General features: G+C 73.3%; 55 protein-coding genes (1 of these 55 running past the window's edge). 28 read left to right on the top strand and 27 right to left on the bottom strand.

The window, feature by feature from the left end; all coding sequences use genetic code 11:
- The 3 genes from AC1RSJ_RS14315 to AC1RSJ_RS14325 all read right to left on the bottom strand — a co-directional run.
- A partial coding sequence (locus AC1RSJ_RS14315) for an ATP-binding cassette domain-containing protein (RefSeq protein ID WP_493119105.1) occupies positions 1–2,319 on the bottom strand: 2,319 nt, incomplete at its 3' end.
- Positions 2,319–3,461 (bottom strand): cytochrome d ubiquinol oxidase subunit II, encoded by a 1,143-nt coding sequence (gene cydB / locus AC1RSJ_RS14320; RefSeq protein WP_493119106.1) that lies wholly within the window; start codon positions 3,459–3,461, stop codon positions 2,319–2,321. The genes cydB and AC1RSJ_RS14315, both read right to left, overlap by 1 nt.
- Positions 3,462–3,488: 27 nt before the next feature.
- Positions 3,489–5,075, bottom strand: coding sequence for a cytochrome ubiquinol oxidase subunit I (locus AC1RSJ_RS14325; protein WP_493119107.1), 1,587 nt, complete (start codon positions 5,073–5,075; stop codon positions 3,489–3,491).
- A gap of 123 nt (positions 5,076–5,198) precedes the next feature.
- Here AC1RSJ_RS14325 and AC1RSJ_RS14330 point away from each other — a divergent pair, with 123 nt between their 5' ends.
- A complete protein-coding gene (locus tag AC1RSJ_RS14330) occupies positions 5,199–5,546 on the top strand; it encodes a BlaI/MecI/CopY family transcriptional regulator (protein WP_493119108.1) in 348 nt (115 codons plus the stop codon).
- Between the two features lie 11 nt (positions 5,547–5,557).
- A complete protein-coding gene (locus AC1RSJ_RS14335; RefSeq protein ID WP_493119109.1) occupies positions 5,558–6,523 on the top strand; it encodes a M56 family metallopeptidase in 966 nt (321 codons plus the stop codon).
- Positions 6,524–6,558: 35 nt separating this feature from the next.
- On the opposite strand, the gene AC1RSJ_RS14340 is transcribed toward AC1RSJ_RS14335, so the two are convergent.
- On the bottom strand, positions 6,559–7,410 hold the full coding sequence (locus tag AC1RSJ_RS14340; RefSeq protein WP_493119110.1) for a CE1 family esterase: 852 nt from the start codon (positions 7,408–7,410) through the stop codon (positions 6,559–6,561).
- A gap of 30 nt (positions 7,411–7,440) precedes the next feature.
- Here AC1RSJ_RS14340 and AC1RSJ_RS14345 point away from each other — a divergent pair, with 30 nt between their 5' ends.
- From AC1RSJ_RS14345 to AC1RSJ_RS14370, 6 genes are all read left to right on the top strand, one after another.
- A complete protein-coding gene (locus AC1RSJ_RS14345; RefSeq protein ID WP_493119111.1) occupies positions 7,441–8,046 on the top strand; it encodes a MarR family winged helix-turn-helix transcriptional regulator in 606 nt (201 codons plus the stop codon).
- A 126-nt stretch (positions 8,047–8,172) separates the two neighbouring features.
- Positions 8,173–8,622: a DUF6069 family protein gene (locus AC1RSJ_RS14350; protein WP_493119112.1), complete on the top strand. Its 450-nt coding sequence runs from the start codon at positions 8,173–8,175 to the stop codon at positions 8,620–8,622.
- A gap of 140 nt (positions 8,623–8,762) precedes the next feature.
- The gene (locus tag AC1RSJ_RS14355) at positions 8,763–9,041 is read left to right on the top strand and encodes a hypothetical protein (RefSeq protein ID WP_493119113.1); all 279 of its coding nucleotides are present in this window, start codon (positions 8,763–8,765) and stop codon (positions 9,039–9,041) included.
- Positions 9,042–9,202: 161 nt separating this feature from the next.
- Positions 9,203–10,234: a permease gene (locus AC1RSJ_RS14360; protein WP_493119114.1), complete on the top strand. Its 1,032-nt coding sequence runs from the start codon at positions 9,203–9,205 to the stop codon at positions 10,232–10,234.
- A 7-nt stretch (positions 10,235–10,241) separates the two neighbouring features.
- A complete protein-coding gene (locus tag AC1RSJ_RS14365) occupies positions 10,242–11,123 on the top strand; it encodes a TIGR03943 family putative permease subunit (protein ID WP_493119115.1) in 882 nt (293 codons plus the stop codon).
- A 118-nt stretch (positions 11,124–11,241) separates the two neighbouring features.
- Positions 11,242–12,576, top strand: a complete 1,335-nt coding sequence (locus tag AC1RSJ_RS14370; RefSeq protein ID WP_493119116.1) for a hypothetical protein — start codon at positions 11,242–11,244, stop codon at positions 12,574–12,576.
- Positions 12,577–12,610: 34 nt separating this feature from the next.
- Here AC1RSJ_RS14370 and AC1RSJ_RS14375 read toward each other — a convergent pair whose 3' ends face one another.
- Positions 12,611–13,474, bottom strand: coding sequence for an alanyl-tRNA editing protein (locus tag AC1RSJ_RS14375; protein WP_493119117.1), 864 nt, complete (start codon positions 13,472–13,474; stop codon positions 12,611–12,613).
- Between the two features lie 91 nt (positions 13,475–13,565).
- On the opposite strand from AC1RSJ_RS14375, the gene AC1RSJ_RS14380 reads away from it, so the two are divergent.
- Positions 13,566–13,982, top strand: coding sequence for a hypothetical protein (locus AC1RSJ_RS14380; RefSeq protein ID WP_493119118.1), 417 nt, complete (start codon positions 13,566–13,568; stop codon positions 13,980–13,982).
- Here the strand turns inward: AC1RSJ_RS14380 and AC1RSJ_RS14385 are convergent.
- The 3 genes from AC1RSJ_RS14385 to AC1RSJ_RS14395 all read right to left on the bottom strand — a co-directional run bounded on the left by AC1RSJ_RS14385 (position 13,940) and on the right by AC1RSJ_RS14395 (position 16,517).
- The gene (locus AC1RSJ_RS14385; protein WP_493119119.1) at positions 13,940–14,857 is read right to left on the bottom strand and encodes a DUF4349 domain-containing protein; all 918 of its coding nucleotides are present in this window, start codon (positions 14,855–14,857) and stop codon (positions 13,940–13,942) included. The genes AC1RSJ_RS14380 and AC1RSJ_RS14385 overlap by 43 nt on opposite strands.
- A gap of 149 nt (positions 14,858–15,006) precedes the next feature.
- Positions 15,007–15,696 (bottom strand): alpha/beta fold hydrolase, encoded by a 690-nt coding sequence (locus tag AC1RSJ_RS14390; RefSeq protein ID WP_493119120.1) that lies wholly within the window; start codon positions 15,694–15,696, stop codon positions 15,007–15,009.
- Positions 15,693–16,517, bottom strand: a complete 825-nt coding sequence (locus tag AC1RSJ_RS14395; protein WP_493119121.1) for an aldo/keto reductase — start codon at positions 16,515–16,517, stop codon at positions 15,693–15,695. The genes AC1RSJ_RS14390 and AC1RSJ_RS14395 overlap by 4 nt, the downstream gene beginning before the upstream one ends.
- 67 nt (positions 16,518–16,584) lie before the next feature.
- On the opposite strand from AC1RSJ_RS14395, the gene AC1RSJ_RS14400 reads away from it, so the two are divergent.
- Positions 16,585–17,163, top strand: a complete 579-nt coding sequence (locus tag AC1RSJ_RS14400; protein ID WP_493119122.1) for an NADPH-dependent FMN reductase — start codon at positions 16,585–16,587, stop codon at positions 17,161–17,163.
- 59 nt (positions 17,164–17,222) lie between these two features.
- On the top strand, positions 17,223–17,567 hold the full coding sequence (locus AC1RSJ_RS14405; protein ID WP_493119123.1) for a group I truncated hemoglobin: 345 nt from the start codon (positions 17,223–17,225) through the stop codon (positions 17,565–17,567).
- Positions 17,568–17,570: 3 nt separating this feature from the next.
- Here the strand turns inward: AC1RSJ_RS14405 and AC1RSJ_RS14410 are convergent, their stop codons facing one another.
- The 5 genes from AC1RSJ_RS14410 to AC1RSJ_RS14430 are packed head-to-tail and all read right to left on the bottom strand — an operon-like array spanning position 17,571 to position 20,988.
- A complete protein-coding gene (locus AC1RSJ_RS14410) occupies positions 17,571–18,092 on the bottom strand; it encodes an HIT family protein (protein ID WP_493119124.1) in 522 nt (173 codons plus the stop codon).
- 25 nt (positions 18,093–18,117) lie between these two features.
- The gene (locus tag AC1RSJ_RS14415; RefSeq protein WP_493119125.1) at positions 18,118–19,326 is read right to left on the bottom strand and encodes an MFS transporter; all 1,209 of its coding nucleotides are present in this window, start codon (positions 19,324–19,326) and stop codon (positions 18,118–18,120) included.
- Between the two features lie 29 nt (positions 19,327–19,355).
- Positions 19,356–20,342 carry an NAD(P)-dependent alcohol dehydrogenase gene (locus AC1RSJ_RS14420; protein ID WP_493119126.1) on the bottom strand — a complete coding sequence of 329 codons (987 nt, stop codon included), beginning with the start codon at positions 20,340–20,342 and terminating at the stop codon, positions 19,356–19,358.
- Positions 20,339–20,566 carry a helix-turn-helix transcriptional regulator gene (locus tag AC1RSJ_RS14425; RefSeq protein ID WP_493119127.1) on the bottom strand — a complete coding sequence of 76 codons (228 nt, stop codon included), beginning with the start codon at positions 20,564–20,566 and terminating at the stop codon, positions 20,339–20,341. Before AC1RSJ_RS14425 ends, AC1RSJ_RS14420 begins: the two co-directional genes overlap by 4 nt.
- Entirely contained in the window at positions 20,560–20,988 is a 429-nt protein-coding gene (locus tag AC1RSJ_RS14430) for a hypothetical protein (RefSeq protein WP_493119128.1), read from the bottom strand. The genes AC1RSJ_RS14425 and AC1RSJ_RS14430 overlap by 7 nt, the downstream gene beginning before the upstream one ends.
- 421 nt (positions 20,989–21,409) lie before the next feature.
- Between AC1RSJ_RS14430 and AC1RSJ_RS14435 the strand changes: the two genes are divergently transcribed.
- Both AC1RSJ_RS14435 and AC1RSJ_RS14440 read left to right on the top strand, forming a co-directional pair.
- Positions 21,410–23,908 (top strand): ribonucleoside-diphosphate reductase subunit alpha, encoded by a 2,499-nt coding sequence (locus tag AC1RSJ_RS14435; RefSeq protein ID WP_493119129.1) that lies wholly within the window; start codon positions 21,410–21,412, stop codon positions 23,906–23,908.
- 133 nt (positions 23,909–24,041) lie between these two features.
- Entirely contained in the window at positions 24,042–25,037 is a 996-nt protein-coding gene (locus AC1RSJ_RS14440; protein ID WP_493119130.1) for a ribonucleotide-diphosphate reductase subunit beta, read from the top strand.
- 6 nt (positions 25,038–25,043) lie between these two features.
- Here AC1RSJ_RS14440 and AC1RSJ_RS14445 read toward each other — a convergent pair whose 3' ends face one another.
- Both AC1RSJ_RS14445 and AC1RSJ_RS14450 read right to left on the bottom strand, forming a co-directional pair.
- The gene (locus tag AC1RSJ_RS14445; RefSeq protein ID WP_493119131.1) at positions 25,044–25,658 is read right to left on the bottom strand and encodes a phosphotransferase; all 615 of its coding nucleotides are present in this window, start codon (positions 25,656–25,658) and stop codon (positions 25,044–25,046) included.
- A gap of 49 nt (positions 25,659–25,707) precedes the next feature.
- On the bottom strand, positions 25,708–26,046 hold the full coding sequence (locus tag AC1RSJ_RS14450; RefSeq protein ID WP_493119132.1) for a nuclear transport factor 2 family protein: 339 nt from the start codon (positions 26,044–26,046) through the stop codon (positions 25,708–25,710).
- Positions 26,047–26,150: 104 nt separating this feature from the next.
- On the opposite strand from AC1RSJ_RS14450, the gene AC1RSJ_RS14455 reads away from it, so the two are divergent.
- Genes AC1RSJ_RS14455 through AC1RSJ_RS14470 form a run of 4 tightly spaced genes read left to right on the top strand, consistent with a single transcriptional unit; the run spans position 26,151 to position 28,095 of the window.
- Complete coding sequence (locus AC1RSJ_RS14455; protein ID WP_493119133.1) at positions 26,151–26,441, top strand: WXG100 family type VII secretion target; 291 nt, start codon at positions 26,151–26,153, stop codon at positions 26,439–26,441.
- Between the two features lie 7 nt (positions 26,442–26,448).
- Complete coding sequence (locus tag AC1RSJ_RS14460) at positions 26,449–27,012, top strand: hypothetical protein (protein ID WP_493119134.1); 564 nt, start codon at positions 26,449–26,451, stop codon at positions 27,010–27,012.
- A 1-nt stretch (position 27,013) separates the two neighbouring features.
- Positions 27,014–27,337, top strand: coding sequence for a hypothetical protein (locus AC1RSJ_RS14465; RefSeq protein WP_493119135.1), 324 nt, complete (start codon positions 27,014–27,016; stop codon positions 27,335–27,337).
- The gene (locus tag AC1RSJ_RS14470) at positions 27,334–28,095 is read left to right on the top strand and encodes a hypothetical protein (protein ID WP_493119136.1); all 762 of its coding nucleotides are present in this window, start codon (positions 27,334–27,336) and stop codon (positions 28,093–28,095) included. The genes AC1RSJ_RS14465 and AC1RSJ_RS14470 overlap by 4 nt, the downstream gene beginning before the upstream one ends.
- 22 nt (positions 28,096–28,117) lie before the next feature.
- Here AC1RSJ_RS14470 and AC1RSJ_RS14475 read toward each other — a convergent pair whose 3' ends face one another.
- The 4 genes from AC1RSJ_RS14475 to hrpA are packed head-to-tail and all read right to left on the bottom strand — an operon-like array spanning position 28,118 to position 35,799.
- Positions 28,118–29,095 carry an aldo/keto reductase gene (locus AC1RSJ_RS14475; protein ID WP_493119137.1) on the bottom strand — a complete coding sequence of 326 codons (978 nt, stop codon included), beginning with the start codon at positions 29,093–29,095 and terminating at the stop codon, positions 28,118–28,120.
- 42 nt (positions 29,096–29,137) lie between these two features.
- Positions 29,138–30,667: an arabinosylfuranosidase ArfA gene (arfA, locus tag AC1RSJ_RS14480; protein WP_493119138.1), complete on the bottom strand. Its 1,530-nt coding sequence runs from the start codon at positions 30,665–30,667 to the stop codon at positions 29,138–29,140.
- 45 nt (positions 30,668–30,712) lie between these two features.
- Positions 30,713–31,741, bottom strand: a complete 1,029-nt coding sequence (locus AC1RSJ_RS14485) for a LacI family DNA-binding transcriptional regulator (protein WP_493119139.1) — start codon at positions 31,739–31,741, stop codon at positions 30,713–30,715.
- Between the two features lie 11 nt (positions 31,742–31,752).
- Positions 31,753–35,799 (bottom strand): ATP-dependent RNA helicase HrpA, encoded by a 4,047-nt coding sequence (gene hrpA / locus AC1RSJ_RS14490; RefSeq protein ID WP_493119140.1) that lies wholly within the window; start codon positions 35,797–35,799, stop codon positions 31,753–31,755.
- 45 nt (positions 35,800–35,844) lie between these two features.
- Between hrpA and AC1RSJ_RS14495 the strand changes: the two genes are divergently transcribed.
- From AC1RSJ_RS14495 to AC1RSJ_RS14505, 3 genes are all read left to right on the top strand, one after another.
- A complete protein-coding gene (locus tag AC1RSJ_RS14495) occupies positions 35,845–36,879 on the top strand; it encodes a LacI family DNA-binding transcriptional regulator (protein WP_493119141.1) in 1,035 nt (344 codons plus the stop codon).
- 162 nt (positions 36,880–37,041) lie between these two features.
- Positions 37,042–37,995 (top strand): LamG domain-containing protein, encoded by a 954-nt coding sequence (locus AC1RSJ_RS14500; RefSeq protein WP_493119142.1) that lies wholly within the window; start codon positions 37,042–37,044, stop codon positions 37,993–37,995.
- A gap of 47 nt (positions 37,996–38,042) precedes the next feature.
- Positions 38,043–38,873, top strand: coding sequence for an aldo/keto reductase (locus AC1RSJ_RS14505; protein ID WP_493119143.1), 831 nt, complete (start codon positions 38,043–38,045; stop codon positions 38,871–38,873).
- 68 nt (positions 38,874–38,941) lie between these two features.
- On the opposite strand, the gene AC1RSJ_RS14510 is transcribed toward AC1RSJ_RS14505, so the two are convergent.
- The 5 genes from AC1RSJ_RS14510 to AC1RSJ_RS14530 form a co-directional block, all read right to left on the bottom strand.
- Positions 38,942–39,688, bottom strand: coding sequence for an MBL fold metallo-hydrolase (locus AC1RSJ_RS14510; protein ID WP_493119144.1), 747 nt, complete (start codon positions 39,686–39,688; stop codon positions 38,942–38,944).
- A gap of 146 nt (positions 39,689–39,834) precedes the next feature.
- Positions 39,835–40,128, bottom strand: coding sequence for a response regulator transcription factor (locus AC1RSJ_RS14515; protein ID WP_493119145.1), 294 nt, complete (start codon positions 40,126–40,128; stop codon positions 39,835–39,837).
- Positions 40,129–40,158: 30 nt separating this feature from the next.
- On the bottom strand, positions 40,159–40,731 hold the full coding sequence (locus tag AC1RSJ_RS14520) for a CoA-binding protein (protein WP_493119146.1): 573 nt from the start codon (positions 40,729–40,731) through the stop codon (positions 40,159–40,161).
- Between the two features lie 59 nt (positions 40,732–40,790).
- Positions 40,791–42,092, bottom strand: coding sequence for an O-acetylhomoserine aminocarboxypropyltransferase/cysteine synthase family protein (locus AC1RSJ_RS14525; RefSeq protein ID WP_493119147.1), 1,302 nt, complete (start codon positions 42,090–42,092; stop codon positions 40,791–40,793).
- A gap of 85 nt (positions 42,093–42,177) precedes the next feature.
- On the bottom strand, positions 42,178–43,935 hold the full coding sequence (locus AC1RSJ_RS14530) for a dolichyl-phosphate-mannose--protein mannosyltransferase (RefSeq protein WP_493119148.1): 1,758 nt from the start codon (positions 43,933–43,935) through the stop codon (positions 42,178–42,180).
- Positions 43,936–43,985: 50 nt separating this feature from the next.
- Here AC1RSJ_RS14530 and rsmI point away from each other — a divergent pair, with 50 nt between their 5' ends.
- Positions 43,986–44,795 (top strand): 16S rRNA (cytidine(1402)-2'-O)-methyltransferase, encoded by an 810-nt coding sequence (gene rsmI, locus AC1RSJ_RS14535; RefSeq protein WP_493119149.1) that lies wholly within the window; start codon positions 43,986–43,988, stop codon positions 44,793–44,795.
- A 13-nt stretch (positions 44,796–44,808) separates the two neighbouring features.
- On the opposite strand, the gene AC1RSJ_RS14540 is transcribed toward rsmI, so the two are convergent.
- Positions 44,809–46,023: an acyltransferase family protein gene (locus AC1RSJ_RS14540; protein ID WP_493119150.1), complete on the bottom strand. Its 1,215-nt coding sequence runs from the start codon at positions 46,021–46,023 to the stop codon at positions 44,809–44,811.
- A gap of 113 nt (positions 46,024–46,136) precedes the next feature.
- Here AC1RSJ_RS14540 and AC1RSJ_RS14545 point away from each other — a divergent pair, with 113 nt between their 5' ends.
- From AC1RSJ_RS14545 to AC1RSJ_RS14575, 7 genes are all read left to right on the top strand, one after another.
- Entirely contained in the window at positions 46,137–46,511 is a 375-nt protein-coding gene (locus AC1RSJ_RS14545) for a hypothetical protein (RefSeq protein ID WP_493119151.1), read from the top strand.
- A 65-nt stretch (positions 46,512–46,576) separates the two neighbouring features.
- The gene (metG, locus tag AC1RSJ_RS14550) at positions 46,577–48,184 is read left to right on the top strand and encodes a methionine--tRNA ligase (RefSeq protein ID WP_493119152.1); all 1,608 of its coding nucleotides are present in this window, start codon (positions 46,577–46,579) and stop codon (positions 48,182–48,184) included.
- Positions 48,181–49,086, top strand: a complete 906-nt coding sequence (locus tag AC1RSJ_RS14555; protein WP_493119153.1) for a TatD family hydrolase — start codon at positions 48,181–48,183, stop codon at positions 49,084–49,086. Before metG ends, AC1RSJ_RS14555 begins: the two co-directional genes overlap by 4 nt.
- A 7-nt stretch (positions 49,087–49,093) precedes the next feature.
- Positions 49,094–49,963 (top strand): 16S rRNA (adenine(1518)-N(6)/adenine(1519)-N(6))-dimethyltransferase RsmA, encoded by an 870-nt coding sequence (rsmA, locus tag AC1RSJ_RS14560; protein WP_493119154.1) that lies wholly within the window; start codon positions 49,094–49,096, stop codon positions 49,961–49,963.
- Between the two features lie 45 nt (positions 49,964–50,008).
- A complete protein-coding gene (locus AC1RSJ_RS14565) occupies positions 50,009–50,941 on the top strand; it encodes a 4-(cytidine 5'-diphospho)-2-C-methyl-D-erythritol kinase (protein WP_493119155.1) in 933 nt (310 codons plus the stop codon).
- Positions 50,942–51,006: 65 nt separating this feature from the next.
- Positions 51,007–52,860, top strand: coding sequence for an ABC-F family ATP-binding cassette domain-containing protein (locus AC1RSJ_RS14570; protein ID WP_493119156.1), 1,854 nt, complete (start codon positions 51,007–51,009; stop codon positions 52,858–52,860).
- 116 nt (positions 52,861–52,976) lie between these two features.
- Positions 52,977–53,696: a TMEM175 family protein gene (locus tag AC1RSJ_RS14575; RefSeq protein WP_493119157.1), complete on the top strand. Its 720-nt coding sequence runs from the start codon at positions 52,977–52,979 to the stop codon at positions 53,694–53,696.
- 9 nt (positions 53,697–53,705) lie between these two features.
- Here the strand turns inward: AC1RSJ_RS14575 and AC1RSJ_RS14580 are convergent, their stop codons facing one another.
- Both AC1RSJ_RS14580 and AC1RSJ_RS14585 read right to left on the bottom strand, forming a co-directional pair.
- Positions 53,706–54,197 carry a MarR family winged helix-turn-helix transcriptional regulator gene (locus AC1RSJ_RS14580; RefSeq protein ID WP_493119158.1) on the bottom strand — a complete coding sequence of 164 codons (492 nt, stop codon included), beginning with the start codon at positions 54,195–54,197 and terminating at the stop codon, positions 53,706–53,708.
- A gap of 89 nt (positions 54,198–54,286) precedes the next feature.
- Positions 54,287–55,367 carry the 3' portion of an MFS transporter gene (locus AC1RSJ_RS14585; protein WP_493119159.1) on the bottom strand. 422 nt of this gene lie beyond the right edge of the window, so 1,081 of the gene's 1,503 nt are visible here — the last part of the coding sequence; its start codon lies beyond the right edge, outside the window; the stop codon is at positions 54,287–54,289.

Raw genomic sequence — 55,367 nt, forward strand, 5'->3', positions numbered from 1 at the left:
GGCGAGCGCCGCGCGCACGGCGACGCCGCGCCGCTCGGCCGAGCGGTCGGCGGCGAGGCCGAGCGCGCATCCGGCGATCGCGCCGCCGCCGAGCAGCGCGATCGCGCCGGGCAGCACGGCCGGGAGGACGAGACCGGTCGTGATGAGGGCGCCGGCGAGGGCGGCGAGCCCGGCCGCGAAGGGCACGACGACCCGGGGGAGCCGATCGCGCAGCGCCTCGAGGCCGACGACGAGGTGATCGGCGGCGACCCCGCCCTCGAGCAGGCGGCGGGACGCGGCCCCGCGCCGGGCGATCGACGCCCAGACCCGGAGGCGGAGGGCGTCCGTGCCGCGGAGCACCGCGTCGTGGGTGAGCAGTCGCTCGGCGTAGCGGGCGGCCGCGCGGGCGACGCCGAAGAACCGAACCCCGACGATCGCGACCGTGAGGTACATGATCGCGGGCTCCTGCGCGGCCCGGACGATCAGCCAGCCGCTCACGGCGCTGAGCGCGACGGCCGCGCCGGTGGCGACGATGCCGAGGAGGAGGGCCAGCGCCCAGCGTCCCGGGGCCGCGGCGAGCACGAGGGCGAGGGCGGTGCGGGGTGTGGTCCTGGCGTGATTGCCGCGCCGTCTCTCAACTCGTGCCGGAGCTGACGCGGCACTGGCGAGATGACCCGGCGGACGCGCGGCGATCGTCCCTCCCGCCTCGGCACTCAGCGGCGTCGCGGGCGGCGTCGAGGAGGCGGAGATCGCGACCACGGCATCCGCCCACCCCCGCAAGCCGGAGTCGTGAGTCGCGATGACGATCGCGGCGCGCGCGCGACGTCGGGTCAGCGCCGCGCGGACGAGGGCGGCCGCCTCCGGATCCAGGTGCGCCGTCGGTTCGTCGAGCAGCAGCGCGGTGGCGCCGTCGTCGACCCGCAGCAGCGCGCGGGCCACCGCGAGCCGACGCTGCTCGCCCGGGCTCAGTTCACTCGGGCGACGTGAGAGCAGCGGCTCGAGCCCGAGCTCCCGGGCGACGCCGGCGGCGGCAGCTCCGGCACGGATGCCGACCGCACCGGACGCCGCCCGCAGCTCCTCGTCGACCGTCGCGGCCGCGAACGACGGCGACTGCGGCGCCCAGCCGAGGCGCGAGGACGCCTCGGCCCTGCCGTCGACGAGCGCATCCGCGGGCAGGACGCCCGCGAGGGCCGCGAGCAGGCTCGACTTGCCGGAGCCGCTGGGGCCGACGAGCGACACGGACGTCCCGACGGCCGCATGCAGGTGCAGCGGCCCGGCCGTCGCGCCGGTCGGGTGGCGGACCGTGAGGCCGTCGACGTGCACGCCGGCGCGGACCGCGTGACTGCCGCGTCGACTCCCCAGTGCCGCGTCATATACGGCACGAGTTGAGAGACGGCGCGGCAATCCGCCAGAAGGGCCACCACGCACCACATCCACCCCACCCCATCCGCGCACTCGCTCGAGCACCCCGAGCCCGGCCTGCGACGCGTGGTAGGCCGAGCCCGCGGCGCGCAGCGCGCCGAACAGCTCGGGCGCCAGGATCAGCACGGCGATCGCGGTCGAGAGCGGCACGCCGCCGACGAGCAGCCGGAGCCCGAGCACCACCGCGACGAGCGCGACCGAGATCGTCGCCAGCAGCTCCAGGGCGAGCGCCGACAGCAGCGCGGTGCGCAGAGCGGTCATGGTCGTCTCGCGGAACCGCCGCGAGATCCGGGCCAGGGCTCGCGTCTGCTCGGCGACGCGGCCGAGCCCGACGAGCACGGGCAGCCCGCCGGCGAGGTCGATCACGTGGTCCGCGAGCCGGGCGAGGGCGCCGTCCGCCTCCGCCGTCCGCTCGCGGCTGTGCAGCCCGATCAGCACCATGAACACCGGCACGAGCGGCACGCAGACGGCCACGATCGCGGCGCTCGGCCAGTCCAGCCCGAGCAGCCGGAGCCCGAGCACCGCCGGGACGACGACGGCGCCCACGGAGGCCGGCACCGCCTGCAGGAAGAACTCGTCGAGCGCCTCCACCCCGGACGACGCGAACGCGGGCAGGTCGCCGTCGCGCGCGCGGCCGTCGAGCACGGCGTCGACGACGACGCGGCGCTGCCGGGCCTTCTCCTCGGCGGCGGCCCGCCCGGCCACCATCGACGACAGCCAGCCGGACAGGGCGGCGGCGAGCCCGCCGGCGGCGCCGATCGCGGCGGCACCGGCATCCGGTCCGCCGTCCGCGACCGCGGCGATGCCGCGGGCGACGCCGTCCGCCAGCGCGACGAGCGCGAGCGCGCGGGCCGTGGCGAGCACGACGAGCAGAAGGAGCGTCCGTCTCGGGACGACCCGGAGCGCGGCGCGGTCCATCAGCGTCCGCCGTCTGTCGTCGCCTCCGCCGCGCCGGCCGGGCCAGCCGCGCCGGCCGACCCAGCCGCGCCGGCCGACCCCGCCGTGCCGGCCGACCCCGCCGCGCCGGCGGTGTCCGTCCCGGCCAGGCCCGTCCCCGGCGCATCCGCAGGGATGTGCTCGGGCGCCACGCGCTTGCGGAACACCCAGTAGCTCCACGCCTGGTAGCCGATCACCAGCGGCAGCCCGAACGCCGCGACGATCGTCATGACCCCGAGCGTGTACGGGCTCGACGAGGCGTTCGCGACCGTGAGATCGAAGGCCGGATCGATCGTCGAGGGGAGCACCACCGGGAACGCGGCGGCGAAGATCGACGCCGCCCCGAGCACGAGGAATCCGGCGAAGCCGAGGAACGCGAGTCCCTCTCGGCGCCCGCGCGCCGCGACCCAGCCGAGCACCGCCGCGACGACGGCGAGCACCACGAGCGTCCAGGTGATCGCGTCGCCGGTGCGCAGCTGCACGAGGACGGCCCACAGCGCCATCGGGACGAGCGCGATCGGCGCGAGCACCGGCACCATCCCGATCGAGCGGACGCGCACCGGCCCGTCGGACTTCAGGGCGAGGAACGTCGCACCGTGCACGAGGCAGAAGCCGACGACGCCGAGCCCGCCGACCAGCACGGCGGGGCTGAGGATGGCGGCCGGCCCGCCGACCCGGTCGCCGTTCGAGTCGATCGGGAGGCCGAGCGTCGTGAGCGCGAGGGCCGCGCCGAGCCCGAACGCGACGACGAACGAGCCGAGCCCGAGCGCCCACGTCCAGAACGCGCGCCAGCGCGGCGACGGATGCTTGCCGCGGTACTCGATCGCGATCGCCCGGAAGATGAGGCCGAGCAGCACGAGCACGAGGGGCACGTACAGCGTCGAGAACAGCGACGCGTACCAGAGCGGGAATGCGGCGAAGGTCGCGGCGCCGGCCGTGATGAGCCACACCTCGTTGCCATCCCACACCGGCCCGATCGTGTTGAGCATCACCCGGCGGTCGCGCTCGGTGCGTGCCGACACGAGCAGGTGCATGCCGACGCCGAGGTCGAAGCCCTCGAGCAGCAGCCATCCGCCCCAGAGCAGGGCGATCGCGGCGAACCAGACGATCTGCAGCGGTTCCATGTCCATCCCTCCGTGTGCGTTCGGCGGTCAGTAGGCGAACGCGAGCACGTCGCGGTCCGCGTCGTCGTCCCCGGAGCCGTCCCCGCCGCCCGACCTCGGTGGGGCGGCGAGGTCGGGCATGGCGGCGGCGACGCCGCCCTTCACGTACCGCACGAGCAGACCCACCTCGACGACGAGCAGCGCGCCGTAGACGACCGCGAACGTGATGAGCGAGAACAGCAGCTCGCCGGCGGTGACCCCGGGCGACACCGCGGCGGCCGTGAACATGTACACGCCGTCGACGCCGCCGGGCGTCGGGTTCGGCGCGACGACGAACGGCTGCCGCCCCATCTCCGTGAAGATCCAGCCGGCCGCGTTGGCGCCGAACGGGGCGAGGATGCCGAACACGGCCAGCCGCGACAGCCACTTCGAGTGCGGCACGGTGCCGCGGCGGGTGAGCCAGAGCGCGACGGCGGCGGCGAAGGCGGCGAGTGCGCCGAAGCCGATCATGATCCGGAAGCCCCAGTACGTCACGGCCATGAGCGGCACGTACGAGATCTGCTGGCCGGCGCGGTCGCCGTAGATCTTCTCGTCGGGCAGGGTGGTGCCGTACCGCTGCTCGTACTCCGGCAGCAGATCGTCGACGCCCTTGACCGTCGTGTCGAAGTCGCCGTTCGCGAGGAAGGCGAGCACGCCCGGCACCTCGATGATCGTGGTGACCTCGTCGCAGCTCTTGGCGCCGAGGTCGCCGATCGAGAGCACCGAGAAGCTCGAGCCGGTCTTGCACGCCGCCTCCGCCGCGGCCATCTTCATGGGCTGCTGCTCGAACATGAGCTTGCCCTGCACGTCGCCCGTGATCGCGACGCCCCCGAACCCGATGATCGCGACCACCGCGCCGAGCCGGAGGGAGCGCAGCCACACGCCGTGGTCCTTCCGGTCGCGTCCGGGCCGGTCCGGGTCCGAGCCGACCACGACGCGGCCGCGGCGGGGGAGCGTGTCGACGCCGTCGCGGCGTCGCGCCCAGAGCTGGTACCAGGAGATGCCGAGCAGGAACCCGCCGGCGACGGCGATGGCGCCGAAGGCGGTGTGCGTCCACGCCGCGACGGCGGTGTTGTTCGACAGCACGGCCCAGATGTCGGTCATCCGCGGTCGGCCGTCGACGAGCTCGATGCCCACCGGATGCTGCATCCACGAGTTCGCGACCAGGATGAAGTAGGCCGAGATCCAGCTGCCGATCACCGCGATCCAGAGCGTCGCGAGGTGCACGCGCTGCGGGAGCCGCTTCCAGCCGAAGATCCACAGGCCGAGGAACGTCGACTCGACGAAGAACGCGAGCAGGCCCTCGAGCGCGAGCGGGGCGCCGAACACGTCGCCGACGAACCGCGAGTACTCGCTCCAGGCCATGCCGAACTGGAACTCCTGGACGAGGCCCGTGGCCACGCCGAGGATGAAGTTGACGAGGTAGAGCTTGCCCCAGAACCGCGTCATCCGGAGCCAGCGCTCATCGCCGGTCCGCACCCACCAGGCCTGCATCACGGCCACGAGCAGTCCGAGGCCCAGCGTCAGCGGCACCATGAGGAAGTGGTAGACGGTCACGATGCCGAACTGCCAGCGGGCGATGTCGAGAGGGTCCATGCGGCGCTCCTTGCGCTCTCGCAGTCTCCGATCGGCTGCTTCTTCTACGAATCATAGAACTACTTCTACGTGACGTAGAACTAATTCCACGTGACGTAGAATCGGATTCCGGAGGAGGTGGGGATGGCCACGCTGGGATCCCTGGAGCGCGCCGTGATGGACGAGCTCTGGACGCACGACGCGCCGCTGACCGCGTACGACCTGCGCGATGCGCTGTCGACCGGCGACGACGCCCCCGCCGCCACGACGGTGCTCACCGTGCTCTCGCGCCTCGAGCGCAAGGGCTTCGTCGTCACCGAGCGCTCCTCCCGCCCGCACCGCTACCGCGCCGCCGCGAGCCGAGCCGAGCACATGGCCGAGCTCATGCGCGAGGTGCTCGACGATGCGGGCGACCGCCGCGCCGTGTTGGAGCGCTTCGTCGGCGGCGTCGACCCGGCCGACGCCGAGCTGCTGCGCCAGCTGCTCGCCTGACCCGCACGGCGATGCTCGCCCCCGCGGTCGCGCTCGCCGTCCTCGCGATCCTGCTCGCCTGGCCGGTGCCGATCGCGCTCGCCCGCGCCGCCTGGCCGGCCCGGGCTCCCGGCACCGCGCTGGTGCTCTGGCAGGCCATCGCCGTCGCGGGCGGGCTGTCGATGATCGGCGCGCCGCTGGTCGCCGGCCTCAGCCCGTTCGGCGACGACCTGGTGCTCGCGGTGGAGGAGCTCGCGCGCCGGCTCGTCGACGGCGAGGGCGCGACCGTGCCCTGGTGGTCGTGGCTCTGCCTCGGCCTGGCGGTCGCGCTCGGCTGCTACCTCGTCGCCCATCTCATCGTCACCGCGACCCGGGTGGAGCGGCAGCGCCGCCGGCACCTGCACCTCGTCGACCTCCTCACGCGTCAGGGCGAGGCGGGCGAGCGGATCCTCGACGAGTCCGCCCCGGTCGCCTACTGCCTGCCGCGCGGGCTCGGCTCGGCGACCGTGCTGTCCCGCGGACTCGTCGAGCTGCTCGAGCCGCCGGAGCTCGACGCGGTGATCGCCCACGAGCGCGCGCACGTCGAGCAGCGCCACGACGTCGTGCTCGTCGCCTTCCGCGCCTGGCATCGCGCCCTCCCGGGCTTCCCCGTCGCGGCCCTCGCCGAGCAGCGGGTCGGCGCCGCGATCGAGATGCTCGCGGACGACCGAGCCCGCGGCGCCGCCGGCGACCGGGTGCTCGCGACCGCGATCGCCCGGGTCGCCACGGCGCCCCGGCAGGCGGAGGGCGACGGGCTCCACGTCGCCGTGCTCGCGGGCGCCGCCGCCCTCGCGGGTCCGCCGGCGGGTTCGATCCCGGGGGAGCGGGTCCGGCGCCTGACCGGCACGGCCTCCGGACTCGGGCTCGGTGCCCGCTCGGGCATCGTCGTCGCGGCGCTCGCGCTCGTCGCCATCCCGACCGCCTGGCTGCTCGTGCCGGTGCTGGCCGCCCTGCTCTGAGCCGGGACGGGTCCGTCTGCTCCCGCAGAATCCCTTCAGAGCCCGAAGCGCTCCGCCAGCACCCGCACGGCGTCGAGGTTCGGCGCCGCGGGGCCGGTGAAGAACGTCGCGCCGGACTGGCCCGGCACCGTGTGCCCGCCGCCCTGGATCGCGTAGAGCGCGACCTCCGGATGCCCGGGCTCGCGGTACTCGGTCAGGTCGACCGCCAGCCGGCCGCCGTCGCCGCCCTCGTCGATCCGGGTCGTCGTCGGCGGCGTCGTGATGCCGTTCCGGGCGGCGTAGTACGCGGCCGTCTCGGCGGCCGACCGGCCCATCCCGCGCGGGCGCAGGCCGCGCAGGCTCGCCATCCCGCCCTCGAACGGCACGATCGGGTCCGCGGTGCCGTGGAACAGCACGAGCGGCCGCGGCACCGGCGGCGCCGTGTAGTGGCGGAAGTTGTCGGGCACCGGCTGCGTCGCGCCCGCGACCGCGGCGCCGGCGTAGCGCTCCGGGTCCTCGTGGAGCAGGCGGAAGGCGAGCTGCCCGCCGTTCGAGAAGCCGAGCAGCGCGACCCGCTCCGAGTCGACGGCGTGCCGCGCCCGCAGGTAGTCGACGACGGCAGCGGCGAACGCGACGTCGTCGATGCCCTCCCGGGTCGCGGCGAAGTCCGTCGAGAGCCGCGCGTCGTTCCAGGCGCGGCGGTACCCGTCCAGCCACGCGACCACGACGCCGCGCTCCGCCAGCGCATCCACGGCGCCGCCGATCGACTTCCGCAGCATGCGCGCCGACTGGTTCGAGCCGTGCAGCACCAGCAGTGCCGGCGCTCCGGGCTCGCTCCGGTCGCGGGCGACGACGAGCCCGGTGCGGTCGCGGCCGTCGATGCTCAGGCGGAGGGGCTCCTCGATCACGGTCCCATCCTGCCGGTCTAGCCTGACGGCATGGCCGACACGTCCGCGAGCGCCGACAGATTCGGAAGCGCCGACACCGTCGCAAGCGCCGATCCGTCCGGCCGCGCGGCGGCCGTCATCCCGCCGCTGGCCGGCGAGCCCGAGTTCCCGGGACCGGGACACGTGCACGCCGGCGACGTGCTGCCGCCCGGCCCGGCCCTGCTCCGCGTCTCGTTCGGCGTGATGGAGCGCTACGACGCGGTCGCGGCGGAGCACGGCCTCACGTCGCAGCAGGCGCGGCTGCTCTACGTGCTGCTGCGGCGGCCGCGGAACATGATCGGGCTCGGGGCCGCCCTGCGGCTGCCGAAGTCGACGACGACCGGCGTGATCGCGCGGATGGAGGCCGCCGGCCTCGTCGAGCGCGCGCCCGATCCGGCCGACCGCCGCAACCTCGTCACCCGGCTCACGCCGGCGGGGGCGACGACCGCGATCGCCGTGGTCGAGTCGATCCGTGCGGTGGTCGCCGAGCTGCTCGCCGACGTGCCCGCCGCCGACCGCGACGAGCTGGCCCGGCTGCTGACCGGGGTGGGCGAGCGGGTGGACGCGCTCGCGGCGGAGGCCGCGCTCGCCGCGGAGACCGCGCTCCGCCGGGAGTAGGGCGGCATCCGCCACGCAGCCGGCGCTACTCCGCTCGGAGTAATCCCGCCCCGCGGTGTTCCATCGGTACGGAAGTCGTACTAACGTCCCGATCAGTTCGGATCTCGTACTGATCAGGAGGACACCATGACCACCACCGCCGCTTCCGCCGCACCTGTCGCCACGGCTCCGCGCGTCCGCGCCGGCCGGGTGGCGCTGCTCCTGCTCGCCGCGGCCGTCGTCGCCATCGGAGCGGACGCCCTCATCGGCGCCGCGGCCGTGGCGGCCGGCGCCGACCCGGCGTTCACCCCGCTGTCCATCGTCGCGATCGCGCCGTCGGCCGTCGTGGGACTGGCGCTCGCGACGGCGGGCTGGGCGCTCGTCGTCCGCCTCGCTCGCGACAGCGTCGCCGTGCTCCGCGTGCTCGTACCGGTGCTGACGGTGCTCTCGTTCGCGCCCGACATCGTGCTGGCGGTGACCGGCTTCATCCCCGGCGCCTCGATCACCGGCGTCGTCGGCCTCATGCTCATGCACCTCGTGACGGTCGCCGTCGCCGTGCCGGTGCTGCAGCGGGCGATCCCCGCGCACCGCGGCTGAGCCCGCGTCCGCGACCCGCTCCGACCCGACTCCCGCCCGGACGCGCCCTGTGCGCCGGGTGGGAGTCGTCCGCGTCGGGTCGCGTGCATGGCGCGAGGGGCGGAGGCTCGAAGCCGGACCCCGAACGGAAGGACGCCGACATGAGCTCGGTCAGCAAGCAGGCCAGGAAGCGCGCGAAGAAGGCGCAGGACGCGGGACTGCTCGCGAACCCCATCGGATCGCTCAGCGCCGCGGGCTTCCGCAGCGAGTGGGCGTTCGCCGGCGGGTTCATCTCGATCGGCCTGAGCTTCGCCGCCTGGCTGCTCTCGCGCGGCAAGAAGGACGACCGCGCGCAGTCGGACCGCTGGGGCATCTTCGTCGGGCACTGGGCCCCGACGTTCTTCGCCCTCGGCGTCGCGCTCCAGCACGAGGAGCGCTGAGCACCGCCGCTCCGGTGATGATCGCCGCGCCGTCTCGCAGCTGAGCCCGGATATCAGGGCCATCTTGCACGACGGCGCGGCGATCGCTGTCGTGATGGGGTACCCGCGCCTGCGCCGCGCGCCGGAGCCGCCGAGCCAGCGGGACGACCTACCCTGACCCGATGAGCGGGACGACGTCGATCCGGACGCGCCCCCTCGAGCAGCGTCGGTCCTCGCCGATGCGCGGCGCCCTGATCGCCCTCGGGGTGCTGGTTGCGCTGGTCGGCGTCCGCGCGCTGAGCCCGGGCGGCATCCGGCTCGGCGATGCCGCACGCGACGCGGTCACGCTCGCGCTCAGCGTCGTGATCGAGTCGCTGCCGTTCGTCGTGCTCGGCATCGTGCTCTCCATCGCCGTGCAGGTGTGGGTGCCGCAGCGGCTCCTGCTCGCCGTGCTGCCGCGGCGCGCGGTGCCCCGGCGCCTCGTGCTCTCGCTGCTCGGGGTGCTGCTCCCGGTGTGCGAGTGCGGCAACGTGCCGCTCGCGCGCGGGCTCATCGCGCGCGGGCTCAGCGTGCCGGAGTCGGCGACCTTCCTCCTCGCGGCGCCGATCGTGAACCCGATCACGATCATCACCACGTTCCAGGCGTTCGGCTGGAGCGACGGCATCCTGCTGAGCCGGGTGATCGGCGGCTTCGCGATCGCGAACCTCGTCGGCTGGCTGCTCGGACGTCACCCCGACCCGATGGCCCTGCTCACGCCCGGCTTCCGCGCGGCCTGCGCCGTGCATCCGCACGATCACGCCCACGGCGCCGCCCATCGGATGCGGGAGAGCGTGCGGATGTTCGGCGCGGAGACCGCCGCGATGATGCCCGCGCTGCTGGTCGGCTCCGCCATCGCGGGCCTGATCCAGGTCGCCGTCTCGCGGGAGCTGCTCGTCGCGCTCGGCGGCAACCCGGTCTGGTCGGTGCTCGCGCTCATGCTGCTCGCGTTCGTGGTGGCGATGTGCTCGAACGTCGACGCGTTCTTCGTGCTGTCGCTCGGCTCGACGTTCCTGCCCGGTGCCATCGTCGCGTTCCTCGTCTTCGGTCCGATGATCGACGTGAAGATGCTCGCGCTGCTGCGCACGACCTTCACGGCCCGCACCCTCGTGCTCATCACGGTGGTCGTCGCGCTCGCGTCGGCGGCGCTCGGGCTGGCGGTGAACCATGCGCGCTGATCGGATCGTGGCCCGCTGGATCGGCGTCGCCCTGACCCTGCTCGCCGTCGTCGGGACGCTCTGGCTGGCGGCCACCGGCCGGCTCGAGCTCTACGTGCACCCGCGCTACACGGTGTTCACGGTCGTGCTGGCGGTGCTCGGCGGGGCGCTGGCGATCGGCGCGATCGTCACCGGCCTCCGCGGCGGGCACGGGCAGGAGGACGGGTCGGACGACGCGGTCGACGGCGAGCTCGGGCCCGAGGACCTCCGCGCGATGCCGTTCGTCCGGCGACCCGGGGCGGATGCGGCTCCGGAGCAACAGCAGCCTCGCAGTCCACAGCAAGCCGGACAACGTGCTTCGGGCCGCACGCCCGGTACGGGACGGCTCGGCACCCGCCTCCTGACCGCGAGCCGGCTCGCCATCGTCGCGGTCGCGGCCGTGACCCTGCTCGTGCTCCCGCCGGCGACGCTGAGCGCCGCCACCGCGCAGTCCCGCAGCATCGCGACGGCCGGCGCGGTCCTCGACAGCGCGCGTTCCGCACCGCCGCTCGTCGCCGGCTCGACCGACGACTTCACGGTGAAGGACTGGGCGTCGCTCCTGCGCGCCGGGGGAGCGGAGGCCGTGACCGGCCGCACCGTGCACGTGACGGGCTACCTCCTCCCGGCCGGCGACAGCGCCGACACCGTCTACGTCGCGCGGCTGCTGGTCACCTGCTGCGCGGTCGACGCGCAGCCGGTGGGCATCCCGATCCACCTCGCCGGATGGCGAGGCCAGCATCCGCCGAACACCTGGGTCGAGGTGACCGGACGGTTCCAGGAGAACCCGGACGCCGCCGATCCGACGCCCCTCGTCGTCGTGCCGGAGTCGCTGAAGACCGTCGCGGAGCCGGACAAGCCCTATGTCTACTGAGCCGGGAGCCGCACCGGGAACTGCCGTCACAACCGGAGCCGGCAGCGCAATCCGAGCCGGCCGCCCGTCCGCACCGGCAGCCGCGGCACGCACCCGCTGGCGCCGCTCGCTCGCGGTCGTGCTGGCCGTGCTCGCGATCGCCGTGGGCGGGCTGACCGCGGCCGCGGCGCTGCGTCCGCCCCGCATCGTCTCGGCCGACTACGACGCGAGCGCGCTCGTCCAGCGCGCCGGCAGCCGCGTGGTGCTGCACCTGGACCAGCCGGTCCGGTCCGCCGCCGGCCTCCGGATCACGCCCGCCGCCGCCGGCGCCGCCGTGCAGGTCGACGGGGCGGCGGTCACGATCTCGTTCCCGGGGCTGCTCGCGTACGATCAGCGCTACCGCGTGCGCCTCGGCGCCGTGACGGGAGCGGACACCGGCGTCGTCGGCGCGCTCGAGCAGACGTTCCGCACCGCCGATGCCCCGGTGCTCTCGCTCGTGCGCGATCCGGGCGGCACGGACCGCGTGGTACGCCGCGACCTCGGCGGCGGCACGGTGCGCACCGTCGTCTCGGCGCCTCGCATCCAGCGCTTCGCGGAGCTCCCGGCCCAGGTCGCCGTCGTGACGGCGGACCGGACCGGGGTCGGCACGCTCGCGCTCGTCCCGATCGCCGGCGGCCCGGCCTACCCGGTGACGACCCAGGAGGCGGGCGCGATCGACCTGCTGCGCGGCTCCGGCGCCAGCGGGCTGCTCGGCTTCACCCTGACGACGCCGCTCGGCGCCGAGCCGGCGGTCGACCACGTGCTGCAGGTGCTCGACCCGACCGACGGCTCCGGCGTCGCGAAGCCCGTGACCGGCCTCGACGGCGCACCGCTGCCGGTGCTCGACTACGCCTGGGTGCCCGGCACGACCTCGCTCGTCGCGCAGGCGATGGACCAGTCGCTGTACCTCATCGACCCGACCGGATCGGCGGCGCCGCAGCCTCTCGGCGCGCACGGCGAGCTGCGCGGCTTCGAGCCGGGCACGGCGCGCCTCGTCGTCGCCGACCCCGACGGCTCCTCGGTGATCGACCTCCGCGACGGCTCCACGACGCCGCTCCCACTGGCGGACGACGGGCAGCCGGTCGGCGACTACCGCGAGCCGCCGCTCCTGCTCGACCGCACCGGCGCCTACCTCGAGGTCGTCTCGAGCCCGGGACCGGACTTCACGAGCTCGGACTGGCGCGTGATGGCCGTGACCGGCGACGGCGGCGTGCGCACGCTCTGGACCCCGAGCACGCCGGGCGCTCGGCTCGGCCGCGCCTGCCTGTCGCCGAACGGCCAGTACGTCGCGGTCGAGGTGATCCCCGGCGACGCGCGCACGGACTCCTACCCCGCCGCGCCGGGGTTCCCGGGCACGGAGACGGTGGTCGTCGAGCTCGCCTCCGGCATCGCGACGCGCTCGATCCCGGGAATCGCGCCCTCCTGGTGCGGCTGAGCTCCGCCGGGGTGGCGCGCGACCGGCCCGGCGATCAGCGGCGGGCGCGGGTGGTCATCGTGAACGCGACCGCGCCGTCCGCCTCGATCGGGTCGAGCGCGATCTCGAGCGTGCGGAGGTCGGCCAGCGACGACGCGTGCGTGCCGCCGCACGGGATGCGCGCCGCGCCCTCGGGCAGGTCGCACACCCAGTACCGGCGGTCGGTGAGCCCGTCGCCGTCGCGCTCGATCCGGACGGCGGCGCCGGAGTCGACCCAGCCGGCGAGCGTCGCGGCGACCTCGCGCTCGAGCGCGGGCAGGTCGGCGAGGGCCGCGGGATCGATGCCGGCGCGCCGCGCCGACTTGCCGACCCGGTAGGAGTCGACGGAGCCGTCCTCCTCGATGACGGAGCGCTCGCAGGCCAGCGCGTCGAAGTCCGGGGCGCCGAGCGCGTCCGCGCGGGCCTCCTTCGACCACGAGCCGGCCAGCGCGCGGTTCAGTGCGAGCGAGGCGATGTGGCAGGCGGTGTGCCCGGTGCTGAGGCGCTCGCGGTGCTTCGCCTCGACCTCGACCTCCACCTCGTCGCCCTCGAGCGCCGCGTCGGCCGGCAGCAGGTGCACGACGACGAACGCCCAGCCCTCCGCGCCCTTCTTCACCGGGATGTCCGCGCCGAGGTGCAGCGCGTCGCCGTCGGTCGCGCCGACGACCACGTCGAGCAGCTTCCACTCCGATCCGCCCTCGCGGAGCACGCCGCGGTCCGGGCCCTGGTCGGGCCACGCCGCGTCGACGGGATGCGCCGGCGTGCGATCCAGGATCACGGCCAGCCCGCCCGCGACGGGCTCGGCGTGCACGACGGAGGCCGTGGCCCGGGTCTCGCCGGAGGGGTAGAGGACGACGGTGTCGGTGCTGGGGAGCGTCACGGGATCGACGCTACCCGCGCCGAGTCTCCGAGCCGACCGGGAGCCGTCCGTGCGCGTGCGGCCGGGCCTCCCGGGAGGGCAGGATGGATCGATGATCTCCACCGCGCTCGCGTCCGAGCTCCGCACGGCGGGGCTGCGCTGGGATCCGATCTCCGGCGACGCGTTTCAGATCGCGAGCGCCGACTTCGAGGGCGACGTCTTCACGGTCAGCGACATGACGATCGAGCCGCACCGATACGCGACCGGCACGATCCTCGGCTTCAACGGCACGACCGAGTGGGCGCTCGACTCGGTCGCGCTCGACGATGCGCTCTGGCTGCCGCGCGAGGACCAGCTGCGCGAGCTGCTCGGCCGTGCGTTCCTCGGGCTCGTGCGCGAGCCGCTCGGAGCGGGCGCCCTGTACCGGGTCACCACCCGCGCCGTCGACTGGGAGGCGACGTACGAGGCGGACGACGCGGCGGAGGCCTACGGGCTCGCGCTGCTGGCGCTCATCCGCGCCGCCGCCTGAGCCGCGGCCGCCGCGCGACGGCGGCGCCGGCGCACGCCCAGCACGATCGCCGCGGCGATGAGCCCGGCCAGCACGAGCCAGGGCAGCAGCACGCCGAATGCGAGCACGAGCGCGGTCAGGAAGCCGACGAACACGGCCCAGCCGGTCGCGACCGCCGAGCCGAAGTCCTGGGGTCCCGACCGGGGCAGCGCGACGCCCGGGGCGCGCAGGCTCAGGGTCAGCGTCGACATCGACACCTGATCGTCGAGCGAGCGCTGCTGCGCCTGGAGGCTCTCGAGCTCGGCCTGGCGGTCGCCGATGGCCGACTCGATCGTGATGAGGTCGGCCGTGGTCGCCGCCGTCGTGGCGAGCTGCTCGTAGCGAGCGATCGTGGTCTGCAGCGCGCCGATGCGGGCCTCCAGATCCTGCACCTGGCCGGTCACGTCGGCCGCCTTCGTCGACACGTCGGGGTGGGTGCCGAGGGCGCTGAGGTCGTCGATGACGCCGTCGAGCTTCGACGCCGGCACCCGCAGCATCAGGGTCGCCGACTCCGGCGTCCCGTCGCCGGCCGCCCGCTCCTCGCGGCCGTCGACGCGGCCGCCGGCCTTCGTCACGATCGACGCGGCCGTCTTCGCGGCGGCGAGCGGCGAGTCGACGGTGACGCCGACCGTGCCGGTCACGATCACGGCGCGGTCCGCGGGGTTCGCGACGGACTTGCCGCTGTCGGTGCCGGAGCCGCCGCCGGTCGCGGAGTCGGGCGCCTGATCGGCGGATCCGGCCGAGCGGCCGGCGGGGCCCTCGGCGCTGGAGCCGCCGCCGGAGCCGATCGCGGAGCATCCGGTGAGCGCCACGAGGAGCGCCAGACCGGCCGGGATGATGAGCAGTGATCGCCTCATGCGCTCAGCATGGAGAGGACTCCGCGCGCGCACCAGACAACGTTCATCACGATTCGGACGTCGGGCGCTCACGATCCGGTAACACGGAGATCACACGGAGATCACGATGCCCGCGTGCGGCGGGTGCCCGACGGGCGGTCGGCCCGCGTTCAGGCGGCGAGCACCCGGTGCAGCTCCTCCCGCACGGCATCGGGTCGGTCGCGGTGCGGGGAGTGCGCGGCGCCCGCGACGACCCGGAAGTCGGCCGACGGGTTCGCGAGCACGGCATCGCGCACCGCCGGGGTGAGGAACGTGAACACGTCCGGGTCGCCCGAGAGCAGCAGCACCGGGAGTCGCAGGGCCGCCGCGTCGGCCGTGACGTCCCACGGCGCGTTGTCGTCGACGGTGCGCGCCGGCACGTCGCGCCGCGCGTGCGCGACGCCGTGGAGCTTCGCGGCGACGTCGCGCGCGTCCCAGTGCGGATGCGCCGCGACGATCTCCGCCTCGGTCAGGTCGAGCTCGGCGACCTGGTCGGCGCGGACCTCCGCGCGGATGCCCTCCGCCAGCTGCAGCACCGGGTCGAGCAGCACGAGCCGGCGCGCCCAGCCCGGGTCGCGGGCGGCCGACCGCACCGCGATCGCGCCGCCGAGCGAGTGCCCGACCACGACATCCCATCCTCCGGTGCCGGCGAGGTCGTCCGCGTAGTCGTCGAAGCGGTAGCGGTCCCCGTCCGGAGCGGTGCCGTGACCGCGCTGGTCCGGCGCCGTGACGTCGAAGCCGAGCTCCTCGAGCCAGGTGCGCACGCGCCACCACGAGGTCGAGTCGGAGCTGAGGCCGTGCAGGAGGAGCGCGCGCCTCATCCGTGCAGGTCCGGGTCCATGCCCGTGCGCTCGCCCGTCTCGAGCCCCGCGATGCCGGCGCGGTCGACGTCGTCGAGCGCGAAGTCGAAGACCTCGAAGTTCTGGCGCACGCGGTCGAGCGAGCTCGACTTCGGGAACACCACGAGCCCGCGGTCGAGGTGCCAGCGCAGCACCACCTGGGCGGGCGTGCGACCGTGCTTGGCCGCGATCCGCGCGAGCACGGGCTCGTCGAGCAGGCCGCCGCGCGCGAGCGGCGCCCAGGCCTCCGTCACGATGCCGTGCTCGTCGTCCCAGGCCTGGAGATCGTGCTGCGGGAATCGCGGGTGCAGCTCGACCTGGTTGACCGCCGGCGTCTCGCCGGTCTCGTCGAGCAGCCGCTGCACGTGGTGGGGCTGGAAGTTGCTCACGCCGATCGAGCGCACGCGCCCCTCGTCGCGGATGCGCTGCAGCGCGCGCCAGGTGTCGACGTACCGGTCCTGCGTCGGGCACGGCCAGTGGATGAGGTAGAGGTCCACATAGTCGAAGCCCAGCTCGGCGATGCTGCGGTCGAACGCGCGGAGCGTGCGGTCGAAGCCCTGATCGTCGTCCCACACCTTCGTGGTGACGAACACGTCCTCCCGCGCCACGCCCGACGAGCGGATGCCGTCGCCCACCCCGCGCTCGTTGGCGTAGAGCTTCGCGGTGTCCACGTGCCGGTAGCCGAGGCGGAGCGCGCCGTCGACGATCGCGGCGGTCTCGGCGGCCGGGGTCTTGTAGACGCCGAGGCCGAGCTGGGGAATGCCGTGGCCGTCGGCGAGCTTGAACACGGGGGAGATCGTCACGATCCCCACGCTAGTGCGCGACGAGGGTGCCGCGGCCGGCCCCATCCGCCACCCCGTCAGGAGCAGCATGTCCCGCCTCATGATCGTCATCGGCAGCGTCCGTCCCGGCCGCGTCGGACTCCCAGTCGCCGAGTGGGTCGCCCGCGCGGCCGCCGAGCACGGCGGCTTCGACGAGATCGACGTCGTCGACCTGATCGAGCTCGGCCTGCCGTTCATGGACGAGCCGAACCACCCGCGGCTGCGCCAGTACACGAAGCCGCACACGATCGCCTGGAGCGAGCGGGTCGACGCCGCGGACGCGGTCGTGTTCGTGACGCCGGAGTACAACCACTCGTACTCGCCGGCGCTGAAGAACGCGGTCGACTACCTCAACCAGGAGTGGTGGCGGAAGCCGTACGGCATGGTCAGCTACGGCGGCGTCTCCGCCGGCACCCGCGGAGCGGTCGCGCTCGAGGTGCCGCTCGTCGGCCTCGGCCTCGTGAAGGTCGGCGCCAACGTCGAGATCAACTTCCCCGGCGGCTCGATCGCCGACGGCGTCTACACGCCTGGCGAGAAGGAGACCGCGGTGCTCGGGCGCGAGCTCGACGAGCTCGCCGAGCTCGCGGCGGGCCTCGCCGCGCTGCGTGCCGCGCACGCCGACGCCTGACGCCGGGTTACCCTGACCGGCGGGGGCGGGGATCAGACGTCCCCGGAATGGACACATCCGTGAGCTCCCCGTCGGGCGCCGGCGTCATCCGCCGTGCCGTCGACCTGTTCTACGACCGCCTGCTCGCCGACGACCGGCTCGCGCACTACTTCGAGGGGATCGACCTGGAGCGGCTGCGGTCGCATCAGCGCACGTTCCTGGTGGCCGCGCTCGGGGGGCCCGACCTCTACGACGGCCGCGACATGCGGTCGGCGCACGACGGGCTCGGCATCACCGACGCGCAGTACGACCTCGCCCTGGAGCACCTCGAGGCCGCGCTCGGCGAGGCGGGCGTGGATGCCGTGGCGAGCGCCCGCATCCGGGTGCAGCTCGAGCCGCTGCGCCACCACATCGTCGCCGCCTAGCGCTCAGTCGGGCTCGAGCTCCGCGCGGATCGCAGCGGACAGCTCCGTGCCGTCGAGCAGGGGCCCCCGCGGGTCGACGAGCCGCCGCGACCCGATCTGCGTCCCGGCGTAGCGCGGGATGAGCTGCAGGTGCAGGTGGTTGACCGGCCCGTCGCTCATCGTGACGAGGTAGACGCGCTCCACGCCCGCGAGCGCGGTCTGGAGCGCGCGAGCGACCCGCCGTGCCGCGTCGAACAGCGCGGCCGTCTCCTCGGCATCGAGCTCGGTGAAGTCGTGCACGTGCGGCGTCCAGACGGCGATCGCGTGGCCGGGCGATCGCGGATCCGCGGCGAGCTCGGCGCGGATGCGCGGCTCCTCGAGCAGACGATGCCGCTCGCCGAGCGTGCTCGCCCCGGTGCGCTCGTCGTCGCACTGCCAGCATTCGCCACGCGCGAGCAGCTCGCGCACCCGGGCGTCGGTCGTCTCGCGCCGCCGCCGCCACGCGTCCAGCTCGTCGTCGGTCGGGATCGTCCGCGGGGTGAGCACGGGCACCGACCCTAGCCGGGGAGGATCAGCTCGGCACCACCGGCACGGGCTCGGTGTCGGGGATGGGGGAGGCGTCGCGCCCGCGGAGGTCCGGCAGCGCCCTCGCGAACAGCGCGGCGATGAGCAGGCCGGCCGCGGCGAACGCGGCCGCGATCCAGAACGCGCCCCTCGAGCCGGCCGCGTCGATGAGGAAGCCCGCGACGGCGGAGCCGGCGGCGGCGCCGATCAGCTGGCCGGTGCCGACCCAGCCGTACGCCTCCGCCGTGTCGCTGAACTTCACGCTCGCCGACACGACCGCGAACATCACCGCGAGGCACGGCGCGATGCCGATGCCGGCGATGAGCAGCGCGCCGGACAGCGTCCAGAACTCGAAGGCGAGCGCGGCGAGCACCGCGCCGACGACGATCACGATCATCCGCCGCGCGAGCGCCCAGGGTCCGACGGGCACGTGCCCGAACGCGAGGCCGCCGACGAGCGAGGCCACGGCCCAGATCGCGAGCACCGTGCCGCCGAGCGGCGATCCCTCGCCGAAGTTGGAGACGACGCCGGCCTCGATGGCGGCGCAGGAGCCGACGAGCAGGAAGCCGACGACCGTCGACAGCGCGACCGGCGGCCGCGTCAGCACCTTGCCGAAGCTGCGCTTGCTGCGCGGGATGCGCACCCGGCCGACCTCGGGGGAGAGCAGGAACCACAGCCCGCCGCCGACCAGGAACGCGACGGCGAGCAGGATGCCGACGGTCGTCGAGATCTGCGTCGCCACGAACGTGATGACGACCGGGCCGGCGATCCAGATGATCTCCTGCGCCGAGGCGTCGAGCGAGAACAGCGGGGTCAGCTGCCGCGAGTTGACCATCTTCGGGTAGATCGTGCGCACGGCGGGCTGCACCGGCGGGTACGCGAGTCCCGCGAGCAGCCCGAGCGCCATGTAGCCGGGCAGCGGCAGGCGCAGCAGGGCGATGGCGAGGATCGCGAGCGCGCACACCGCCGTCGTCAGGGCGAGCACCCGGCGCATGCCCCAGACGCCCATCCAGCGGCTCGTCAGCGGACCCGAGACAGCCTGCCCGACGCTCGTCGCGGCGAGCACGAGCCCGGCGGCGCCGTAGCTGTGGAAGATCGCCTCCATGTGCAGCAGGAACGCCAGCGAGAGCATGCCGGAGGGGAACCTCGCGGTGAGCTGCGCCGCGATGATGCGGCCGACTCCGCGGGTCCTCAGCAGGTCGAGATAGGCGTTCACGGCGCACTCAGCCTAGAGCCGGGCGGGCCTCATCCGCGGCGCCCCATCCGCAGCACGACCTTCCCGCGCACGCCGCCGGCGCGCAGCAGGCGGACGGCGTCCGCCGTCCGCTCGAGCGGCAGCTCCGCCGACACCCGCGCCCGCACCTCGCCGGCGGCCGCGTGCGCGGCGAGCCTGCGCATCGACTCTGCCGAGAACGCGGAGACCACCCCGACGCCGGACCGGCCGCCGCGGCCGATGCCGCGGAGCAGGCCGGCGGCGAGCTGCCGCTCGAAGCCGCCGAGCACCGCGCCGCCGCCCTCGCCGCCGACCAGCACGACGCGCCCGCCCGGGGCGAGGAGGCGCGCGAGGGCGCGCAGCGGACGACGCCCGCCGGTGTCGATCACGGCATCCCACGCCCCGTCCGGATCGCCCGCGGCGTAGTCGAAGACCCGACAGGCGCCGAGCGACGCGACGAAGTCCGCCGCCGAGCCGCGCGCGACGCCGTCCACCTCGGCGCCGGCCGCGATCGCGAGCTGCACGGCGAGATGCCCGACGCCGCCGGCCGCGCCGAGCACGAGCACCCGCGATCCGGGGCGGAGCCGCGCGGCCGCGATCGCGTCGAGCGCGGTCGTGCCGGACACCGGCAGGCCCGCCGACTCCCCGTCCGACTGATCCGGCGCCACGGGCACGAGCAGGTCCGCCCGGCCGACCGCGAGCTCCGCGAACCCGCCGCGAACCCGACCCAGCACCCGGCCGCCCACGGCGATGCCGCCCGCCGTCGGCTGAGTGCCGGGCCCGAGCGCCTCGACCACGCCGCAGACGTCGCCGCCGAGCACCCGCTCACGGGGCCGCGGCAGGCCGAACGCGGGGCGCGCCAGCAGCGGCAGCCCGGACAGGATGTGCCACACGTCCTGGCCGAGACTCGCGGTCTCGACGCGGATCAGCGCCTCGCCGTCGCCGGGCTGCGGCTCCGGCACCTCCTCGATCCGCACGACGTCGGCGTCGCCGTAGACGTCGCGCACCGCGGCCCTCACCGCGCGCCGCCGTCGAAGCCGAAGGCCCGGTCGAGCGGCACGCCGAGCTCGCGCGCGATGAGGAACGCGAGCTCGAGGGTGGGGGAGTAGCGGCCTTGCTCGATGGCGATGAGCGTCTGCCGGGTCACCCCGATCCGCTCGGCGAGCTGCGCCTGCGTGAGGTCGCCCGCCTCGGCCCGGAGCGCGCGGATCTCGTTCGTCACCCGGGTCGGCGGCCTCACCATGCCGGCACCCCGCGGCGGTAGGCGACGATCCGCACGACGCCGTCCAGCAGGGACGAGAACGCGAAGCCGGCGAAGATCGCGTTCGCGATCCAGAAGTGCGGGACGGCCAGCAGTGCGAGCACGAGTGCCGCGAGCGAGCCGGCGATGAGCACGGCGCCACCGGAGACGGTGCCGAGCCGGGCGATCTCACGGTCCCGATCGTCGCGGCGCCGGCTCTCGCTCGGCCTGGCGATCTCGCTCGCGATCCGCACGACGATCGACAGCACGATGCTGCCGACGATGCTCCCTGCCATCGCGCCGATCCACGGACCCTGATCGAGAGGCCGTCCGGCCGCGCCGACCGCCGCGATCCCGAGGTACGCCACGACGGACAGCACCCCCGCCAGCGTCTGCACCCAGACCCCGCGCTCGTCGTACGACATGGCTGCTCCTCTGCTCGGCCGGTGCGTGTCAAGAAAACCGGACACGGGGACGGTAGCGCCGGACGGCGATCCATGTCAAGGAAACCGGACATCGGCGCCGGAGCGCGATCGCGGAATCCCGGCACGACCGGGCCATCCGCATCGGGCACCGGGACCTCAGGACGATGTCGGCGGGCCTGTGGAGAATGTGGACAAGTCGGTGGACTTATCCACATTCTGTGGACGACACGCCCACTACATGTTGGGTGCTTCCCATGTCGGACCCCCGATATATAGTGGTCGAACCGCGGGCCGGGAAGGGGAGCCCGACCGCGTCGCACCACCGTCTTCCGCCGTCTCGGCGGCGCCCTTCGGAGCGCCCAGGAGCCGGCACACATCACACCACGGGGAGCGCCCGAAGGGGCGCAGGAGGAGAGCCGACGTGCCCATCACGGTCGTCAAGCGCAACGGCGAGCGCGAGCCGTACGACGCCAACAAGATCAACCTCGCGATCGAGCACGCCGCGGCGGGTCTCGATGACAGCATCACCTGGGTCACCCAGATCGCGAGCGAGCTCGAGCTGACGCTGTTCGACGGCATCACCACCCAGCAGCTCGACGAGGCGGTGATCCAGGTCGCCCTGCAGAACGTCAAGGACGACCCGCAGTTCGACACCGTCGCCGCGCGCCTGCTGCTCAAGACCATCTACAAGCGCGTGCTCGGCGACTACGCCGACGACGCGCACCTCAAGTCGCTGCACGCGGACGGCTTCGAGGCCTACGTGCACCGCGGGGTCGACGAGGTGCTGCTCGACTCGCGCTTCACCTCCGGCATCTTCGACCTCGGCCGCCTCGCCGCCGCGATCGAGCCGAAGCGCGACGAGCTGCTGAAGTACATCGGCGTCGTCACGCTCAACAACCGCTACGGCATCAAGGCCCGCAACAACGACCCGCTCGAGACGCCCCAGTACTTCTGGATGCGCATCGCGATGGGCCTCTCGCTCAACGAGGCCGACGCCACCAGCCACGCGATCGCCTTCTACGACAAGATGTCGAAGCTCGAGTACCTCGCGGCCGGCTCGACGCTGGTCAACGCGGGCACCTCGTACCCGCAGCTCTCCAACTGCTTCGTCATGGAGATGCAGGACGACATCGAGCACATCGCCAAGAGCGTGCGCGACGTCATGTGGCTCACCAAGGGCACCGGCGGCATCGGCCTCTCGGTCACCAAGCTGCGCGCCCAGGGCTCGCCGATCCGCTCGAACAACACCATGTCGACCGGCCCGATCCCGTTCATGCACACGATCGACTCGGTGCTGCGCGCGGTCAGCCGCGGCGGCAAGAAGTTCGGCGCGCTCTGCTTCTACATGGAGAACTGGCACCTCGACTTCCCGGAGTTCCTCGACCTCCGCCAGAACTCGGGCGACCCGTACCGCCGCACCCGCACCGCGAACACCGCGGTCTGGATCAGCGACGAGTTCATGAAGCGCGTGCAGAACGGCGACGACTGGTACCTGTTCGACCCGCTCGAGGTCGCCGACCTCAACGAGCTCTACGGCAAGGAGTTCTCGGCCCGCTATGCGGAGTACGTCGGGATGGCCGAGCGCGGCGAGCTGCGGATGTTCAAGAAGATCGGCGCCCGCGAGCAGTTCAAGGAGATCCTGATCTCCCTCCAGACCACCAGCCACCCGTGGCTGACCTGGAAGGACACGATCAACAACCGCGCCCTCAACAACAACACGGGCACGATCCACCTCTCCAACCTCTGCACCGAGGTGTGCCTCCCGCAGGACGTCGACAACGTCTCGGTCTGCAACCTGGCCTCGATCAACCTGCCGCAGCACCTCGTGCGCGGCGAGGACGGCACGCTGTCGTTCGACTGGGACCGGATCGCCGAGTCGGCCCGTCTCGCGGTGCGCCAGCTCGACAACCTGCTCGACATCACGCTCTCGAGCGTGGCGGAGGCGGACTTCTCCAACCAGCAGAACCGCGCCATCGGCCTCGGTGTCATGGGCTTCACCGACGTCGTGGAGCGCCTCGGCGTCTCCTACGAGTCGAAGGAGGCCGCCGACATCATCGACGAGATCATGGAGCACGTCTCCTACGCGGCCATCGAGGAGAGCGTGAAGCTCGCCGAGGAGCGCGGCGCGTACCCGAACTTCGCCGGCTCGCGCTGGTCTGAGGGCCTCGTGCCCTTCGACTCGATCGCGCTGACGGAGGCCGACCGCGGCACGCCGATCCAGGTCGACCGCACGACGCGCCTCGACTGGGACGCGCTGCGAGCGAAGGTCAAGGGCGGCATGCGCAACGCGACGCTCATGGCGATCGCGCCGACCGCGTCCATCGGCCTCGTCGCCGGCACCACGCCCGGCCTCGACCCGCAGTTCGCCCAGATCTTCGCCCGCGCCACCAGCAACGGCAAGTTCCTCGAGGTGAACAGCAACCTCGTCGAGACCCTCCGCGAGGCGGGCCTCTGGGAGCAGGTGCGCGAGCAGGTGCTGCGCAGCCAGGGCGACATCCAGGGCATCGCGTCCATCCCGGACTCGATCAAGGACGTCTTCAAGACGAGCTTCCAGCTCTCGCCGTACGCGTTCCTCGACGTCGCCGCCCGCGCCCAGAAGTGGGTCGACCAGGCGATCAGCCGCAACATGTACCTCGAGACCCGCGACCTCGGCGACATGATGGACATCTACTTCGGTGCGTGGGAGCGCGGCGTCAAGACGACGTACTACCTGCACATGAAGCCCCGTCACACCGCCGAGCAGTCGACGGTCAAGGTGAACAAGTCCGAGACGCTCGACGCCGGCGCGAAGTCCGACGGCCCGACGCCCGCCAAGCGCGGCTTCGGCGCGGCCAAGGCCGACTCGGTCGAGAACGCCGAGCAGCCCGTCGCGGCCGCCGCCGCGCCCGCTCGCCGCGGCTTCGGCGGGCTCGGGAAGTAGGGGAGGAGGCGACATGGACGACATCGACGGCTACGACATCCCGATGGATCCGATGGACCTGCTCCAGTGCGACTCCTGCCAGTAGGCGCAGAGTCCCTCCCGATCACCTCACGTACGAACTAGGACTGAAGACATGGCCATTCTCGGAACCGGAATCAAGGAGGGCCTCCTCCTCAAGCCCGTCACCTACAAGTGGGCGATGGACCTCTACGACCAGGCGGTGGCGAACACCTGGTTCCCGAACGAGATCCAGCTCGGCGAGGACATCGCCGACTTCAAGAAGATGACGGAGGAGGAGCGCCACGCGATCACGTTCCTCATGAGCTACTTCAACCCGAACGAGCTCCTGGTGAACAAGGCGCTGGCCTTCGGCGTCTACCCCTACGTCAACGCGCCCGAGGCGCACCTCTACCTCGCGAAGCAGATGTGGGAGGAGGCGAACCACTGCATGTCGTTCGAGTACGTGCTCGAGACGTTCCCGATCGACCGCAACGAGGCCTACAACTCCCACATCGAGGTGCCCTCGATGGCGCGCAAGGAGGAGTTCGAGGTCAACTTCATCCGCCGGATGACGGAGCAGACCCTCGACATCACGACGACCGAGGGCAAGCAGGACTTCGTGCGCAACCTGGTCGCGTACAACGTCATCCTCGAGGGCATCTGGTTCTACTCGGGCTTCATGGTGGCGCTGTCGTTCCGCCAGCGGAACCTGCTGCGCAACTTCGGCTCGCTGATGGACTGGGTGGTGCGCGACGAGTCGCTGCACCTGAAGTTCGGCATCAACCTGATCCTCACGGTGCTGGAGGAGAACCCCGACCTGCAGACCGAGGAGTTCGCCGCCGAGATCAAGCAGATGATCGTCGACGCCGTGGAGATGGAGGAGCAGTACAACCGCGACCTCCTGCCGAACGGCATCCTCGGCCTCAACGCGAACTACATCAACCAGTACGTGAAGTACCTGGCCGACCGCCGGCTCGAGGAGCTCGGGTTCGACCCGGAGTACAACGTCACCAACCCCGCGAAGTGGATGGCGACCGCGAACGACACGCTCCAGCTCGTCAACTTCTTCGAGTCGACGAACACGTCGTACGAGTCGAACGCCTCGGCCGGGTCCGCCACGCGCAGCTGAGTCCCGCTAGGGCAGCAGCGCGCGCACCGCGTCCTTCTCCGGCTCGGAGAGGGTGCGGTTGCGCAGGCGATACCGCACCGCACGCTCGAGCGCCGCACCCGGATCGACCCCGGATGCGGCGCTCAGTGCATCCAGGAGGTCGCCGAGTCCGCCGCCGAGCAGCTGCGCCGCCCGCGGATCGCTGCGGAGGATGACGGCCGTCACGGCCACGTCGAGCGCGCGGTCGCCGACCCGCGCGTTCTCCCAGTCGAGCAGCACCGGTCCGTCGGGGCCGAGCAGCACGTTCTCCGGGTGCAGGTCGAGATGCACGAGCGCCACGACGCCCGGCACCGCGGCCGGTTCGACAGCGAGCCCGTCCGGCGGCGGCACGGCGTCGAGCCGCGCGTGCAGCTCGCCGAGCACGCGGCCGACGCCGGCCGCGTCGAGTGTGCCTTCCGCGAGCGCGCCGACGAGGCTCGGACCCCGCACGAGCTCCATGGCGAGGTCCGGTCCGTCGACGCCGCGCACATCGGGCACCGGGAGCCCCGCGTCGCGGAGGTGGCGCAGGAGCGCGGCCATCGGCGCCGCATCCCAGCCGGCCGGACCGCGCCGCACGACGGTGCGCTCGTCGACGACCACCACGTCCGCGACCCGGCCGCGTCCGACGACGTCGCCCGGCCGCGGCCGCCGCTCAGTCGAAGCGCACCTCGAGGCGGGCCACCAGGCCGCCTCGCCAGGTGATCACCAGCTCGCCGGTGCCGCTACGGTGCCAGGCGAAGCGGGCGAGGTCGACGCCCGGCGCGACCTCCTCGGCCGAGAGCACCGACATCCCGTCGTCGGGCGGGTCGGCGAGGTAGGCGGCGAGGATCGCCTCGCGCCCCTCGAACGGCCCGATCGGCACGTCCGCGAAGTCGAGGTGCGCGTCGGCGGTGAACCACTGCGCGAACGCGGCCCAGTCGTGCGAGCGCACCGCCTCGTCGAAGCGGGCGACGTGCGCCTCCGCCCGCAGCCGGGCTCCCTCGTCGGTCACGCGGCACCACCTCCCGGTCGCGACGAGACGATACGCCGACACGCGCAGCCGGGCCAGGGCCGGCACCTATCGGGATCGGGGGTCGATGTGAGTAAGATATCCTCATGAACGAAGGAACCGAGGTCGATCTGTCCGAGCTCCGCGGGCTCGCCTCATCGCTCTCCACCGCATCCGGCGACATCAGCGAGACCCTCCTGCGGCTCCGGGGCGACGTCTCCCTGCTGCTCGGGGGCTGGACCGGCGAGGCGGCGGACGCCTTCGACGAGGCCTACCAGGGGTGGACGAGCGGCATGACCGACCTGCAGGGCGATCTGGACAGCTTCGTCACCACGGTCTACGACGTCGCCGACACGTACGAGGCGGCCGACGAGGCCGTCGTCGAGCGGTGCGGGTGAGGCGGCCGTGAGCGACGACACCGAGGGCTCGTTCGATGAGCTCCGCGCACGGGGCCACGCGCTGCAGGCTCGAGGACTCGAGCTCCAGGCCGAGGGGCAGGAGCTGCAGGCCGAGCTGAACGCGCTGTTCGACATCCCCGAGAGCGGTCCGATCGAGGCGGTCTTCGACAGCGAGGGCCTCCTGATCGACCTGACCGCGCAGCCCTCCGCCGCCGATCTCGACGGCGAGGAGCTGATCCGCGAGGTGAACCTCGCCGTGATGCGCACGGCAGGCGTGCTGCCGGCCGTGCTCGGCGGGCGCCCCGATTCGACGGACCCGGGCAGCATCCTGCAGTTCCTCTCGCAGACCCCCGACGCGCCGGCGGCCACGGAGCCGCAGCCGGTCACCAACGCGCAGCGCACGGTCACCGTGACGACGCTCTCCGGCACGATCGTCGGCATCGAGGCCGACGAGTCGTGGGCCGAGTCGTCGTCGGTGTCGGCCGTGCTGCGCGACATCGTCGCGACCGCCCAGGAGGCGGCGCGAGCCACCGACACCACCGGCCGCTTCGGCGCCGACGGAAGGAGCTGACATGGCCGACGGCTACACGTGGAAGCCGGACGCGTTCGCGAACGACATCGGGCTCTGGACCGGCTGGGTGGGCGACCTCACCGCGATCCGCGAGGGCGTCCCGACCGACATCGAGTCGACCGCGTTCGGCGGCCTCGGCGGCGAGAAGGTCTACGCCGCGTTCGTGAAGGCCTGCGGCACCCTCGAGGACTACGTCGAGGGCGGCGAGAAGGTGTTCGACGGCATCGCCACGACCCTCCAGGCGGTCGACGACCTGTACGAGAAGGCGGAGCAGTCCGCCGCCGATGCCGTGGAGACCGCGGCCAAGGAGCTGGAGACGGCATGAACGTCGAGACGATCCGCAGCATCATCTACGGCATCTGCGACAAGGCGGACTCCGCCCTGGACGGCACGCTCTCGGCGGCGCCGCACATCATCAGGACGATCCTCGACAACAACCCGATCACGAAGCACGTGCCCGGGTTCCTCAAGGACAAGTTCGTCGACCTGCTGATGAAGTACATCCGCAAGTTCGCCGAGCACGTGCGCGACGTCATCGCCTACTTCCGCGACATCGCCCGCCGCCTCCCGAGCCCCGACAAGCTCCGCGCCGGCGCGACCGCCCTCGCCGACAAGGTGCGCAATCCCGCGCACACGCTCGGCACGACCGGGATCGACACGGACGAGCTGAAAGCGCTCCGCACGGAGAACTGGGACTCCTCCGGCCGCGACTCGTACGAGCGCGCCGTCGGCAAGCAGCCGCCGGCGCTGAAGGAGATCGAGACCTTCTCGACCGCGCTCGAGACGCTGCTGAAGAACATGGCGGACGCGTGGGAGGACTACTTCGACAAGATCCGCGACCTCTGCCTCGACGCGCTCGCCGTGGTGCTCGGCCTCGCCGTCGCGATCGCCACCGCGGTCGAGACGTTCGGCGTGGGCGCGGTGCTCGGCATCATCGCCTCGATCGTCGCGATCGTGAAGTTCGTGGTCGACTTCATCGACATGTTCAACGACCAGTCGGACGCGGCGCAGAAGGCGATCGACGACCTCGCGGACGCCACCGCGATCGGCAGCTGGCCCGAGACCTCGTTCGCCGGCGCCTGATCGGCTCCGCCGACCCGCGTCCTCAGGGGCGCGGGTCGGTGCTGCGCGGACCGGACTCGAACGGGCCCGCTGCCTCATCGAGCCGGGCGCGCAGCTCGTCGGGCAGCTCGAGCTCGACGGCGTCCATCGCAGCCTCGAGCTGCTCCGGCTTGCTGCCGCCGAGGATCGGCCGGATCGACGGGCGGCGCGTCAGCAGCCAGGCGAGCACGACCTGGCCGCGGCCGACGCCGAGCTCGTCCGCGACGGCGGCCAGCTCCGCGAGCTGACGGTCCGCGCGGGGTCCGCGGTACGCCGCCGGGATCGGCTTGGCCGGGTTGTCGTAGGCGCCGCCGAGCAGGGGCGTGTACGACCACACCTCGAGGCCCTCGACCTCGGCGTAGTCGGCCTGCTCGTCGTCCATGACGCCGAACCGGTGGTCGGTGACCGTCGTGCCCGGCTCGGGCCGGAGGTAGGTGCGGTGCAGCTGCAGCGCGTCGATCGACGTCGCGCCGACGGCGCGTGAGCGCGCTCGCGAGCGCTCGACGAGCCACGACGGGTGGTTCGAGGCGCCCACGCGCGTCGCCAGTCCGGCGCCCGTGAGCTCGGCGAGGGCGTCCGTCGTCTCCTCGATCGGCACCGTCCGGTCCTCGGCGTGCAGCCAGAGGAGGTCGACGGCGTCGACGCCGAGCCGCTCGAGCGATCCCGCGACCGCGTCGGCGATCGCGGAGCGGGAGAGCCCGGTGCGGGAGGCCGGGTAGTCGCCCGGGACCCGCGGCTCCGCCCCGATCTTCGTCGCGATCCGCACCCGGTCGCGCGCGCCGGGGCGGGCGGCGAGCCAGCGCCCGAGCATCCGCTCGCTGTCGCCGCCGTGCCCGTCGGCGCTCGCCCAGAACGCGTAGCAGTCGGCGGTGTCGATCCACTCGCCGCCTCGCTCGACGAAGCGGTCGAGCAGGGCGAACGAGGTGGACTCGTCGATGGCGGAGCCGAACATCATGGCGCCGAGCACCAGGGGAGAGGTCATGGCTCCACCGTCGCGGCGGATCGGGTCGTGGTCAAGCGCGGATCAGCCCCGGGCCAGCTCGAGCTGGACGACCGCCCAGCTCAGCGCCGGCAGCTCGGTGCGGAGCGCGCCGTCGGCGATCTCGGCGTGGAGCGCCACGAGGCCGACCGGCTGCGACTGCTCGGTGTTCGAGGTGTGGCGGTCGCCGCCCTCGGGCACCGTCAGCACCTCGGCCCCGATCACCCGCGCGCCGGCGAAGCCGTGGAGGGCCACGTCGATCTGCGCGGCCTCGTCGAGCGAGCGGTTCGCGATGAAGAGCGCGGCGCGGCCGGTCTCCTCGTCCCAGGTGGCCGCGACGTCGACGGCGTCCACGCCGCCGAACTTCGCCGTCTCGATGCGGTCGGAGTCGACCGCGGTGCGCAGGATGCGGCCGCGGGCGAGCGCCGACATCCGCGCGAAGGGCCAGAAGCTGCTCTGGCGCCAGGCCGGGCCGCCCTCCTCGCTGCGGATCGGGGCGATCACGTTGACGAGCTGGGCCTGGTTCGCGATCTTCACGCGGTCGCCGTGGCGCAGCAGCGAGTGCAGGAAGGTGCCGACCACGACCGCGTCGGTCACGGAGTACTCGTCCTCGATGAGCCGGGGGTGCTCGCGCCAGGTGCGGCCGACGTTGTGCGGCTGGTCGTCGGCGTCGTTGTCGTGCTGGTACCAGACGTTCCACTCGTCGAACGAGATGTCGACCTGCTTGGTGTGCTTGCCGGCGGCCTTCACCGCGTCGATCGTCGACACGACGCCGTCGATGAACGCGTCCATGTCGACGGCCTCGGCGAGGAAGCTCGCGGCGTCGCCGTCCGACTCCTGGTAGTAGGCGTGCATCGAGATGTAGTCGATCTCGTCGTAGGCGTGCGTGAGCACCGTGTGCTCCCAGCTGCCGAACGTCGGCATCTGGCGGTTCGAGGAGCCGACCGCGACGAGCTCGATCGAGCCGTCGACGAACTTCATCGCCTTCGCGGACTCCTGGGCGAGGCGCCCGTACTCGGCGGCCGTCTTGTGGCCGATCTGCCACGGGCCGTCGAGCTCGTTGCCGAGGCACCACAGCTTGATGTCGAAGGGCTCCTTGGCGCCGTTCGCGATGCGCCGGTCCGACAGCGCGGTGCCGCCCGGGTGGTTCGCGTACTCGACGAGCTCGCGGGCGGCGTCGACGCCGCGGGTGCCGAGGTTGACGGCCTCCATGATCTCGACGTCGGCCTGCTTCGCCCAGGAGGCGAACTCGTGCAGGCCGAAGGCGTTGGTCTCCACGGTGTGCCAGGCGCCGTCGAGGCGGCGGGGGCGGTCGGCGACCGGGCCGACGCCGTCCTCCCAGTTGTACCCGGAGACGAAGTTGCCGCCCGGGTACCGCACCACCGTCGGGCCCATCTCCTTGACGAGCTCGAGCACGTCCTGTCGGAAGCCCTGCTCGTCGGCCGTCGCGTGACCCGGCTCGAAGATGCCGGTGTAGACGCAGCGGCCCATGTGCTCCACGAAGGAGCCGAACAGGCGGCGGGGCACGTCCGCGACGGTGAAGTCGCGGTCGAGGGTGATGCGGGCGCGGGGCATGGGGCTCCTCGGGGATCGGGTCACGTCATCGTGATCGACGTCACTTTACATCGATGTAAGCGGCCGGGCGAGACTGCTCTCCCGCACGACGATCTCGTGCGGGATGACGCGGCGCCGCGGCGCGGCCGCGCGGTCGATCAGCCGGTCCTCGAGCAGGTCGAGGGCGGCGCGCACGTAGGCCGTGTGATCGAACCGGACCGTCGTCAGCGGCGGCGTGGCGAACCGCGAGTCGAACACGTCGTCGAACCCGGCGAGCAGCACGTCGTCCGGCACGCGCAGGCCGCGCGACCAGAGCGCGCTGAGGGCACCGAGCGCGAGCGAGTCGGTGAAGCAGAAGAGGGCATCCGGTCGGGCGCGCTCGAGCAGGGCGGCGGCCGCCTCCTCGCCGCCCTCCGTCGTCCAGGGGCGGGCCGGCGCGAGCAGCGCGGGGTCGAGCGGGAGGCCGGCATCCGCCAGCGCTCGCAGGTAGCCGTCCGTCCGGGCCTGCGCAGTCGCCGTGTCGAACGCGTCGCCCGGTGCGCCGACGGCCGCGATGCGCCGCGCGCCCTGGGCGATGAGGTGGGCGGTCATGTCGTACGCGGCCTGCGGGCTGTCGATGCTGACGTGATCGGTGCGGTGCTGCAGCACCTCGCCGAGGAGCACGACCGGCGGCAGGGCGTCGCTGTGCTCGACGGCGGAGTCCTCGAGCGTGACCGGATTCAGCACGATGCCGTCGATCTGATGCCGGCGGGCCTTCGCGAGCAGCTCGTGCTCGCGCTCCGGATCCTGCATCGTCTCCTCGATCTGCACGGCGAGGCCGCGGCGGTGCGCCTCCTGCACGAAGAGCTGCGTCAGCACGGCCGAGAACGCCGTGCTGAGATCGGGCAGCGCGAGTGCGATGACCCCGGAGCGCCCGTTGCGGAGGCTGCGCGCGCTGAGATTCGGCACGTAGTCGAGCTGGGCCATGGCCGCCTCGACCCGGTCGCGGGTCGCCGGCGCCACGGACGTCGTGCCGGTGAGCACATTCGACACGGTCTTCGGGGAGACGCCCGCGAGCGCGGCGACGTCCTTCACCGTGGGCCGAGCCGATCTCATGGTGAGGAAGCCTAGGACCCGCCCGGCGACAGCGCCTTGCGCACGCGCGCCACCGACACCGGACCCGCCGCGCCGAGGTGCTGCGCGAACAGGCTGAGCCGCAGCTCCTCGAGCATCCAGCGCACCTCCACGAGCCGCGGGTCGGCGTCGCGCTGGAGCGGCAGCGTGCCGCCGGCCTCGCGATACAGCGTCAGCGCCTGCTCCACCTCGGTCTGCCAGGTGCGGTCGCGCCCGAGGTTGTCCGCCATCCGCTCGACGCGGTGCACGATCCCGGCGAGGTAGACCGGCAGCCGGCGCAGCCGCTCGGCGCCGTCGACCGCGAGGAATCCCGGATGCACAAGCGCATCGAGCTGGGCGCGCGCGTCGCCGAGCGGGCCCATGAGCGCGAGCGAGGAGGCGGACGAGATCACCTTGTCCGCCGTGCGGGCCGCGGTGAGCACCGCCGCGGCGGCGGCCACGATGCGGAACACGCGCTCGAGCAGTCCGGCGGACACCTCGTCGCGGAGCGCCTCGAACGCGACCCGGGTGCGCGGTGCGCGGCCGGCGACCACCTCGTCGATCGCCGCGGCCAGCGCGTCGTCGAGCAGCGCGGCCGTCGAACGGTACGGGCTCGCGGCGAGCGCCAGCTTCTCGGGCCCGGTCAGGTGCTCCTGCACGTACGAGGCCGGGTTCGGCGTGGCCAGCGCGAGCAGCCGACGCAGGCCGTCGCGGTGCGCCGCACGGGCCTCCGCGGCCGTGGCGTGGAGCTCGACGCCGACGGTCGCCCCCTCGTCCACGAGCGCCGGATAGGCGCGGATCGTGTTGCCGCCCTGCCGCACGTCGACCACCTCAGGCAGCTCGTCCGGCTCGAAGGCCGTCAGCCCGGTGCGCTCGAGATCGCTCCGCGGCGCGGAGGCCGCGGTCGCCACGCTCGTGCGGGCGCGATCGGCGAGGCCGGCCTGCAGCTCGTCCAGGCGCTTCGAGGTGCCGACCCGGCGGCCGCGCTCGTCGACCGCGGCGAACGTGACGCGGAGGTGGTCGGGCAGCCGATCCGGCTCGAAGTCCGTCGGCGCGACAGGCGTGCCGGTGTCGCGGCGGATCTGCTCCGCCAGCCGCTCGACGAGCCGGCCGTCCGGCGCCGCGGGCAGCTCGGCGAGCAGCCGGCGCGCCCAGTCGCCGGCCGGCACCACGCTGCGGCGGATGCCTTTCGGCAGCGTGCGCAGCAGCGCGGTGACGAGCTCCTCGCGCATCCCCGGCACGAGCCAGTCCAGACCCCCGGCGTCGACGCGGGGCAGCAGCGCGAGCGGCACCTCGACCGTGACGCCGTCGTCCGCGGCGCCGGGCTCGAAGCGGTAGCCGAGCCTGAGCCGCTGATCGTCGCTGTGCCACTCGGTCGGGTACGACGAGTCGTCGGCTCCGTCGCCGTCGCGCAGCAGGTCCTCGCGGCGCATCGTGAGGAGCTCCGGCTGCTCGCGGCGCGCCACGCGCCACCAGCCCTCGAAGTCGCGGACGGTGCCGACCTCCTCGGGCAGCCGGGCGTCGTAGAAGTCGACGACCGCCTCGTCGGCGACGAGGATGTCGCGGCGGCGCGTGCGCTCCTCGACCTCCTCGAGCTCGCGGCGCAGCGTCCGGTTCGCGCGGTCGAAGTCGTACAGCCGGTCGCGGGCGACCTCCTGCGGCCACTCCCCGCCCACGAACGCGTGCCGGATGAGCAGCTCGCGCGCCTGCGGCCGGTCGATCCGCGCGAACTGGGTGCGGCGCCGCGCCACGATCGGCACGCCGAAGAGGGTGACCCGCTCCAGCACCACTGCGGCGCCCTGGCGCTGCTCCCAATGCGGCTCCGAGTAGCTGCGCTTCGCCAGGTCGCCGGCGAGCGGCTCGGCCCAGGCGGGATCGATCGCGCCGACCGTGCGGGCGAAGAGGCGGCTCGTCTCGACGAGCTCGGCGGCCATCACCGCCTGCGGCGGCCGCTTGGCGAGCGCCGACCCGGGGAACACGACGAAGCGCTGCCCGCGGCTGCCGAGGAACTCAGCCCCGCGGCGGCGCTGATCGGCGGCGGCGGCGTCCCGACCGCCCTGGCGCCCGCGCTGCGCCTCCCGGCCGCCGGTCGTCCGGTCGTCGCGGATGCCGATGCGGCTGAGCAGCCCCGCCAGCAGGCTCCGGTGGATGGCGTCCGCGACGATGCCGGGGGTGGTGCCATCTGCACCGATGCTGCGCATCGGTGCGAGTGCGTCTGCACGTTCTGCCGCACTCGTGACATTCCGCCGCGGTCGTCGTCCGGGCGCCGGGGCGGCGTCCGCTGCGCCGTCACCACGCCGGGCGCCGCCCCGATCGAGCCGTTTCAGCGCGCGCTCGAGCTGCCGCACCAGGTCCTGCCACTCGCGCACCCGCAGGTAGTTGAGGTGCTCGGCCCGGCACATCCGCCGGAAGGCGCTGCCAGAGCGCTCCCGCTGCTCGCGCTCGAGGTGCCGCCACAGGTTCAGCAGCGTCACGAAGTCGCTCGTCGGGTCGGTGAAGCGGGCGTGCGACGCGTCCGCCTCGCCCCGGCGCTCGAGCGGGCGCTCCCGCGGGTCCTGGATCGTGAGCCCCGCCACGATCGCCGTGACCTCCTCGAGCACGCCCTGGCGGCGGGCCTCCAGCAGCATCCGTCCGAAGCGCGGATCGACCGGCAGCCGCGACAGGTCCCGCCCGGCCCGCGTGATGCGCCGGTGCCCGGTCGTGCGGTCGAGCTCGACGGCGCCGAGCTCGACGAGCAGGTCGACGCCGTCGCGGATGCCGCGGGCGTCCGGCGGCTGCAGGAACGGGAAGCCCTCGAGATCGCCGAGCCCGAGCGCGAGCATCTGCAGCAGCACGGCCGCGAGGTTGGTGCGCAGGATCTCCGGGTCGGTGAACTCGGGGCGCCGGTCGAAGTCGGCCTCCGAGTAGAGACGGATGGCGATGCCATCGCTCGTGCGGCCGGCGCGGCCGGACCGCTGGCGGGCGCTCGCCTGGCTGATCGGCTCGATCGGCAGCCGCTGCACCTTCGCGCGCGACGAGTACCGGCTGATGCGCGCGGTGCCGACGTCGATCACCGACCGGATGCCGGGCACCGTCAGGCTCGTCTCGGCCACGTTCGTCGCGAGGATCACCCGGCGTCGCGTGCCGGCCGCCGGTCGCGAGAACACCCGGTGCTGGTCGGCCGCGCTGAGCCGGCCGAACAGCGGCAGCACCTCGGTGGCGCGCCAGACGGCCGTGGGCGCCGCGGCGATCCGGCCGCGGAGGGCGTCCTCGGCATCCCGGATCTCCGTCTCTCCGCTGAGGAACACGAGCACGTCGCCGTCCTGCTCGCCCGCGAGCTCGTCGAGCGCGTCGAGGATGCCCTGGGTCTGGTCGCGGCCGCCGCGCACCGGGCGGGCGTCGTCGTCGTCCGGATCGCGTGGGCCGCTCCGGGCGGTGGCGGCGTCGCCGCCCGCACCGGCCTCCGGCTCGTCGTCGACGAGCGGACGCCAGCGCACCTCCACCGGATAGGTGCGGCCCGACACCTCCACGATCGGCACCTCGCGGCCGGTCGCCTCGGCGAAGTGCCGCGCGAAGCGCTCCGGGTCGATGGTCGCGCTCGTGATCACGACCTTGAGGTCGCGCCGGCGGGGGAGCAGGCGGGTCAGCCAGCCGATGAGGAAGTCGATGGTGAGGCTGCGCTCGTGCGCCTCGTCGATGATGATCGCGTCGTACCGGGCCAGGTCGCGGTCGTTCGTGATCTCCGCGAGCAGCACGCCGTCGGTCATCACCTTGACCCGGGTCGCCGCCGAGGAGTGGTCGGTGAAGCGAACCTGGTAGCCGACGACCCCGCCGAGCTCGACGCCGAGCTCCTCCGAGAGCCGCTCCGCCACGGCCCGGGCCGCGATCCGGCGGGGCTGCGTGTGCGCGATGCGCTCGCGGCCGAGCTCGAGCAGCATCTTCGGCAGCTGGGTCGTCTTGCCGGATCCGGTCTCGCCGGCGACCACGACCACCTGGTGCTCGCCGAGCACGCGCAGCAGCTCGTCGCGCCGGGCGCTGACCGGCAGCTCGGGCGGATACGTGATCTCGAAGGGTGTCGTCATGGCAGCCTTCCATCGTACGACGGCGCGAGGTGGCAGAATCCGCGCATGGACATCCGCGAGGTCGCGAAGCGCGCGGGCGTGTCGATGGCCACCGTCTCCCGGGCGCTCAACGGCTCCGGCGAGGTCAGCGCCGCCACGCGGCAGCGCGTGCTCGAGATCGCCGACTCGCTCGGCTACCGGCCCAACGCGGCGGCGCGCGCCCTCGTGCGGCGCCGGTCGGACACGGTGGGCCTGCTCTGGGACACGTCGCCGATCACCCACGGACGCAGCCAGCCGTTCCTGCAGGACGTGCTCGTCGGCATCAAGATGGCGCTCGACGAGGCCGGCCTGAACCTGACGCTGCTCTCCACCCGCGACGAGCGCGCCGACGCGTTCTCGCGGATGGCGCGCGAGCACAGCCTCGACGGCATGATCCTCATGGGCGTCGACGCCCGGCACGCGGCGATCGCCTCCCTCGTCGACGCCGGCGTGCCGGCGGTCGGCTTCGACATCCGCCTCGACGGCCCCGCCGCGACCTGGGTCGGATCGGACAACCGCGCCGGCGGATCGTCGGCCGTCGACCACCTCGCCGGGCTCGGCCACCGGCGGATCGCCACGATCACCGGACCGCTGAGCATGCTCGCGGGCTCCGAGCGGCTCGAGGGGTTCCTCGGCCGGGCGGGCGAGCTCGGCATCGACGTGCCGGGGGAGTACATCGAGCACGGCGACTTCTTCCACGCCAGCGGCGTCGAGGCGATGCAGCGGCTGCTGGCGCTGCCGCAGCCGCCGACCGCGGTCTTCGCCGCGAGCGACGAGATGGCGATCGGGGCGCTCCGCGCGATCCTCGACGCGGGCCTCGACGTGCCCGGCGACATCTCGGTGCTCGGCATCGACGACCTGGAGTCGGCGGCGCTCGTGCGGCCGACGCTGTCGACCCTTGCGCAGGATCACCTCGCCCTCGGCCGCACGATCGTCGGGCGCCTCACCGCGCTGATCGAGCGGCGCCGGGCGCAGCCGGATCCCGAGCCGATCGAGGCGGCGCCGACCCTGCTGCCGACGCGCCTGCTCATCCGCGAGTCGACCGGACCCGCGCCGGAGTAGCCCCGGAGCAGCCCTCCCGGCTCCCTGGACATCACCCGGGAGTCGCCCCGCTGGGGTCTTGCCCCCCGTCCGGGGGCCGGCGTAACGTCGCGGTCCGGAAGCGTTTCCGGTCAGGGTGGACCGTCGGGAGTCGACCCATCGGAACGACGAGGAGGTTCTCCGATGACCACACGAACGACGGACTCGGCGCCGAGCAGTCGGACGGCGCCGAGCGCACGGAAGCGGATGCTGCGACGCGGACTGGCAGCACTGGCGGCAGTGGCGGCGGGCATCCCGCTCGCCCTGGTCGGGGCCGGCAGCAGCCAGGCGTCGGCGCCGCCGCCCGGCGACGGCTGGACGCGGGTCTGGACCGACGACTTCGACGGCCCGGCCGGCCAGGCGATCGGCGGCGACTGGTCGCACGAGATCGGCACCGGCTTCGGCACCGGCGAGATCGAGAACATGACCGACAGCACGGCGAACACCGCGCTCGACGGGAACGGCAACCTCGCCATCACGCCGCTGCGGCAGGGCGACGGCAGCTGGACCTCCGGCCGCGTCACCACGAACCGCAACGACTTCGGCGCCCCGGTGGGCGGCGTGCTCCGCGTCGAGGCGTCGCTGCAGATGCCGGACGTGAACGATGCGAACGGCACCGGCTACTGGCCGGCCTTCTGGATGCTCGGCGAGGGCCTCCGTCAGGGCGGCACCTGGCCGCAGATCGGCGAGATCGACATCATGGAGGCCATCAACGGCCGCAACTCCGTATTCGGCACGCTGCACTGCGGCGTCAACCCCGGCGGACCGTGCGGCGAGTCGACCGGCCTCGGCAGCGGCGAGCAGGGCTGCGACGGATGCCGGCAGGGCTTCCACACCTATGCGATCGAGCTCGACCGCTCCACGAGCCCGGAGCAGCTGCGCTGGTACCGCGACGGCGTGAACTACTTCACGCTCGACTCCACCCGCGTCGACCAGCAGACCTGGAACGACGCCACGCACCACGGGTTCTTCATCATCCTCAACGTGGCGATGGGCGGCGGATTCCCCGGCGCCTTCGGGGGAGCGGTGCCGAACGACGCGACCGTGTCCGGCCAGCCGATGAGGATCGACTACGTGAAGGTCGAGACCCGCGGCTGAGCGACGGCTGATCGTCCGATGGGAGGGGACGTGGCAGGGTTGAGACCATGAGCCACGTCCCCTCTCTCGCACTCAACGACGGCCACGAGATCCCGCAGCTCGGCGTCGGGGTCTTCAAGGTCGACCCGGACACCACGGAGCGGAACGTCGCCGAGGCGCTCGAGATCGGCTACCGCCACATCGACACCGCGGCCGCCTACCGCAACGAGGAGGGCGTCGGCCGGGCGATCGCCGCGTCCGGCGTCCCGCGCGACGAGCTCTGGATCACCACGAAGCTCTTCAACGACGCGCACCCCCGCGAGCAGGCGCTCGCCGCCATCGACGAGAGCCTCGGCAAGCTCGGCGTCGAGAGCGTGGACCTGTACCTCATCCACTGGCCGCTGCCGCAGCGCGACGACTACGCGGACACCTGGGGCACGATGATCGACATCCGGTCGGCCGGCAAGGCGAGCTCGATCGGCGTGAGCAACTTCCAGGCCGAGCACCTCGAGCGCATCGTCGACGAGACCGGCATCGTGCCGGCCGTCAACCAGATCGAGCTGCACCCGGCGTTCGCGCAGCGCGAGCTGCGGGCCGTGCACGAGAAGCTCGGCATCGTGACCGAGGCCTGGGGCCCGCTCGGCCAGGGCAAGTACGACCTGCTCGAGCGCGGCCCGATCGTCGCCGCCGCCGAGCACCACGGCGTCAGCGGCGCGCAGGTCGTGCTGCGCTGGCACCTGCAGCACGGCATCGTGATCTTCCCGAAGTCGAGCTCGAAGCACCGCCTCGCGGAGAACTTCGACCTCTTCGGCTTCGAGCTCGACGAGGGCGAGATGGGCGCGATCGACCTGCTCGACGAGCACAAGCGGGTCGGCTCGCACCCCGACGACGTCAACTGATCGCCGTATCCGATGGCTGAGGAGGGCCGTGGACGGCCTTCCTCAGCCGGCGAGTTCGGCGGGCTCGCCTAGAGCTCGACGCGCTCGCCCTTCGGCGTCACGACGAGGAGCCCCGGCGCGTCCGCGAAGGCGGCCTCGAGGGCCGGGCGGTTCTCGCTGAAGTGCTCCCAGTCGTCGGTGTGCACGCCGACCACGGCGGAGACGCCGAGGGTGCCGGCCGCGGCGGCGGCATCCGCGCTGGTGAGCGTGAGGTTGCCGTCGATCGAGGGCACGCGGGCGGCGCCGGCGTTGAGGATGGCGAGGTCGATGTCGGGGAAGTTCTCGGCGATCTGGCCGACCAGCCCGAGCGAGCGGTTGTCGCCCCCGACGTAGACCGTGCGCTCGCCGGGCGCCTGCAGCACGAAGCCGACCACGTCGACGTCGCCGCCGCCCGGAGGCCGGTGCTGCGCCGGCACGACGGTCACGGTCGCGTCGCCGAGCCGGTGGCTCTCCCAGTCGTCGTAGCCGACCACCGAGCCGCCGAACAGGTCGCTCGCGGCAGCGCGGGTGCTCAGCGTGAGCGGGCCCTGGGCGATGAGCTCGAGGCCCTCCCAGTCGAGGTTGTCCTTATGCTGGTGATGCGACAGCAGCACGAGGTCGACGACGCCGAGATCGGCCCGCGCGACGCCCGGTCCGGCGGTCTTCACCAGCGTGGTCGACCCCGGCTCGGAGTAGCTCTGCGGCGGATCGAACGTCGGATCGGTGACGATGCGGAGGCCGGCCCACTCCAGCAGCACGGTGGGTCCGCCGATGTAGGTGACGGCCGTCGTCGACATGCTCCGACTCTAGGCGGTGCGGATGGGGGATCGCTGGCCCGCCGAGCCGTCCGTCCGCCTCACTCGCGGATGCTCAGCGCGAGCCGCGGGCACAGCGCGACCGCCTCCCGTGCCGCGGCCTCGTCGGAGGCCGACGTGCAGGCGGGTCATGAGCGGATCCCCTCGGGCAGGCACATCCCGCGGGCGTGGGCATGCAGGTCCTGGCTGCCGGAGCGGAGCCGGCGCAGCACCTCGCGGCCGTCGAGCTCCGGCATGAGCACATCGAGCACGACGAGATCCGGGCTCCCGGCGCGGATCGCGGCGAGCCCGGCGGCGCCGTCCCCGGCGGTGGTCACGTCGAAGCCGGAGCGCGACAGGTACGGGGCGAGCGCGTCCCGGATGCCGGCCTCGTCGTCCACGAGGAGCACGTGCGGCCGATCCGAGCTCGGAGGGGTGCTCACGCGCTCAGGCTAGCGGGGCGCCGGATCCGCTCAGCGGAGGGTCTTGCGGCTCGTGATCTGGCCGGTGTCGAAGCCGAGCAGGTGGAGGCCGCCGTGGAAGCGGGCGTGCTCGACCTTGATGCAGCGGTCCATCACGACCGTGAGCCCCTTCGACTCGCCGTAGTAGGCCGCCTCCTCGTTCCAGATGCCGAGCTGCACCCAGACCGTCGGAGCGCCGATGGCCACGACGTCGTCGATCACGCTCGGGATGTCGCTCGCCTTGCGGAACACGTCGACGATGTCGGGCACGACGGGCAGGTCCGCGAGGGACTTGTAGACGGGCTGCCCGAGGATCTCGTCGGCGTTCGGGTTCACGAAGTACAGGTCGTAGTCGCTCGACTGCTGCAGGTAGGTCGAGACGAAGAACGACGAGCGCGCCGGGTTCGGCGAGGCGCCCACGATCGCGACCGACTTCGCCCGGCGCAGGATGCCGAGGCGCTCCTTCGCGCTCGGACCCACCCAGGTGCGGTTCGAGCGCAGCAGCTTCGCCAGGGGCGAGTCGGCCGGCAGGTCGCAGGTGAGTCCGTTGCTGAGCTGCGTGGTCTGCAGCGCGGTGTCGGTCATGCCGTCATCCTCTCGCGGGCGGGGTGCTGGGCGCTGGGTGCGGGTGCTGGGTGCCGGCGTCAGGCGCGGGTGGCCGCGTCGAGCGCCTGGTCGAGGTCGGCGATGATGTCGTCCGGGTCCTCGATGCCGACGCTGATGCGCACCAGGCCGGGCTCGACGCCCGCCTCGGCGAGCTGCGTCTCGGTGAGCTGCGCGTGGGTCGTCGACGCCGGGTGGATGACGAGCGTCTTCGCGTCGCCGATGTTCGCCAGGTGGGAGGCGAGGTCGACGCTCTCGATGAACGTCTGCCCGGCGGCGCGGCCGCCGCGCACGCCGAAGGCGAAGACCGAGCCCGGCCCCTTCGGCAGGTACTTCGCGGCGCGCTCGTGGTGCGGGTGCTCCGGGAGGCCGGCCCAGTTCACGTAGTCGACGCGGTCGTCCGCGGCGAGGAACTCCGCGACGGCGCGGGCGTTCTCGACGTGCGCCTGCATGCGGAACGGCAGCGTCTCGACGCCCTGCGCGAGCAGGAACGCCGAGTGCGGCGCCAGCACCGGCCCGATGTCGCGCAGCTGCTCGGCGCGGAGGCGGGTGAGGAACGCGTACTCGCCGAAGTTGCCGTGCCAGTTCAGGCCGCCGTAGTGCGGCACCGGCTGGTCGAACAGCGGGAAGCGGTCGGTGGCCCAGTGGAAGCGGCCGGACTCGACGACGACGCCGCCGAGCGTGGTGCCGTGGCCGCCGAGGAACTTCGTGGCGGAGTGGATGACGACGTCGGCGCCCCACTCGATCGGCCGGTTCAGGTACGGGGTCGGGATCGTCGAGTCGACGATGAGCGGCACGCCAGCCGCGTGCGCGACGTCGGCGAGGGCCTCGAGGTCGGCGATCTCGCCGGACGGGTTCGCGATCGTCTCGACGAAGATCAGCTTCGTCTCCGGGCGGATCGCGGCGGCGTAGTCCGCGGCCTCCGAGGAGTGCACGAACGTCGTCTCGACGCCGAAGCGGCGCAGCGTCACGTCGAGCTGGGTGACGGTGCCGCCGTAGAGCGACGACGAGGCGACGATGTGGTCGCCGGCGCCCGCGAGCGACGCGAACACGATGAACTCGGCGCCGAGGCCGGAGCTCGCGGCGACGGCGCCGAGGCCGCCCTCGAGCGAGGCGATGCGCTCCTCGAAGCTCGCGACCGTCGGGTTCGCCAGGCGGGAGTAGATGTTGCCGTACTTCTGCAGCGCGAACCGGGCGGCGGCGTCCGCGGTGTCGTCGAAGACGAACGCGCTCGTCTGGTAGATCGGCAGCGCGCGGGCGCCGGTCACCGGGTCCGGGATGTTGCCGGCGTGGATGGCGCGGGTGCGGAACCCGTACTCGCGGTCGGACGATGCAGCAGGCATGCTCCCACGCTACCGGCGGCCGCGGCACGCCACCGCCGTCGTGCAACCGGGCGTCACGCGCGGCGCGCGGTCGGCGGCGGGTCGGTCAGATCCAGCTGCGGATCCAGTAGTGGGCGCGCAGGAACCACTCCGGGATGCGGGTGCCGGTCCACATCGGGTACCAGAACGCGCTCAGCGCGACGCAGACGGCCAGGAACACCCCGACGGTGGTCAGCCCGACGCGACGCCGCGACGGATCGCCCCGTGGCGGGCCCATCAGCGAGACCAGCGCGGCGGCGAGCGCGAGCATCATGAACGGCTCGAAGACGATCGTGTAGAACTGGAACACCGTGCGGGCGAGGTAGAGCATCCACGGCAGGTAGCCCGCCGCGATCCCCACCAGCACGAAGCCCATCCGGGCGTCGCGGTAGCGGATGAGGCGCACGAGCGCGTAGCCCAGCGCGGCGGTGCCGGCCCACCAGATCAGCGGGTTCGCGATACCGGTGATGGCGCCCATCGTGCCGTCGCCGTAGTCGCGGTAGTACATGCTCGTCGGCCGCACGAGCAGCAGCCAGGTGAGCGGATTCGCCTGATACGAGTGCGGATCGTGCTCGTTGACGTGGAACCCGTACATCTCCGCCTGGTAGTGCCACCAGTTCTGGAACCAGTACGGCACCCACGACAGCCCGCCGCTCCAGGCCGCGCTCGGGACGGTCTGCTCCACCCACTGGCGGAAGTAGCCGCCGGACGTCGCGAACCATCCCGCCCAGCTCGCGACGTTGACGGCGAGCGCGATCGGCACGGTGAGCAGGAAGCTGACCGGCCCCTGGCGCAGCACGGTCCCGGAGAGCCAGAACTCGAGCCCGAGGCGGCGCCGGGCGAGCACATCCGTCGCCACCGTGTACACGGCGAACACGGCGAGCAGGTACAGGCCGCTCCACTTGACGGCACTCGCGGCGCCGAATGCGAGCCCCGCGGCGAGCAGCCACGGCCGCCACCACAGCACCGGACCCCAGTCGACGCGCCGATGCTCGAGCTCGCGCCGCGTCACCCACGCCTCGAGCCTGCGCTGCGTCCACGCGCGATCGAGCAGCACCGCCCCCGCACCGAGCAGCCCGAACAGCGCGACCGAGTTGTCGAGCAGCGCCACGCGGCTCATCACGATCGCGTTGCCGTCGATCGCGAGCAGCCCGCCCGCCAGCACCGTGACGAGCGTCGAGCGGAACAGCCGCTTCGCGATGAGCATGGTCAGCACGACGAGCGCGATGCCGACGAGCGCCGTCACGATCCGCCAGCCGACCCCGCTGCCGCCGCCGAACACGAGCATGCCGAGCGCGATCATCCACTTGCCGAGCGGCGGATGCGCGACGAAGGACGGCGACGTGCCAGGGTCGGCGGGGATGCCGGACTTGAACAGCCCGTCGGACCCCTCCGGCCAGGAGGTCTCGTAGCCCCGGTGCAGGATCGCCCAGGCGTCCTTCACGTAGTAGGTCTCGTCGAAGACGAGCTCGTGGGGCTCGCCGAGGTTCCAGAGCCGGAGCGCGGCCGCGATCGCCGTGACGGCGATCGGCGCCCCGACCCGCCAGAGCCGCTGCGCGCCAGGATCCTCCATCGTGCGCGACCACCAGGCGTCGACCCGGGTCGCGGGCCCGGCGAGCGCGGTGCTCGCGGTGGCCCCCGCGGCCGCGGCGGCGGCCGCCATCCGGTCGGCGAACGGCAGGTGCACCCGGGCGCGGCCGTCGTCGTCGAGGGCGCGGTCGAACTCGCCGCCGCGGCCGTCGTCGAGTGTGCCGTCGCGGCCCGTGTCGACCCGGTGCGCGGGTCGGGCCTCCCGCTCGGGCTCGGCGGGGCGGTCGCTCGTCACCCCCGAATGCTAACCAGGGCGCGGGTGGCCGGACTGCGTACGCTCGGGGCGTGATCATCCTCGCCGCCACCCCGATCGGCAATCTCGGCGACGCGAGCCGCCGGCTGGTGGACGCGCTCGAGGCCGCCGAGGTGGTCGCTGCGGAGGACACCCGGATGGCCGTGCAGCTCATGCGCGGACTCGGCGTCGAGAACCGTCCCCGCCTCGTCGCGCTGCACGAGCACAACGAGGTGCAGAAGGCCGGGGAGCTCGTCCAGGCGGCGCGGGAGTCCGATCTGCTCGTGCTGACGGATGCCGGCACGCCGGCCGTGAGCGACCCCGGCTTCGCGCTCGTCACCGCCGCCATCGCGGCGGGTGTCACGGTGACCGGGCTGCCGGGACCGAGCGCTGTGCTCGCCGCCCTGACCCTCAGCGGCCTGCCGACCGACCGCTTCGCCTTCGAGGGCTTCCTGCCCCGGCGCGGGCGGGTGTCCGCGCTGGCGCCGCTCGCGGGGGAGCAGCGCACGCTCGTGTTCTTCGAGTCGCCGCACCGGGTCGGCGACAGCCTCCGCGACCTCGCGACGGCGTTCGGCCCGGACCGCCCCGCCGCGGTGTGCCGCGAGCTCACGAAGCTGCACGAGGAGGTCGCCCGCGGCACCCTCGCTGAGCTGGCCGAGCGCTTCGCGGAGGGCGCGCGCGGCGAGATCGTGATCGTCGTCGGCGGCGCGCCGCCGCGGCAGGCGGACCTGCCGTCCGCCGTGGCCGAGGTGCTCGCGCTCGCCGCCGACGGCGCGCGCCTCAAGGACGCCGCGGCGCAGGTGTCCGCGGGCACCGGGCTCGGCCGCCGTGAGCTGTACGAGGCGGCGCTCCGCGCCCGCTGATCGGCGAGCCGTCCTAGCGGGCGGCAGTCGGCGTCCGGAGCCGCTGGAAGGCCGCGGACGACGCGCGCCCCACCCGCCGGGCGAGCCGGTGGGAGGGCTGCTCGACGAGGCGGGAGAACAGCTCGGCGATGCCGAGCGCGACCGCGAGGCTGATGAGCAGGCGCGCGGGCGGCGCCCACTCGCCGACGAGTCCGTCGATCGCGATGATCACGGGCACGTGCACGAGGTAGACGCTGAACGAGACGCGGCCGAGCCAGCGGAAGAACGCGGTGGAGAGCAGCGAGCGCGCCGGCGGCCAGTACGCCGCGACGAGCACGAGCCCGGTCGCGCCGAGGGGCTGGATGCCGAGCAGCAGCGACTGCCCGCGCGGCGGCCCGCCGAGCAGTCCCCACGCGGTCCAGTGGATGCCGAGCAGCAGCAGCGACAGCACGAGCACCGCGAGCCCGCCCCAGCGCAGCGTCCGCCGGTGCGCCGGATCCGCCGCCCAGGCGACGAGCCGCTCGTGATGCACGGCGATGAGGCAGCCGATCAGGAAGACCGGCAGGAACTGCAGCGACCCGTTGCCGAGGTACTGGCCGGCGACGCAGGCGGCGACGAGCGCGACGACAGCGGGCAGCCAGAGCCGGCGGATCGCCACAGCGACGATCACGGCGATCGGCAGCAGCAGGGAGAAGAGCACCTCCCAGCGCAGCGTCCAGAGCACGTTGTTCAGCGCGTTGTCGCCGAACAGCAGGTCCATGCCCGACACCGTGCGCGGGAGGTCGAAGCCGGTGAAGCGGTACGCCTGCACCCAGAGGCTCGTCGTGCCGGCCGTCGACCACCCGGTGGCGAGCACCCAGACCGCGCTGAGCAGCACGGAGGCGATGGCGGGCAGGTAGAGCCGCACCATCCGCAGCGGGTAGTACGCGCCCCAGTCGTAGTCGGCGCCTCGGCGCAGCACCGGCAGGGTCAGCACCACGCCGCTGAGCACGAAGAAGACGAGCACCGCCTCCGGTCCGGCGATGAGCAGCTGCGCCGGCGTCGAGGTGAGCCACCAGACGGCCGAGCCGGTCGGCGGATGCTGCGCCGTCGGCACGATCCAGGTGTCGGAGAACGGGCGGAGGGTCAGCGACAGGTGGTGCAGCACCACGATGATCGCGGCGAGCCCGCGGAGCCCGTCGAGCGAGGTGAGCCGGCCGGACGCGGGGGTGGTCGAGGCGCCGTCCACGGCGGTCGGCGGGGTCGGCATGGGAAGGACTCTATGCCGCCGCCCGCGCCCTCCGGGGGAGCCCGGAGGACGGAACGGTCTGCGCCCCGTTCGCGGACCTACCGGCGGGGAGCGCGCTTCCCTACCCTCGCCTCATGGTTGCCACCCGAATGGCGCCCATCGCCGCACTGACCCTGGCGCTGCCCATGGTCATGCTCCTCGCCGCGTGTGCGCCCACCACCTGCACCGATCCGTCCAGCGTCAAGGTCGTCGTCGACGACCAGGACGCCGTGTCCCTCTCGTGCCTCGACGGCTGCGCCGACGACGTCACGATCGAGCAGCTCGGCTCCGCCGCCGATCGGACGTGGCGCCTCACGTTCGACGGCACGCCGCCGGAGCGCTTCACCGTCGCCGCCCAGGACGACACCGGCCGCGCGATCGCCCGCGCGGCGCTCGCGCCGGACTGGAAGACCGATGCCGGCACCTGCGGGGCCTGGTCGGACGACCTCCGGGTCGAGGTCGACGGCTGAGCGCGCCGCGTCGGCCGGGCGGCCCCCGCCCGGTAACACGACGAGCCGCCGTCTAGAATCGGGGAATGCCCTCGGGTGATTCCTTCTACGTCGCGACGCCGATCTTCTACGTGAACGACGTGCCCCACATCGGGCACGCCTACACGGAGGTCAGCGCCGACATGCTCGCGCGCTGGCACCGCCAGCGCGGCGACGACACCTGGCTGCTCACGGGCACCGACGAGCACGGCGAGAAGATCCTCCGCACCGCCACCGCGAACGGCGCGACCCCGCAGGAGTGGGCGGACCAGCTCGTCGAGAACGCCTGGAAGCCGCTGCTCGAGACGGTCGACATCGCGAACGACGACTTCATCCGCACCACGGACGACCGCCACGTGCAGGGCGTGCTGACGTTCATCCAGCAGCTCCACGATGCCGGCCACATCTACCGCGGCGAGTACGAGGGCTTCTACTGCGTCGGCTGCGAGGAGTACAAGCAGCGCGACGAGCTCGTGCTCACCGAGGTCGGCGACTACGCGGGCGAGCTGGTGTGCGCCATCCACTCGCGTCCCGTCGAGATCCTCAAGGAGACGAACTACTTCTTCCGGATGAGCGCGTTCCAGGACCGCCTGCTCGAGCTGTATCGGGAGCGGCCCGACTTCGTGCAGCCCGAGAGCGTGCGGAACGAGATCATCCGCTTCGTCGAGCAGGGGCTCTCCGACCTCTCCATCTCGCGCACCAGCTTCGACTGGGGCGTGCAGGTGCCGTGGGATCCGGCGCACGTCGTCTACGTCTGGTTCGACGCGCTGCTGAACTACATCACCGCGACGGGCTACGGCACCGACGAGGCGACGTTCGCCCGCCGCTGGCCGGCAGTGCAGATCGTCGGCAAGGACATCGCCCGCTTCCACGCCGTGATCTGGCCCGCGATGCTCATGGCCGCGGGCCTCGAGGTGCCGAAGCACGTCTTCGGCCACGGCTGGCTGCTCGTCGGCGGCGAGAAGATGTCCAAGTCGAAGCTGACCGGCATCGCGCCGAGGCAGATCACCGACACCTTCGGGTCGGACGCCTTCCGCTACTACTTCCTGCGCGCGATCTCGTACGGCCAGGACGGCTCGTTCAGCTGGGAGGACATCTCGGCGCGCTACCAGGCGGAGCTCGCGAACGGCTTCGGCAACCTCGCCTCGCGGGTGATCGCGATGATCGGGCGGTACTTCGACGGCGCGATCCCCGAGCCGGGCGAGCTGACGGAGGCCGACGCGGCGCTGCTCGCCGCGCCCGACCTGCTCGCCGCCGAGGCGGATGCCGCCGTCGAGCGCTTCGCGATCCACGAGGCCATCGCCCGCATCTGGACGCTCGTCGACGACCTCAACGGCTACATCACCGACACCGAGCCGTGGGCGCTCGCGAAGGACCCGGCGACGGCGGAGCGCCTGCGCACCGTGCTGCACGTCGCGGTCCGCGTGCTCGGCGCCACCGGCATCCTGCTGTCGCCCGTGCTCACGAAGGCGACCGAGCGGCTCTGGAGCTCGCTCGGCGGCGTCGGGGAGCTCCGCGCGCAGCAGATCCTCGAGCCCGGGGCCTGGACGTCCACCGGCACCGTGACACCGCTCGAGTCGCCGCTCTTCCCGCGCATCGATCCGGAGGCCGTGCCGACCCTGCCGGGAGCGCCCGCCGCCGCGGGCGTCGCGTGAGCGACCCGGCGTACCCGCCGCTGCCGGAGGCGCTCGTCGTCCCGGTCTACGACAACCACACCCATCTCGAGATGAGCGCGGACGGCGAGGGCCTCGAGTACCGCGACGCCCTCGGCCGCGCCTCGAGCGTCGGCGTGCGCGGCGTCGTGCAGGTGGGCACCGACCTCGAGTCCTCGCGCTGGGGCGTCGAGGTCGCGGCGCGCGAGCCGCGCGTGCTCGCGGCCGTGGCGCTGCATCCGAACGAGGCGCCGCGGCTCGCGGAGGAGGGCGTGCTCGACGACCAGCTCGCCGAGATCGACCGCCTGGCGGGCGAGCCGCGGGTGCGCGCCGTCGGCGAGACCGGCCTCGACTTCTTCCGCACCGAGGGCGAGGACGGGATCGCGGCGCAGATCCGCTCCTTCGAGGCGCACATCGAGATCGCGAAGCGGCACGACCTCGCGCTGCAGATCCACGACCGCGACGCCCACGAGGAGGTCGTCCGCACGCTCGACCGGGTCGGCGCCCCCGAGCGGACGGTGTTCCACTGCTTCAGCGGCGACGCGGACTTCGCGCGGCTCGTGGCGGAGCGCGGCTGGTACCTCTCGTTCTCGGGCACCGTCACGTTCAAGAACGCCCAGCCGCTCCGCGACGCGCTCGAGGCCATCCCGCGCAGCCGGATCCTCGTCGAGACGGATGCGCCCTACCTCACGCCGACGCCGCACCGCGGGCGGCCGAACTCCGCCTACCTGCTGCCCTGGACCGTGCGGTCGATGGCGGCGACGCTCGGCACCGACGCCTCGATGCTCGCGGCGCAGATCTCCTCGACCACCGAGCAGGTCTACGGGCGCTGGGACGACGAGCCGGTCGCGCCGCCGCCGGGTCCCTTCGACGAGCACCCCGAGGGTGCTCCCGGTCCGCGGTGAGCCGCGCGTGACGACGACCCTGCTGGGACCGGCCGAGGTGCGCGACCTCGCCGAGCTGCTCGACGTGCAGCCCACGAAGAAGCTCGGGCAGAACTTCGTGCACGACGCGAACACCGTGCGCCGCATCGTCCGGATCGCCGGCGTCGAGTCGGGCGATGCCGTGCTCGAGGTCGGACCCGGGCTCGGATCGCTGACACTCGGGCTGCTCGAGGCCGGCGCCCGCGTCACCGCGGTCGAGATCGACCGGCGCCTCGCCGCGCAGCTGCCGGTCACGGTCGCCCAGCTCGCGCCGGATGCCGACCTCACGGTGGTCACGGACGACGCGCTGCGCATCACGACGCTGCCCGAGCCGCCGCGCCGGCTCGTGGCCAACCTGCCGTACAACGTGTCGGTGCCGGTGCTGCTGCACCTGCTGGCCGCCTTCCCGGGCATCGAGTCGGCGCTCGTCATGGTGCAGGCCGAGGTCGGCGAGCGGATCGCCGCGCGGCCCGGATCGAAGATCTACGGCGGTCCGTCGGCGAAGGCCGCCTGGTACGGCGCGTGGTCGCTCGCCGGCTCGGTGTCGCGCCAGGTCTTCTGGCCCGTGCCGAACGTCGACTCCGTGCTCGTGGCGTTCCACGCCGCCCCGCCGCCCGGCGACGAGGCGGAGCGGGTCGCGACCTCCGCGATCATCGACGGCGCGTTCGGCCAGCGCCGCAAGATGCTGCGCCAGGCGCTCGCCGACGCGCTCGGCGGATCGGCAGCGGCCTCGGCCGTCATCGAGTCGGCCGGGCTCGATCCGACCGCACGCGGCGAGCAGCTGTCGCTCGCCGACTTCCTCGCGATCGCACGGGCGGCGTCCGCGGCCGCTGCCTCCGGGGGTCCGGGCGCGCCCTGAGCCGCACCGCAGAGGAGTCATCCTCGCGTCGGCTAACGTGAATCCATGACCACCCCCGGGCGAGCGGCCGTGCGAGCCAAGGCGCCCGGGAAGGTGAACGTGTTCCTCCGTGTGGGTGCCGTCATGGACGATGGCTACCACGACGTGGCGATCGCGTACCAGGCGCTCTCGCTCGCCGAGGAGGTGCGGGTCACGCCGGCCTCCGAGTTCAGCGTCTCCGTCACGGGCTCCGTCGACATCAGCCGCGTGCCGCTCGATCAGACGAACATCGCGATCGTCGCCGGCCGCATGCTGCAGGAGCACACCGGCTACTCCGGCGCCGCGCGCATCGAGATCGACAAGCACGTGCCGGTGACCGGCGGGATGGGCGGCGGGTCCGCGGACGCCGCCGCGACCCTGCTCGCGCTCGACTCGCTGTGGGGCACCGACCTCAGCCGCGAGGACCTCTTCACCCTGGCCCGTCGGCTGGGTGCCGACGTGCCGTTCGCCCTCACCGGCGGCACGGCGATCGGCACCGGCCGCGGCGACGAGCTCTCGCCGGCGCTCGCCCAGGGGAGCTACCAGTGGGTGCTCGCGCTCGCGGACTTCGGGCTCTCGACGCCCGAGGTCTACCGCGAGCTCGACCAGCACCGCGAGCGGCACGCGCTCGACATCACGCCGGCGGATCCGCGTCCCGTCGTCGACTCCGACGTGCTGCACGCGCTCCGCGCCGGCGACCCGCGGATGCTGGCGGAGGTGCTGCACAACGACCTCCAGGCGCCGGCCCTGCACCTCGAGCCCTCGCTCGCGCAGACCCTCGAGCTCGGCGAGGCGAACGGCGCGCTCGCGGGGGTCGTGTCGGGCTCGGGCCCGACGGTCGCGTTCCTCGCGGCCGACCTCGACTCCGCGCTCGAGCTGCAGGTCGCGCTGTCGGCCGCGCGGCTGACGGTCGTGCGCGCCACGGGCCCGGTGCACGGCGCCCGCCTGCTGCCGGACTGAGCGTCCGCCGCCCTCCGCTCCGACGATTCCGCGCCGGGCACCGCGCCCGCCTAGGCTCGGAGCCCGTGGCCCATCTGCTGGGAGCCGAGCGGCTCCACCTCGAGTACCCGACGAAGGTCGTCTTCGACGAGGTGACCGCGGGGATCGCCGACGGCGACCGGATCGGCGTCGTCGGCCGCAACGGCGACGGCAAGTCGACCCTGCTGCGGCTGCTCGCCGGACGGCAGGAGCCGGACGCCGGGCAGGTCACCCGGCGCGGCGGGCTGACGTTCGGCATGCTCGACCAGTCCGACCGGCTGCCGGAGGACGAGACCGTCGGCCACGCGATCGTCGGCGACCGGCTCGAGCACGAGTGGGCGGGCGACGCCCGCGTGCGCGACGTGCTCGGCGGGCTGCTCGTCGGCATCCGCTTCGACCAGCGCATCGGCGAGCTCTCCGGCGGGCAGCGGCGCCGCGTGAACCTGGCCGCGGTGCTCACCCGCGAGTGGGACGTCGTGCTGCTCGACGAGCCGACGAACCACCTCGACGTCGAGGGCGTCGCCTGGCTCGCCGAGCACCTCAAGCGGCGCTGGTCGGCGAACCGCGGCGGGCTGGTGGTCGTGACGCACGACCGGTGGTTCCTCGACGAGGTCTCGACCACGACATGGGAGGTGCACGACCGGCTCATCGAGCCGTTCGAGGGCGGGTACGCGGCCTACGTGCTGCAGCGCGTCGAGCGCGACCGGATGGCGGCCGCCGCCGAGTCGAAGCGCCAGAACCTCATGCGCAAGGAGCTCGCCTGGCTGCGCCGCGGCGCCCCGGCCCGCACCGCGAAGCCGAAGTTCCGCATCGACGCGGCGAACCAGCTCATCGAGGACGTCCCGCCGCTGCGCGACCGGGTCTCGCTGCAGAACCTCGCCGTCTCCCGGCTCGGCAAGGACGTCGTCGACCTGCTCGACGCCGGCGTGGACGTGCCGGACACGGAGGCCGCCGGCGGCACCCGCGTCGTGCTGCGCGACGTGGAGTGGCGCATCGCCCCCGGCGAGCGGACCGGCGTGCTCGGCGTGAACGGCGCGGGCAAGTCGACGCTGCTCGGCCTCGTCGCCGGCACCGTCGCGCCGACCTCCGGCCGGGTGAAGCGCGGCACCACCGTGCGCATCGGGATGCTCGACCAGCGCCTCGCGGAGCTCGAGGAGATCGCCGACGACCGCGTGCGCGACGTCGTCGGCCGCTACCGCACGACCTACCAGGTGGGCGGCGTCGAGCTGACCCCTGGTCAGCTGCTGGAGCGGCTCGGCTTCCCGACCGAGCAGCTGTCGTCGCGCGTGAAGGACCTCTCCGGCGGGCAGCGCCGCCGCCTCCAGCTGCTCATGGTGCTGCTCGACGAGCCGAACGTGCTCATCCTCGACGAGCCGACGAACGACCTCGACACCGACATGCTCGCCGCGCTGGAGGACCTGCTCGACTCGTGGCCCGGCACGCTGCTCGTCGTCTCGCACGACCGCTACCTCATCGAGCGCGTCACCGACCAGCAGTACGGCGTGCTCGACGGCCGGCTGCGGCACCTGCCCGGCGGCGTCGAGGAGTACCTGCGCCTGCGTCGGGACGCCCCGGCCGGCACGGGTGCTGCCGGGCCGGCGACGCGGGGGAGCGCGGGCGCTGCGCCGTCGTCCGGCTCGTCGGGGGCACCGGCCTCCTCGTCGAGGCTGTCGCCCGGCGGAGCGGAGCGGCGCGCGGCGGAGAAGGAGCTCGCCTCCCTCGACCGACGGCTCGCGAAGCAGGGCGACGCGATCACGGCGAAGCACGCCGCGTTCGCGACCGCCGATCAGTCGGACTTCGAGCTGCTCGCCCGGATGCAGCAGGAGCTCTCCGACCTCGAGCGCGAGGCCGCGGCGGCGGAGGAGCGCTGGCTCGAGCTCAGCGAGCTGCTGGAGGGCTGAGTTCCCAGTCGCACCAATGCTGCGCATCGGTGCGACTGCGCCGGTACGTTCCGCGGCACTCGGGACATTCCGCGGCGCTCGCGGAGACGGATGTCCCCGCCAGTAGCCTGAGCCGCATGGGCGCGACGAACGACCGCTACCACCGGCTGCACACCAGGGAGAGCGGATCCGCGCTCGAGCGGATGGTGTTCTTCAGCGACGCCGTGTTCGCGATCGCGATGACGCTGCTGGTGATCGACATCCGGATCCCGGAGGCCGTCCGCGGTCCGGAGATCGGCTCGGCGCTGCTCGAGGCGCTGCCGCAGATCGCCGCCTACGCGATCAGCTTCTACGTGATCGCCGCGAACTGGGTCGCGCACCACCGCAAGTTCACCGCGATCACGGCGATCGACAGCTCGATGATCTGGATCAACCTCGTGCTGCTGTTCCTCATCGCCTTCGTGCCGTTCCCGACGTCGCTGCTCAGCGGTCACGGCGACACCCCGCTCGTCGCGGTGCTGCTCTACGACGGGGTGATGGCCGCGGTCGGCATCATGCAGATGCTGCTGTGGGTCTACGCCTGGCGTCGCGACTTCGTCGACCGTCGCCGCATCGACGATCAGCTCTACCGGCTCATCAACGTGAACCTGCTCGTGACCCCGGTCGTGTTCCTGCTCTCCATGCCGGTCGCGCTGCTCGAGCCGTCGTGGGGCATGTACTTCTGGCTCCTGCTGATCCCGGCGAACATCGTCGTCGGGCGCGGCGTCTACGAGCCGCGGCACCGCCCGCACAAGCACCGCGAGGGCGACGGGGCGGACTCCGGCGGGCATCCGGACGCGGCGACGCCGTCCGTCTGAGCGCCCGGCTCAGTCGAAGTCGAGGCTGAGCTTGCGCAGCAGCGCCGCGAGCCGCTCCTGGTCGGCGCCCGGCAGTCCGGCGAGCAGGTCGCGCTCGGCCTCGAGCAACAGGCTGATCGCGCGGTCGACGCGCTCGCGGCCCGCCTCCGTCATGACGACGAGGATGCCGCGGCCGTCGTGCGGATCGGTGCGCCGCTCGACGAGGGCGCGCTCGACGAGCCGGTCGATGCGGTTCGTCATCGTGCCGGACGACACGAGGGTCTGCTGCAGCAGGGCCTTCGGACTCAGCTGCGCCGGGGTGCCCGCGCGGCGCAGGGCGCTGAGCACGTCGAACTCCCACGGCTCGAGGTCGGAGGCGTCGAACGCCGCGCGCCGCGCCCGGTCGAGGTGCTTCGCGAGGCGCGCGACGCGGGAGAGCACCTGCAGCGGCGCGAAGTCGAGGTCGGGGCGCTCACGCGCCCAGTCCTCGACGATGCGGTCGACCTCGTCGCTGGCGGGCATCCCGTCATTCTGGCAGGGTGCGCTCGCCGACGGCCGCGGCGGGCCGGACCGGTGACGCGGTCCGACCCGCCGCGAGCGGATGCCGGGGCTCAGGCCGCCTCGGCGACGGACTCCTGCGCGGCCTCCTCGACCCGCACCGGCGAGGTCTCGGGGGAGGCGCCGGTGCCCGGCCGGCGGCGGTCCCGCACGACGGCCATGAGCACGGCCGTGGCGAGGGTCAGCACGACGAGCACCGCGAACGCGGTGTCGTACGCGCCCTCCTTCGGCAGTCCGTCCGCACCGGCCGAGCCGAATACGATCGCGCTGACGGCGGATGAGCCGACCGCGCTGCCGATGGTGCGGAGGTTGGCGTTGACCCCGCTCGCGACGCCGGTCTGGTCGGCAGGAGCGGACTGCACCACGATGCTCGCGGTGGCCGCGTAGGCCAGGCCGACGCCGGCGCCGAACAGCAGGCCGATCGCGGCGACCTCGATGATGCTCGTGTGCAGCAGCACGGTGAGGGCGATCGCGACGGCCATCGCCATCGAGCCGACGGCGAGCTGGGTGCGCAGGCCGAGCACGCGTCCGATCCGCCCGGTCAGGAACCCGGCCGCCGACATCGCGATGAGCATCGGCAGCAGCGCGAAGCCGGACTGCGCGACGGTGGCGCCGAGGCCCCAGCCGCTCGCGGTCGGCGTCTGCAGGAACTGCGGCAGGTAGCCCCAGTAGCCGAAGACCGCGCCGCCGACGAGCAGCGAGGCGAGGTTGGCCGGCCAGATGCGCCGGTCGAGCATGAGGCGGATGTCGACGAGCGGCTCGTGGGAGCCGAGCTCGACGACCACCCACGCGGCGAGCAGCACCGCGGCGGCGGCGAACAGGCCGAGCACGCCGGGCGAGGTCCAGCCCCAGCGGGCGCCGGAGCTCAGCGGCAGCAGCAGCGCGACGAGCCAGCCGGAGAGCAGGACCGCCGCCGGGATGTTCACGCGCCCGGCGGCCCGCGTGCCGGTGCTCGGCACGGCGAGGAGGGTGGCGATGCCGCCGATCACGCTGATCGCGAGCGGCACGAGGAACAGCCCGCGCCAGCCGAGGAGCGTCGAGAGCGGACCCGCGGCGACGCTGCCCGCCGCGCCGCCGATGCCGATGACGGCGGAGAGGGCGCCGATCGAGCCGGGCACGCGCTCGAGCGGGACG

Source organism: Schumannella sp. GW821-FHT10F01, assembly GCF_058809295.1.

What these genes read in the sequence shown, in the direction of transcription:
- AC1RSJ_RS14500 (WP_493119142.1), top strand. Translation starts at nt 37,042, where the DNA reads ATGACCACACGAACGACGGACTCGGCGCCGAGCAGTCGGACGGCGCCG.
- AC1RSJ_RS14495 (WP_493119141.1), top strand. Translation starts at nt 35,845, where the DNA reads ATGGACATCCGCGAGGTCGCGAAGCGCGCGGGCGTGTCGATGGCCACC.
- AC1RSJ_RS14580 (WP_493119158.1), bottom strand. Translation starts at nt 54,197, where the DNA reads ATGCCCGCCAGCGACGAGGTCGACCGCATCGTCGAGGACTGGGCGCGT.
- AC1RSJ_RS14565 (WP_493119155.1), top strand. Translation starts at nt 50,009, where the DNA reads ATGACCACCCCCGGGCGAGCGGCCGTGCGAGCCAAGGCGCCCGGGAAG.
- AC1RSJ_RS14440 (WP_493119130.1), top strand. Translation starts at nt 24,042, where the DNA reads ATGGCCATTCTCGGAACCGGAATCAAGGAGGGCCTCCTCCTCAAGCCC.
- cydB (WP_493119106.1), bottom strand. Translation starts at nt 3,461, where the DNA reads ATGGAACCGCTGCAGATCGTCTGGTTCGCCGCGATCGCCCTGCTCTGG.
- AC1RSJ_RS14350 (WP_493119112.1), top strand. Translation starts at nt 8,173, where the DNA reads ATGACCACCACCGCCGCTTCCGCCGCACCTGTCGCCACGGCTCCGCGC.
- AC1RSJ_RS14425 (WP_493119127.1), bottom strand. Translation starts at nt 20,566, where the DNA reads ATGGTGAGGCCGCCGACCCGGGTGACGAACGAGATCCGCGCGCTCCGG.
- AC1RSJ_RS14510 (WP_493119144.1), bottom strand. Translation starts at nt 39,688, where the DNA reads ATGTCGACGACGGCCGTCACCTACATCGGCGGACCCACCGTGCTGCTG.
- AC1RSJ_RS14475 (WP_493119137.1), bottom strand. Translation starts at nt 29,095, where the DNA reads ATGACCTCTCCCCTGGTGCTCGGCGCCATGATGTTCGGCTCCGCCATC.
- AC1RSJ_RS14345 (WP_493119111.1), top strand. Translation starts at nt 7,441, where the DNA reads ATGGCCGACACGTCCGCGAGCGCCGACAGATTCGGAAGCGCCGACACC.
- AC1RSJ_RS14470 (WP_493119136.1), top strand. Translation starts at nt 27,334, where the DNA reads ATGAACGTCGAGACGATCCGCAGCATCATCTACGGCATCTGCGACAAG.
- AC1RSJ_RS14380 (WP_493119118.1), top strand. Translation starts at nt 13,566, where the DNA reads ATGATCTCCACCGCGCTCGCGTCCGAGCTCCGCACGGCGGGGCTGCGC.
- AC1RSJ_RS14335 (WP_493119109.1), top strand. Translation starts at nt 5,558, where the DNA reads ATGCTCGCCCCCGCGGTCGCGCTCGCCGTCCTCGCGATCCTGCTCGCC.
- AC1RSJ_RS14400 (WP_493119122.1), top strand. Translation starts at nt 16,585, where the DNA reads ATGTCCCGCCTCATGATCGTCATCGGCAGCGTCCGTCCCGGCCGCGTC.
- AC1RSJ_RS14430 (WP_493119128.1), bottom strand. Translation starts at nt 20,988, where the DNA reads ATGTCGTACGACGAGCGCGGGGTCTGGGTGCAGACGCTGGCGGGGGTG.
- metG (WP_493119152.1), top strand. Translation starts at nt 46,577, where the DNA reads ATGCCCTCGGGTGATTCCTTCTACGTCGCGACGCCGATCTTCTACGTG.
- hrpA (WP_493119140.1), bottom strand. Translation starts at nt 35,799, where the DNA reads ATGACGACACCCTTCGAGATCACGTATCCGCCCGAGCTGCCGGTCAGC.
- AC1RSJ_RS14540 (WP_493119150.1), bottom strand. Translation starts at nt 46,023, where the DNA reads ATGCCGACCCCGCCGACCGCCGTGGACGGCGCCTCGACCACCCCCGCG.
- AC1RSJ_RS14465 (WP_493119135.1), top strand. Translation starts at nt 27,014, where the DNA reads ATGGCCGACGGCTACACGTGGAAGCCGGACGCGTTCGCGAACGACATC.
- AC1RSJ_RS14575 (WP_493119157.1), top strand. Translation starts at nt 52,977, where the DNA reads ATGGGCGCGACGAACGACCGCTACCACCGGCTGCACACCAGGGAGAGC.
- AC1RSJ_RS14525 (WP_493119147.1), bottom strand. Translation starts at nt 42,092, where the DNA reads ATGCCTGCTGCATCGTCCGACCGCGAGTACGGGTTCCGCACCCGCGCC.
- AC1RSJ_RS14545 (WP_493119151.1), top strand. Translation starts at nt 46,137, where the DNA reads ATGGTTGCCACCCGAATGGCGCCCATCGCCGCACTGACCCTGGCGCTG.
- AC1RSJ_RS14390 (WP_493119120.1), bottom strand. Translation starts at nt 15,696, where the DNA reads ATGAGGCGCGCGCTCCTCCTGCACGGCCTCAGCTCCGACTCGACCTCG.
- AC1RSJ_RS14505 (WP_493119143.1), top strand. Translation starts at nt 38,043, where the DNA reads ATGAGCCACGTCCCCTCTCTCGCACTCAACGACGGCCACGAGATCCCG.
- AC1RSJ_RS14520 (WP_493119146.1), bottom strand. Translation starts at nt 40,731, where the DNA reads ATGACCGACACCGCGCTGCAGACCACGCAGCTCAGCAACGGACTCACC.
- AC1RSJ_RS14355 (WP_493119113.1), top strand. Translation starts at nt 8,763, where the DNA reads ATGAGCTCGGTCAGCAAGCAGGCCAGGAAGCGCGCGAAGAAGGCGCAG.
- AC1RSJ_RS14325 (WP_493119107.1), bottom strand. Translation starts at nt 5,075, where the DNA reads ATGGACCCTCTCGACATCGCCCGCTGGCAGTTCGGCATCGTGACCGTC.
- AC1RSJ_RS14360 (WP_493119114.1), top strand. Translation starts at nt 9,203, where the DNA reads ATGAGCGGGACGACGTCGATCCGGACGCGCCCCCTCGAGCAGCGTCGG.
- AC1RSJ_RS14455 (WP_493119133.1), top strand. Translation starts at nt 26,151, where the DNA reads ATGAACGAAGGAACCGAGGTCGATCTGTCCGAGCTCCGCGGGCTCGCC.
- AC1RSJ_RS14330 (WP_493119108.1), top strand. Translation starts at nt 5,199, where the DNA reads ATGGCCACGCTGGGATCCCTGGAGCGCGCCGTGATGGACGAGCTCTGG.
- arfA (WP_493119138.1), bottom strand. Translation starts at nt 30,667, where the DNA reads ATGCCCCGCGCCCGCATCACCCTCGACCGCGACTTCACCGTCGCGGAC.
- AC1RSJ_RS14385 (WP_493119119.1), bottom strand. Translation starts at nt 14,857, where the DNA reads ATGAGGCGATCACTGCTCATCATCCCGGCCGGTCTGGCGCTCCTCGTG.
- AC1RSJ_RS14485 (WP_493119139.1), bottom strand. Translation starts at nt 31,741, where the DNA reads ATGAGATCGGCTCGGCCCACGGTGAAGGACGTCGCCGCGCTCGCGGGC.